The sequence below is a fragment of the Mastigocoleus sp. MO_188.B34 genome (assembly GCF_030065675.1).
Lineage (GTDB): Bacteria > Cyanobacteriota > Cyanobacteriia > Cyanobacteriales > Nostocaceae > Mastigocoleus.
Genome location: NZ_JASJDK010000063.1, coordinates 1 through 41,266, shown reverse-complemented (window position 1 = coordinate 41,266; position 41,266 = coordinate 1). Strand labels below are relative to the sequence as shown.

The window sequence follows — 41,266 nt, the reverse complement described above, 5'->3', positions numbered from 1 at the left end:
ACCACGATCAGCCACGCGGCTGCGCCGATCGCATTACACTATAACTAAAAAAATAGTAGTTGTATTATTTGATTATTTTTATCCAATATATTCTCCGTGATAACCGAGTGCTACAGATTAGGGTGCGGAATGTAGGTTCTAACTACAGTTCAAAACTGATTCATCAAAACTAAGTAATCAAAACTCAGCGATCGCAATTGAGTAAACTGACAACTATTACTGATATATTTCGACTAGCTTTTAACTAGCCACAGGTATTGGATTTTCAACTGAACCTTCTTCTTTTTCTTCAATCTCTGGGGAACCGAAATGTTTTTCCATAAGTGCTGCTACTTGGTGAGCCTGAATGCGATTGTAACGAGTTTTATCCGGCATTACTAAGTTTGGTCCAGCCTTACATTTTTTCATACAGCCAGTACCTTTAATATTTACTTGTCCTTCTAAACTGCGATCGCTAATTGCTGTAGCTAAAGCCTGACACAAAGCTTTACCACCACGCTTCATACAATCTGATTTTTGACAAACTAAAATAGTTGTTTTCTTATCTTTTTTGGCAGACTTACTAGCTAATCCAGGAGAAGCAACAAGAGGATTGCTTGCTTTTTTTGCACTTCCATTTATTGCATTTACCTGTAATTGGGGATTTGCAGCTCTAATTTGTTCAGCTTTTAGCTTAATTTCCCCACTTTTTAAATAATATTTTTTAGTTCCCCATATTTTTAGTTGAGTACCTATTGCTAATCTCCAATCGAAAGCGATCCGCAGATGTTTAGCTAATTTAACGTAAACTTCACCTTCATCAGTAGCCAATACCAAACCTTTGAGCTTATAGCGGTCTTTAATAACTAAATGTCGGAAAGTACCTTCCAAGCAAAACTCGGATATTTCTGTTTTATGAGATTTACCCATTGTTAAAACCTATTTTTATACAAACAAAAAATTTGTGAATGATGTTGCGATGCGCTTGTGACTAACGTCAAACTCTACTGAAAATCAAAACCTGTTTGTAATGAATCAGCTTCACTACGTAAAAAAAAGCATCATTTATAATTCCTGATAACGATATTGCCAACACTCTTCAAGAATTTCTATCAGGTCTTGGCGTTCAGCATTTAATTGACGCACAATACTCCAAACTTGAACTGCTGCTGCAATGCTAGAAATCTCCACTGTCAGTTCTTGATTTGTCTGACACTGACAAGGAATTTCTAATTCCTGCAAACGTCGATAAACTTCCCAACGATCTATCCGACTTACTTTTACAAGCTGCTTGAAACTGTAGTTAGAAATTGAACCTTCCAAATTTAATGACCCTCAAAGTGCAATAAAGCTTAGAGAACTATTAAGCCTTGTGGATACAAACAAGCTGTAAAGATGCAGCTTGCTCCCTAGAACAAGAAAAATAATTTCCACACCCACCATGCGTAAAGCATGAAACTGCTAATTAATAAGATGACAAATACAAGAAGCTTAAAACTTCTTGGAATTAATTCTTAGCTAGTTTGCCCCTCTATTACAGGATACATTAGCTGCAAACATTTCTCATTAGTTTTGCAAAAAAAATAAAAAAATAAGAAAAGTTACTCATCATGAAGCGAAGTATTTACTTGCAGACAGCCCCATATCTACAGCTTTAATCTAAGATTTAAAATAAATAAATGTTGCATAGTATACACTTTAGAGCGAAAGCAAATATTTAAAGTGCTTACTATTCCTTGTTTATAGTTGCGTGTACTCAAATACGTGTACTATATGTTTCTCGTTATGATATTGGCTCTTTGAAAGAAAAGTATTGTTGTTCAATCATATTAGTAATGCAAAAATATCTTATTTCTCTTTGAACTCTAAACTATATCAATATGATTTAAAGATTAAGAATTATTGTCTTTAATGAATAGTAAATAGACTTATTTGTTTTGATAAAAGAATAGAGTTTTTAATAAAAATTAGTCATTAATATTTGTATTCATAGAAAAATTTTTGATTGGATTATATTGCTAAGGATTTTTTATTTTTTAAATGCTAATATGTAGAAATTAAGCAGTTTGCAATTATAACTGCAGTAAAAGAGAGGAGAGGAACAATGTCTGAAACACAAACTTTAGTGCATAACTTTGGTCAGGTTTATGACAACCCAGTCTTATTAGATCGCAGCGTTACTGAGCCAGTTTGTGAAGGTTTTAATGTAGCCTTGGCAAGTTTTCAGGCACTTTATATACAGTATCAAAAGCATCATTTTGTTGTTGAAGGAGCAGAATTTTACTCATTACATGAGTTCTTCAACGAGAGTTTTGATGAAGTTCAAGGACATATTCATGACATTGGAGAACGCCTAAATGGCTTAGGTGGAGTACCTGTAGCAAGCTTTAGCAAATTAGCAGAATTATGCTGTTTTGAACCAGAGCAAGATGGCGTTTATAATTGCCGGCAAATGTTAGAAAATGACCTCAAAGCTGAACAAGCTCTGATCGGTTTAATTCGTCGTCAAGCTGCTCAAGCTGAGAGTTTGGGTGATCGTGCAACCCGTCATTTGTACGAGACCATTCTCATTAAGACTGAGGAACGTGCATATCATCTAGCTCACTTCCTAGCTAAGGATAGTTTGACTTTAGGGTATGTACAAGCTTCTACTAATTAATTCTTTTATATCCTAAATATTTCTGTTTGATGCCAAAAATTATTTGGTCATAACTTTTCAGAAATAACTATAAGAAAAAGGCAGAGGTTGCGATTATTTCGTTCTTCTGTCTTTTTTTGTTACTTGTATATTTTTTGTCTTGTTAACTATGAGAAATATGATTTCTGATGATTTATAAACAATCATTTAAACATATAATTTTATATTTGAATCATAGCCAAATGTCAATGATTTACATAAGCCAATCGAGGAAGAAAATAAATTAAAATTTAATTGTTGCTTCAAGTATCAGAATACATAAGATTTCCGATAAGATTTTCAATCAAAATTTCAATAGATATAGGTATAAAATAGTAATAACAGCAAATAAAATAAACAAATAAAACTGATGTTTGAAATCAATGTTTTTGCCTTCTGGCATTTTAAGGTTAAAGGCTATTAGTTTGCAGGAATAATTGACAGGGTAGTTTTTCAATACCCATGCGCGGATGAATAATATCTATTACTGTTTTTTAGGTTTTATTCCTTTGGTAATGGAGAATTGATTAAAGGTCGCCAATTTTACTGTAACTACCACAAAAGCTTACAATTTTGACCATTTGTCAAGCTTGATGTCATCAAATCTAGAAAACCTGGTAATTAATCAGATGAATTGGAGGCAAAGACCTTTAAAATCAATGTCACATTCCTGTCCTCCTACTCCGAATCAACAACTATGCCCCGCCGTGATGATATTAGGAAAATTCTGCTCTTAGGTTCTGGTCCAATTATCATTGGACAAGCCTGTGAATTCGATTATTCTGGAACTCAAGCTTGCAAAGCGCTGCGAGAAGAAGGCTATGAAGTAGTGTTGGTCAATTCCAACCCTGCGACTATAATGACCGATCCAGAAACAGCAGAACGAACATATATTGAACCATTAACACCATTATTAGTCGAAAAAGTTATTGCCAAAGAGCGTCCTGACGCTTTGCTACCAACAATGGGCGGACAAACAGCTCTTAACATAGCTGTGGAGCTTTCTAAAAATGGAGTCTTAGATGAATATGGTGTAGAGCTTATTGGTGCTAAGCTTCCAGCAATTGAGAAAGCTGAAGATAGAAAGCTATTTAATGAAGCGATGGCGCGTATCGGCGTAAAAATGTGTCCTAGTGGTACAGCTTCTTCTTTGGAGGAAGCAAAGCTAATTGCAACAAAAATTGGTGCATATCCTCTAATTATTCGTCCTGCTTTCACAATGGGTGGAACAGGCGGCGGTATCGCTTATAACGAAGAAGAATTTGCTGAAATGGCACAGGGGGGTCTGGATGCTTCCCCGGTGTCACAAATCCTCATCGATCAATCTCTGATTGGTTGGAAGGAGTACGAACTTGAAGTGATGCGCGACTTGGCAGATAACGTAGTAATTATCTGTTCTATTGAAAACATCGATCCCATGGGGATTCATACCGGCGATTCAATTACGGTTGCTCCAGCCCAAACATTAACTGATAAGGAATATCAGCGACTGCGGGATATGGCAGTTAAAATTATTCGCGAGATTGGTGTTGAAACTGGTGGTTCCAATATTCAGTTTGCTATTAATCCCGTAGATGGGGAAGCAATTGTGATTGAGATGAATCCTCGGGTTTCTCGTTCTTCTGCTTTAGCTTCCAAGGCTACAGGTTTTCCAATTGCGAAAATGGCAGCCAAGTTATCAGTGGGCTATACCTTAGATGAAATCAAAAATGATATTACCAAGCAAACACCAGCTTCCTTCGAGCCAACCATTGATTATGTGGTAACTAAAGTTCCTCGTTTCGCCTTTGAAAAATTTCCCGGTTCCCAAGCTGTGCTAAACACCCAAATGCGTTCAGTTGGGGAAGCTATGGCTATTGGGCGGACATTTAATGAGTCTTTTCAAAAAGCTTTACGTTCTTTAGAAACAGGACGTGCGGGCTGGGGCTGCGATATTAAGGAAAAATTACCCAGTGGTGAACAAATTCGCGCTCAATTAAGAACTCCCAATCCAGAAAGGATATTTGCTGTGCGTCACGCCATGCAACTGGGGATTACAAATGAAGAAATCTATGAACTGACAGGTATCGACCCATGGTTCCTAGATAAAATGCAACAATTGTTAGAGGTGGAAAAATTTCTCAAACGTAAATCTTTAACAGAATTGACACAAGAGCAACTTTTTGAGGTTAAACGTCAAGGGTTTAGCGACAAACAAATCGCTTTTGCGACCAAGACTACTGAAGACGAAGTAAGAAACTATCGCAAACAACTAAATGTAATACCAGTTTACAAAACTGTAGATACATGCGCTGCAGAATTTGAAGCATTTACTCCCTATCACTACTCAACATATGAGGAAGAAACAGAAGTAGTACCCACAAATAAACCTAAAGTGATGATTTTAGGTGGTGGTCCCAATCGCATCGGACAGGGAATAGAATTTGACTACTGTTGTTGTCATGCAGCTTTTGCTCTGGGAGATGCGGGTTACGAAACCATCATGGTTAACTCTAACCCAGAAACTGTGTCTACTGATTACGATACCAGCGATCGACTGTATTTTGAGCCACTCACAAAAGAAGATGTCTTGAATATTGTTGAAGCGGAAAATCCGGTGGGAATTATCGTTCAGTTTGGCGGACAAACACCTCTTAAATTAGCGGTACCCTTACAAAAATATTTACAAGATTTGGAAGCTCAAGAGTTTGCAAATCAAAAATTAGAAGCCCAAGAATTAGAAGCCCAAGAATTAGAAGCCCAAGAATTAGAAACCCAAGAATTAGAAGCTCAAGAATTAGAAGCTCAAAAATTAGAAACCCGAGAATCAAAAGCTTTTCGGGGAGAAAACTCAGGATTTACAATGCCCAAAATTTGGGGAACATCTCCTGATTCCATTGATATCGCTGAAGATCGGGAGAAATTCGAGAAAATTCTGGATCGGTTAAACATAGCCCAACCACCGAATGGTATCGCTCGCAGTTATAAAGATGCACTAGTAGTTGCCAAACGCATCGGTTATCCAGTTGTAGTACGTCCTAGCTACGTATTGGGAGGAAGAGCAATGGAAATTGTCTACTCTGACGTAGAATTGGAACGTTATATGACCTTCGCAGTTCAAGTTGAACCAGAACATCCAATCTTAATTGATAAGTTTTTAGAAAACGCCACTGAAGTTGATGTTGATGCGATCGCAGATCGTACCGGAGAAGTTACCATTGGTGGCATCATGGAACACATAGAACAGGCGGGTATCCACTCAGGGGATTCGGCTTGTGCCTTACCTTCTATGTCTTTACCACCGGAAATTCTCACTCAAATACGCAGTTGGACTGTCGAGTTAGCCAAGGCTCTGAAAGTAGTAGGTTTGATGAATATCCAGTTTGCCGTGGTGGGCTTGAATAACGACTCCCCCCAAGTTTATATCCTGGAAGCTAATCCTCGGGCATCTCGCACTGTTCCATTTGTTTCTAAAGCAACCGGCGTACCCCTGGCAAAAATTGCATCTTTAGTGATGTCCGGTCGAACACTTAAAGAACTGGAATTTACCAAAGAAGTGATTCCAAAACACATAGCTGTCAAAGAAGCCGTCTTACCTTTTGACAAATTTGCTGGTACTGATACAATTTTAGGACCAGAAATGCGATCAACAGGTGAAGTCATGGGCATTGATTGCGATTTTGGTAGAGCCTTCGCTAAAGCCGAAATTGCTGCAGGGGAGCTACTTCCTTTAACTGGTACAGTCTTTGTATCAATGAATGATCGCGACAAAGCCGCAACTGTACCCGTAGCCAAAGAATTTATTGAGTTAGGCTTTGGTTTAATGGCGACATCAGGCACACTGCAGGTGCTTAGAGAACATGGACTAGATGTTGAACTAGTACTAAAACTCCATGAAGGTCGTCCTCACGTCCTAGATGCGATCAAAAACCGCAAAATTCAGTTAATTATCAATTCGCCTTCTGGAGAAGAAGCTCAAACTGATGCAAGATTAATTCGTCGTACAGCTTTGGGTTACAAAATCCCTATTATTACAACTTTAGCAGGTGCTAGGGCAACAGTCGCTGCGATTCGTTCCCTGCAACGCACCACCTTGGATGTAAAAATCATTCAGGATTACTGCGTTACAACTTAAGTTTCATATGTTATTAGTCATTTGTTCTCGAACTGGGGATCGATAACAAGTGACTGATAACTGGTTAGTTGTTGAAAGAATTATTAAGCCAGAACTTGAAGTAAAAATTTATCGCTATGATTGAGATATTTTAAGAAAATTTCATAATATTTGTGCGAACATATTAAGTCACTGGAGTAAGTTTTCAGTCAAAATATGCTCTATTTAAGGCAATAAATGCCTTAAAAAAAATTCAAGTTCGCTTTACCGAACCTTCATCACAAAAATGAGAATGTTACAATTTATTAAGAAAATAACATAAGTCATAAATGTTTGAAGCGTAACTTTTTATCTAACTCCTGATACTTGTTTTAACAAAAGAATAATTGTAACTTTTAGCAGGTGAAAGTGTAATCAAACAGTTATTGAAAAATTAGCTCCGCCGAGCAGGTCAAAAAGCAATTTTTGATGGGTTGCCATTTTCATTGCAAGTGCGCCCAATGAAAACTATTTATTTAGTAAAAAGTAAATTCAAGTCTGAATACTACTGTCAAACCTATAATTACCAAAAAGTAGTGCCATGAAGACCGCTCAGAAACCAACAGACCTCGTGCGGACTTACTTGCGCGAGATTGGTCGCGTTCCACTTTTGACCCATGAAGAAGAGATTTTTTATGGGAAACAGGTACAACGTGCAACCAGCTTGTATGAAGTACGAGAGTTATTAGCAAATAAGTTGGGACGTCAACCAACTCTACAGGAGTGGGCAAAGGAGGCAAATCTAGAACCCTCTGAGCTCAATAGTGCCATCGATTCTGGTGAATTTGCCAAGCGCAAGATGGTAGAAGCTAATTTACGTTTGGTCGTTTCCGTCGCCAAAAAGTATATTAAGCGTAATGTCGATTTACTAGATCTAATTCAAGAAGGTAGTATCGGCATGCAAAGGGGAGTAGAAAAATTCGACCCCACTAAAGGATATAGATTTTCTACCTATGCGTATTGGTGGATTAGACAAGCAATTACCCGGGCAATTGCAGAAAAAGGTCGTACGATTAGGTTGCCAATACATATCACCGAAAAGCTAAATAAAATCAAAAAAGCCCAACGCCAGTTATCACAAAAATTAGGAAGAGCTGCAACAATATCTGAATTGGCAGAAGAATTAAAACTAACTCCCAAGCAAGTAAGGGAATATCTAGAAAAATCTCGTTTACCCCTATCTCTAGACTTAAGATTGGGAGACAATCACGATACAGAATTAGGTGAAATGCTGGAAGATACCAGCGCTTCTCCAGAAGAGTTTGTCACTCAATCATCTTTGTCTTATGACCTAGAGCGTCTGATGGGAGAGCTAACACCCCAGCAAAGAGAAGTAATTTCTCTACGCTTCGGTTTAATTGATGGACAAACAATGACCTTGGCCAAAATTGGCGAACAGCTTAATATTAGTCGTGAAAGAGTTCGACAGATTGAGCGAGAAGCGCTAACCAAGCTTCGTAAATATAAAACCAGTATTAATGAATATTTGGCGAGCTAGGTTGCTTCAAAAAGTCAATTGATAGTTAGAAGATCTTAAGAAGCTTTCAATAAGGTAGTTTTTTCAGTTAATTCTGTGTACTGACCATGTAAATAGAACATTCTTAGATGTTTTATATACCTCAAGACTGGGCGCGCAATACAAATAAATTTTGGTTGATTTCCACGGGTGTCTTTGAGAAAAATCTTTGATAGCCCTAGACTATATATACTATTTGCAGTTACTTTAGTCTGTTCGGTCAACGGGAACTACTACTTTTTTATATTGCCTCAATAGTAAGATATACAATCTTTTTCAGTAATAAAATGGAGACGCTGCACTTGCACGTCTCCATTATCTTTTGATATTCAGATGAAAATAACCACTATATTCAAGATTGGTAGATGATACAGACAGATACATACTATTTTTAATAAAACAGTAATATCCAAGGTTGTTAAACTGAAACTAAGTCTCGTTGGGTTAATAAGTTATTACAGGAGCTTACATAATGAGTGATTCATTCGATAGAGTTTCAGAGTTTTTTGAGAAAAATCCACACAATGATAATTTTCTGTGGCAATATGTTAAATCATTGAGCCCGGAAACAATTAGCCAACTGTCCAAGCCAGATTCTAGCGAAGTTTTTCAAGTAATGGAACGGAAAATAACTGGGTTGCTTGGCAATATCCCTTCCGAACATTTTGGTGTAACTATTACTACTAATCGAGAAAACCTGGGACGTCTTTTGGCTTCCGCGATGATGAGTGGTTACTTTTTACGTAATGCAGAACAAAGAATGAACTTTGAAATTGCTTTACAAGATATGGACAATGATGGCGATCAGAGCAGCTAGCGCAGCGCAGAGCCTGTGGTGTCGGCGTTAGCCTGCAATTATCAGTGAATGCCCTTGGTATGGTCAAAGCTTCTGGAGCAAGCATTACAGCAATAAATAAACCTGTAAATCAATAAATAAAGTTGATTGATGATTAAAATTATAATGGTCGTGCTTAGGAAACAAATTTTATATAAGTCTATGGTAGAAATAACTTGCAAAATAGCTCATCTTTGAAGTGGAAAACTTACAAACCTTGAAAAATTAATTTCCCATGCTCATTATGCCTTCCCTTAATCAATCTCAGTACGACTATAATTTCAAACAAATAACCGTTTCAAATAAATAAAAAAAGACTTAAGGTTAGTCCTTAAAATTAGGAAAAACTTAAATTTGAAGCTTAATTTAAATTTTAATCATATATTTGGAATAAGTATTTCAAATTTCAAACTATTTAAAAATATGTTTAAAATCAAAGCAAATAATTTTGACCTTAAGTAAGCTTCTGGGAATCAGGATATTATCCGCGCTAGCTCAACCGAAAAAGCAATACAATATCTACAAATTTATTCTTTGAGCATTTTCTTTGTCTTTGATTAAGCTATGAATCAAACCTCCAAAATCCCTCCCCATAAAATCATTGGTGCTGCAGTAATCTGGAACCAACAAGGTCAAATCTTAATAGATCGTCGTCCTTTGGGAGGACAGATGGGGGGGTTATGGGAATTTCCTGGTGGTAAAATTGAGCCAGGAGAAAGTATTGAAGAATGTATAAAACGTGAAATAACAGAAGAATTGGGTATTGAAATTGCTGTTTGCGAACATTTAATTACCATTGACCATACCTATAGCGATCTACGTATTACCCTAACAGCTCACCATTGTCAGCACCTTTCCGGGGAGCCTCAAACTATAGAATGTGATGAAATTCGTTGGGTATGGGTTGATGAACTAGAAAATTTTACTTTTCCTCCAGCTAACACCCAGATTATTAAAGCAATTAAAAAAAATTCAAAACAGCCTTTACTCGAGCGTTCAAAGCAGCAATAGTTTTACTGTGTTTAACTGCTAGTATGTGCAGAATTATTTGGATTCCAATCTAATTTTCCAAGATAATTTTTCCAAAATAATTTTTCTAAGCTAGGTTTTTACTAGGTAGGATATACGGGTAAAGTAAAGTGGAACCAAGCACCACCTGTGGGAGCTTTTTCTACCCAGATTTGACCGTAATGGGCTGTAATAATTCGCTGACACAAACACAAACCAATTCCATAGCCATCTTTTTCTTCATCCCGCTCCAAGCGATAGTGGTTTTCGAATATTTGCTCTCGCTTCTCCTCAGGAATACCTGGACCACTGTCACCAATACTAAATTGAACCTTTTGGGTCGTACGATGCAATCCAGAAATACTGATAACGCCACCTTCTGGTGTATATTTAATTGCGTTATCCATAAGGTTGATTAAAACCTGACGAATACGTTCAGGATCTGCATAAACTAGTGGTAAATCTTCAGGGATATCTTTTTCCAGTTTCAAAGATTTTGCTTTGTAGCGCTGGCGTAATTCACTCATCACCTCACAACATAATTTACCAACTTCTGCTTTCTGGGGGACTATTGGTATTTTTGTTTCTTTTCCTCGCCCAACCTGAAGAAGTTCTGCTATCATCTTGTCAATTATTCGTGTTTGAGTACGTGCTTGTCTGAGTAACTTAGCCGCCAGAGAAGGTGTCAGACGTTTAAATGTTCCTGTTTCTTGAATGTAGTTGGACTGCAGAGTCTCAACAGCAATTGCTGCTGCAGTCAGAGGATTACGGAGATCGTGTGCCAACATGGCAATTACCCGATCTTTGAACTGTAATTGTTCTTCAAGCTTGTCTTTCTCTTGCTTCAAGTGGAAAATTTCGTCTGATAATTTCATCAGTTCCGCCGAAACCGCAAGTGATTTAATTCCCGATGTCGAAGAATTTAATTTGTTTGTATCTCCTGCATTGTCACTATCTTCTATTAGACTTACCTGTGACTTAAAATACATTTCTACTGAAACTTGCCAACGAGGCCACCATACTTGTAATTGACTAATAATATTACTACCAGCCAAAATATGTCTCGGTTCAGGATGTATTTTTACTAAAGCTGGGGTAGCAACCAATTTGAATTGTTCAGCTAAATAAGGTTGCTGTCCGACATCAACAATTTCCAGTTCAAACTGATACTCTGCTTTTAACTCTTTTAAGTAAGATCGGATACGCTGCACCTGTTGTCCGGACTTGGGTCGCCCATCAATAAACAGTATCAGCTGTAGAGGAGCATCAGTATATGCGAACCGATCCTGGGAAAGTTGCATGAAATCTTGTCTGAGTACTTGTCACAACCCGACGACCCTTAAAAGTAGTTGATATAAAAAATGGCGGTCGCTGGAAACTTTTTTGAAACTTAAGATCTATTTTAGATTTTTCAGGGTCCTATTCTCTTAAATTGGTATTTAATATTATGTAGTAGATGTTGTTATTTTTGTGCATGGGAAATTACCCTACGGTCTTTAGCTGATTAATTTCGAGTCGGGAATAAATCTCAGTCGTCATCATCTCCGAATCAAAAAATTTCGTCAAGACTGATAGCTAGGTTTTATACTATGCCTAGTGAATAAGTACAATGGTACACATCTAAAAGCTGTAAGTATAAAAAATAGCTAAGATACAAACACTCAATATTTAAGCAATAGTTTATACCCTCCTAGAACTACAATGATTTCATAATTTTTTGTGCGTAAATAAAAGTAGACTGTATTAGCTCATTTCGTCAGAATTTAAATACATTAATCTTGACTAGGCATAAGTCCCATAATTGTTCGGAAACAATCTTTAGATATGCCCAGCAAAAGATATGCCCAGCAAATTTGGAAGTTTATTTCCTCGATGGATTATTATAATGTGTATATTGCCGCATTAAGTTTACCAACAGCAACGCTTTGAAGCTTCAATATTGATTGGAATACAGGATCGTATGACACTGTGGATTCTCGCATTGAGTGAAGCTAATAATATTTGTAATTATATGTTATCACTTCTTGAAGACTCCCGCGATTAATTGTGTTGCCCTAGTTTATATAAGCTGCTTAGGGTCAACAATAAGTAGTTTTAAATGGTGTCATAAATAGGGGGATTTTTTTTAAGCAGGCGTTATTTATTTATCATTGAAAATAATGCAGTTATTAATCGATACATTTTCTAATTTGGAAAAAGTTTAAAGTCGGAATTCTGGCGATAGAGTCACAAATTTTGTAGATAATACTTGTAATATAGAGAGCAAACGACAGAAGTTACAAATGGTCACTCAAAAATTAATCAATCTGCGCTAGCTTAGGTATTGGCACGAGTTATGTGATTTTCAGTGTTACTTCTGTATATTCGTTCTGTTATTTTTCTTAGTTTGGCAATTTTAGTAACCTCCCTTTTGGGTTGTGCGAATAGTTTTGTCGAAAAATCTTTGGCTCCTGACCCTAAACTTAAAGAGAAGCCTGATGTTTTTGCTGCGAAAACGGTCAGCGAAGAAAGCAAAGAGACCAAAAGTAAGCAGTCTAATAAAATATCTTCCAATCTACCAGTTGGTTTTCCCCAACAACTGAAGTATCCTAATGCCATTCTTGACGAAGCTAGCTCAACTGAAGGTCCTGCATCAAAGTTATTAACCCGCTGGCACAGTTCTGATCCTCGTAATGTCATTAGTAATTTTTATCTAAGTAAATTACGACAAAATGGTTGGAAAATTTTACAACAATCAAACGATGAAACACCAGTAGTTATTGCTGCGCGACTTAATGACACTCAAGTCAAAATTTCTATCGAACCCAAACCAGTAAATAATACTCAAGCTCAACAAGCACAAACTAATCAAACACAAACTAATCCAATACAAACAAATATTGAGTTATTAGTTGAAAACATAAATGGCGGCAAATTAACAACACAAAATAATTCCGATCGCGATCAAGAAAATCTACCTCGTCCAGGTTCTCCAGACTTTATTGGACCAGTTGCAAATAATACTAAAACACCTGAGTCTCAGGAAAGTTTGGAAAATAGCAATTTGGAAAATAGTAGTGATTCTGCAACCAAATCAAGGCAAAATTTTAACGACATCGATAAAATTCCACCACAACAGCAAGAAAAAATTCAAGACCTAGCAAAATTGGGGGTTTTAAAAATAAACTTCGATATTGGTTCAGAACAAAATACAAGTACTCCTAATTCAGCCGCAGATAATTCTACTCCAAGTAATCCCAACATCAATAAATTTGAACCAGCCAAAAATATTACTCGTCGTGAATACGCAAGATGGTTAATAACCGCCTACAATAAAATGTATGGCAACGACCCAACAAAACAAATTCGTCTAGCTTCAGCAAGTACTAAACCAGTTTTTAGAGACGTTTCAAAAACCGACCCAGATTTTGGCGCAATCCAAGGATTAGCAGAAGCAGGTATTATTCCCAGTTCGTTATCAGGTGATTCGACGCAAGTGCTTTTCCAGCCCAATTCACCCCTCAACCGGGAGCAACTAATTTTATGGAAAGTACCTTTGGATGTGCGTCAGGCTTTACCAAGTGCAAATTTGGCAAGCGTAAAACAAACATGGGGCTTCCAAGATTCAGCAAAAATAAGTTCAAAGGCTTTGCGAGCAATGTTAGCAGACTTTCAAAATGGCGATAAAGCTAATATCCGTCGGGTTTTTGGCTACACTACTTTGTTCCAACCAAAAAAAACAGTTACCCGCGCAGAAGCTGCTTCAGCTTTATGGTATTTCGGAACCGAAGGTGAAGGGGTCTCAGCACAAGATGCTTTGGCTTTGAATTCCACGCCATAGGAAAGCAACAGGACATATGTACACTTACTTTACTCTGTCCTAGATACTACTAAAATTTGCTTCAAAGTATAAATTTTAAACCAATAAAATATTACAAATTTGTATTTTTGAAAGTTAGCTCGAGCTTGTATATGATCGCGAAGTTTTTCTTTTTCTACACTCTCGGTTTATCTTCATTTCTATTTGCTAGTAGCTGTGGTTAAAAAAATTTTTTCGGCGTTGCATATTTTCGGGATGATAAGCAGATTTGCATAAGCTGAAACAGTTGATAAATAAGGAGAAATTTTTTTTGCGTATATTTGAATCATCCCGTATTTATGCAACGCCATTTTTTCTACTTGCTAGCAAATAAGATTCCATTTCCTAATTCCAGAGAACACGTAAGTACGGTATTGAAAAAAGAAGTTTTAAATTTTATTTGTCTCAGCCGTTTGTTATTTAACCCTCATATAAGCTCTGTAAAATCTAAAGCGTTCATAGTCTTGCATTCAATCGATGCACAATTACCAAGATTTATTCAACATTATTGAAGAATTAGTGATGCATCATTCTCCTAGTGGTGCAGAAAAAGAAGTAAACCAATTCTTGATGGAGCAATTTGATTCATTGGGAGTTAAAGCGTGGTGCGATCGCGCCGATAACATCATCGCCAAAATTCCTGGGAAAAATTCAGACCGAGCAGTTGCAATTACGGCTCACAAAGATGAGATTGGTGCCATAGTTAAAAATATTACTAATAAAGGGCAAGTTGAAGTTCGTAGGTTAGGGGGTTCATTCCCATGGGTTTATGGTGAAGGTGTTGTCGATTTGCTTGGAGATAAGGAAACCATTAGTGGTATTCTCAGTTTTGGTTCTCGTCATGTTTCCCATGAATCTCCACAAAAAGTACAACAGGAAAATAGTGCGCTGAAGTGGGAAAATGCTTGGATTGAAACTAAATGTACGGTTGCAGAATTAGAAGCTGCGGGAATTCATCCAGGAACTAAAGTTGTCGTTGGCAAACATCGTAAATCTCCAGTGAGATTAAAAGATTACATCGCCAGTTATACCTTGGACAATAAAGCATCAATTGCAATTTTACTAGCCTTGGCAGAAAAGCTGAAAAAACCAGCAGTAGATATTTATTTAGTTGCATCAGCTAAAGAAGAAGTTGGAGCAATTGGGGCAATGTATTTCAGTCAAAATCAGCGTTTGGATGCTCTAATTGCTTTAGAAATTTGTCCTCTTGCTCCAGAGTATCCCATTGAAGATGGCGAAAAACCTGTAATCTTGTTTCAAGATGGCTATGGTGTTTACGATGACACTCTCAATGCACAGTTGCGGTCTTCAGCAAAACAATCCAATATGCCGATCCAATTAGCAACATTAAGTGGTTTTGGCTCCGATGCATCGATCGCCATGAAATTTGGTCATATTCCTCGTGGAGCTTGTTTGGCTTTTCCGACCCAAAATACCCACGGCTATGAAATTGCTCATTTAGGTGCGATCGCGAACTGCATTAAGCTACTAAAAGTCTTTTGCGAAACAGAATTTGACAGTTGACAGTTATCAGCTAACTTTTTATTGCGCCTTGTGTCCTAACTAAATTGGTGGGTGATTGTTTGTTACATCTTTAGTGCCTATGCACTACTTACATAAAACCTAAGTAACACCTACGTGCATTAACTGTAGCTCGTAAGGGCGTCACGTTAGCCATACATAAACTGTTTACTGTTCACTGAAATAAGTAACAATCTATTAAAGGTATCGGCTATTGAGTCGCAATTTTCTACAATGATTCCAGCAAACTTGAACTAAGAACTAATTTAAACAAATGCCTAAAACCGTTGCCGATGTAATGACCCCCGATCCAATTGTTGTTCAACGTGAAACTCCATTGACCGAAGCGATTAAAACCTTAGCAGAAAAACATATTAGTGGGCTGCCTGTAGTAGATGATGCCGGACATTTAGTCGGTATTATTTCGGAGACGGACTTGATGTGGCAAGAAACAGGGGTTACACCTCCGGCATATATTATGTTTCTTGATAGTGTAATTTATTTAAAAAATCCAGCTACCTACGAGCGCGATTTACATAAGTCACTCGGACAAACAGTTGGTGAAGTGATGAGTGATAAAGTTATTAGCACTGCTCCAGATAAACCTCTTAGGGATGCAGCAAAAATTATGCGCGATCGCAAAGTTCAACGTTTACCAGTAATTGATGCTGAAGGTCAAGTAATTGGGATACTCACCAGAGGTGATATAGTGCGAGCAATGGCTTCTGAGCAAGATTAATTATTGAGCGTTTGTCACTGTTAATTTGTAATTGGTAATTAATTGATCGCCATTCAAAAAAACAGGTGACAAATGACAAATAACAAATAACAAGTGACAAATAATAAAGGAAAAATAACAAATGACTATAAATCCTGAATCTGTTAAACAATTATTGAGTTCCGAAGATTTGGGCGATCGTCTTCGTGGAGTTAATCAGATTCGTCATCTCGAACCAGCTATTGCTTTTGAATTACTTCAAGGTGCTATTGGCGATAGTAATTCTCGGGTACGTTATTCAGCAATTAGTCAACTTGATACATTTGGCGGACAAGATTTAGATTTGTCGTTGCAGATTTTACGCGATCGCTTGCTTAATGATTCGGAAATAGACGTTCAAGCTGCTGCTGCTGATTGTTTGGGTGCTTTAAAGTTGCACGAAGCCTTTGATGATTTGCAACAGATGTACCAAAAAACCAATGAGTGGATTATTCAATTTAGTATTATTGCAGCATTGGGAGAAATGGGAGATCCCAAAGCTTTTGATTTACTAACCCAAGCTCTCGCTTCTGATAATGAATTGGTGCAGACAGCAGCTATTAGTTCTTTTGGAGAATTAGGAAATGCAGAAGCTGTACCTTTATTAGCACCCTATGCTAGTAATTCTGATTGGCAAATTCGTTATCGAGTTGCACAAGCTTTGAGCAGACTGGGAGGAGAAGAAGCAAAGTCAATTATTGAAACTTTGGCTAATGATACAGAAGAAGCTGTGGCGAAAGAAGCAAAAAGATGTCTAACTGATTCTTGAATAAAAACCAGTTTTTAACAAAAATATTTTCTGCAGAGACGTACTACTATTGATTTCATCAATAGTAGTACGTCTCTAGTAATTTTATTGAATCACTAGGGTCAAATCTAGGCAGGCAGGTAAATATTTCTCCTTACTTTTCCAATCAAATAAAATCTTGTATTTTACCTACTGAAATGTATTTTACCTACCGAAATAATAAACGAAAATTACCCAAAATATACTACATATTTCCCGCTAACATATTCCCTTGCAAAATGGGAAAATTTTACTTATGTTTTATAGATAAAGCTATATTTTGTTATTCGATAACCTGTAACTCTAAAAACTAAGATAAAAACTTTTCATTCATTTATATATTTTTTATTGAATAAATTCTCATACTTAAAAAAGATATTTGTATTCCGGATAAATATCTCTTTATTTATGGAAATAACACATGGTTTTAACACAGATTTGTATCATTTATAGATTTTATCCTCAGTAATTTTCCCAAAATTGTTTTTCAAATCAAGATGCAATAAATACTAGATTTTTTTGATGACATAATTACGGAGATAGAAATAAGATACAAACATGCTTAAAAGAAAATAAGCAAATTTTTAAATCACATCAATTGCTTTAATAAAAGGTTTGGATTATGCAAAAGTTAAGCTTATTGGTCAAGACATTAGTTGCATCTACTGCTGGATTCAGTGTTTTGGGCTCTATGTCTGCAGCTAAAGCTATGAGCTTAGTTCCACAAAGGGAAGGTGAGATTGAGCTTACCAATATGTCTTGTATTGTGGATAATGCGGATTGTATCAATACTACATCCTTAGGTTATACAGTTACTAGTAAAGATCCAGTAAGTAATGATAACTATGGATTTAGTAGACTTTTCTCAGATAAAAAAAGTACGACTAATACTTGGGGTTTAGAAATTAATTTTAATCAGACGGATGAAGGTACAAACCCCCAAACTGATGCTTTTTGGTTCCGTCCTGTTGCTTATGATAATAACAATAACGTCATTGAAAATGGTCGCTTAGAATATGGGGTTTTTGAATTTAATTTTGCCCAAACAGCGAATGAAGTTAAATTATCGTTTTTAGATGTAGAAGAATCTCCATTTACTAGCATTCTTCAGGTGAATGGTGATAGTAATTCTCAACCTATATTTCTTCCTGCTGCTGGTGATGATGAAACTCAATATCTTGTTTTAAATAATGTAGATTCTTTCGTCGTCCAATTGGGTAACCCGGGTGACAATAGCACTAAGTTTTCCAGTACTGGTGATGGTGTTAATTTGCAAGTTAGCGTACCCGAACCAGGAACAGTTTTAAGTATTGGAACTTTAGCTGTAGCAGGTATGTTTGGTTTAAGAAGAAAACGCAACAACTCTTCTAAAACTACTTAGATATTGCAACTTCTCTTTTCTTGGGACAATAGAAAATACCCTATCAGGTAAGTGCATTTTTAACAGGTTTAAAATTTAGCTTTATATAAATCATCAGGGTGTTGTATCTATTTAATTTCATATTTTAAATTTCTTTTTCTCTTCCTTCTCTTCAGTTTTGTGTCAAGTAGATAATGTAACTAAGACAGCAATAGTTACTTTATCTACTTTTTTTTATTTTTATTTAAACCAATCTACTCAAACTAAGCTAATCATAAGTAAAAGCCTCATGTACCAAAAACTTGAGACCAAGTCGTCCAAACAAAAATCACAACTGCTGTAATTCCTAATATTCCCTGAATCAGATTTCCTACTAGAGTTCCAACAAAAATACCAATTCCAGCTTTTAAGGCTACTAGTAACTTACGTTGATAAATAAATTCACCAACAATTGCACCTAACAAAGGACCAATTAACATCCCGAGCAATGGTCCACCCACTGGTAAAGTTGGAAGTAAGCCAAAAAATCCCAGCAGCAAACCAACGAATGAACCAATTTGTCCCCACTTACTAGCACCAGCTTTTTTTGCACCCAGGTAACCAGCTAAAAAATCTACTGCTGTACCTATGAGTAACACTACACCTGTAACTATTACAGGTATTTCGATCGCAGCAAAGGAACCTTTAACAATTCCCCAAATAATCACTGCAACTAAAATTAAACTAATTCCAGGTACACCGGGAACAACCGCACCGATAATACCTACCATCATCAAGGCTATTAACAACCAATATATAATTTGGATTTGCATATTTTTTAAGTGGTAACCGGTAATAGGTAATAGGTAATAGCTAATGAGTAATTGGTAATTGGTAATTGGTAACAGTCAACTATTAACTATTAATCTCACTTAGGGTAACAGCTAATTTATTCGCAATTCCGGTAATCCAGTTTTCATCTTGCTTGGTATAACTGCGAGGAGCATTTGCACCTAAGATTAATACACCGTCAGAACCGATTGGCTGACAAATTACACCTTGAGTATTGGGTGGTAAATAGTCAAATTCAACCCTACCTGGATACACTTTTAAATCGACTAAATAAATAGGTTTTTCCTTTTCTATGGTTCTTTTTAAAATCGCTCCTGGATTAACTTCTGGAGAGGGACCCAAAATACCGCGACGTAAGAGAACGCGATTTCGATAAAAAACTACAATCGAACAGGTAACTGTGTTTGTTAGCAATAAATGAGAAGCCCAAGCAAGCTCTGTTTTAACTATTTCAGGTAAATCTTCTTGTAATTCAAACCCTTCATCACCAGTCAGTTCTACTGCATCGGGGATTTTAGGTTGTACTTGCTGCCAAATTAAACCCGTTAAAATTAAAACTGCACTTAAAATTACACCAAGTACATCCCCTCGTGCTTGGGATACAGTTAGTGTTGGTGTATATAGACGATTGATTAATAAAAGTGTAGCGCCTAGCCCTCCAACAACTATGGGTAGACGCCGCAAAACTTTATTTGGATCGTTTTTACTCATAGTTAATAAAAATTACCCTCTTCGACTTTTCACTAAGGGTTATGCTCGCAGCATTCGACAGTGTAAAGTCAAGAGTTAAAAGTTATGAATTCTAGAATTATGAGTTATGAATTATGAGTTATGAATTATGGAATTAAAGAATTATGAACTGATAATTATAAATTGAGAATAATTAACTGAGAATTACGAACAGAGAATTACGAACCTAGAAATATAAATCATACAATAATGAATTTGGGATTATAAATCTGGAAGTATCGATTACGAGCTACTGAATAATATTTCACTCTTAATTATCAACTTTTAATCCTTAATCCTTTAATTCCTAACTCTTAATTCTTAACTCCCAACCCTTAACTCTTAATCCTTAATTCTTAACCCTTAATTCTTAACTCCTAACTCCAATAATTTTTACTCCTCCCCTGGTTCAATAATTCGCTGAAATAAGTATCCAGTTCCCCGCGCAGTGAGAATTAATTCTGGGTTGCTCGGATCGTCCTCTAATTTTGCGCGCAGACGTGATATATGTACGTCCACAACACGAGTATCAACATGTCTCTCGGGAGTGTATCCCCAGACTTCTTGCAAAATTTCTGAACGGGAAAAAGCTTCGCCAGAACGACTTACTAGCAACTCTAACAAGCTAAATTCCATCCCCGTCAAACGGATGCGCTCGTCACCTTTGTAAACTTGACGTTTGTTGGTGTCGATTTTGATGGTACTTACATGAATTACGCCAGAACTAGGAATTCCTGAAGCACTGGTTTTGTCCACCCGACGTAATACTGAACGAATCCGAGCTTCTAACTCTTTGGGGGAAAATGGCTTAACAACGTAATCATCCGCGCCTAATTCCAACCCAGTAATCCGGTCTGCTACATCTCCCAAAGCTGTAAGCATGATAATGGGAACGTCTGACTCCTTTCGTAGTTCCTGACATACGCCATAACCATCGAGCTTCGGCATCATTACATCCAAAACTACTAAATCTGGCTCAGAAGAGTGAAACGTATCTAGAGCTTCCTCACCATCACCGGCTGTTACAACATCATAGCCAATCATCGAAAGACGAGTTTCCAGAATGCGGCGAATACTGGCTTCGTCATCTACTACTAAAATTTTTTCCTTATGACTTTCCAATTTTCCCGACGCTCCTTCACGAAAAATTTTTCAACATTAATTTTTACTACCATACTATTAAGATATCATTCCAATTATTATGTCGTAAAAATCTGCAAGTACTGTCATTATTGTATTTAAGCTCGTAAGCAAACTTAATGAAAAATTAAGATTATTTAATTAGATAAAAATGGCTAAGCCAAAAACAATTTATGTTTGTAATGAATGTGGTGCTGAATCTGCTCAATGGTTTGGGAAATGTCCTGCTTGCGGTACGTATAATTCCTTAGAAGAAGAAGTTCTTATCCAATCATCTACAGATTTACCTTCACGAGGTGTGGGTTCGTGGCATTCTTCACAAGGAAAAACCAAAGCAGTCAAAACACCTCAACCAAGAGCATCTTTAAAATTTGACCAAATTACCGACCGTCAAGTGACCCGTTGGCCTTCTGGATATGGAGAACTGGATCGAGTCCTTGGTGGCGGGGTTGTACCTGGTTCGATGGTACTCATTGGTGGTGACCCAGGTATAGGTAAATCTACTTTACTATTGCAAGTATCAAATGAACTAGCGCAGAGATATCGAATTTTATATATTTCTGGGGAAGAGTCAGGACAACAGGTCAAACTTAGGGCTTCCAGACTTGGTGTTACTGATGTTTTAAATGTTGTTAGCGAAGAAGATAATAAAACTGAAGAAACAAACGATACAAATGGGAATAAAAAAGCATCCAAAAATTTAGCAGATTTATACATATTACCAGAAACAAATTTAGAGGAAATCCTCAAGGAATTGGAATCCCTTCGACCAAATTTGGCTGTCATTGATAGTATTCAAACAGTGTTTTTCCCCGGATTAACTTCTGCCCCTGGTTCAGTCGCTCAGGTACGGGAATGTACTGCAGCTTTAATGAAGGTGGCAAAGCATGAAGATATCACAATGTTGATCGTAGGTCATGTAACTAAAGAGGGAGCTATTGCTGGACCGAAGGTATTAGAACATTTAGTTGATACGGTACTGTATTTTGAAGGTGACAGATTTGCTTCCCATCGATTGTTAAGAACTGTTAAAAATCGTTTTGGTGCGACCCACGAAATTGGCATTTTTGAAATGGTTACTAATGGGTTGCGGGAAGTTCCCAACCCGAGCGAACTATTTGTAGGTAATCGCGACGATCCAGCGCCAGGTACTGCTATTGTAGTTGCTTGCGAAGGCACTCGCCCGATAGTTGTAGAATTGCAAGCTTTGGTAAGTCCCACTAGTTATACTTCTCCTCGGCGTTCCAGTACTGGGATAGATTACAGCCGCTTAGTGCAAATTTTGGCGGTATTGGAAAAACGGGTGGGGGTTCCCATGTCTAAGTTAGATTCTTATGTTGCATCTGCAGGTGGTTTAAATGTGGAAGAACCAGCAGTCGATTTGGGAGTTGCGATCGCATTAGTTGCGAGTTTCCGCGATCGCATTGTTGATTCCAGCACCGTACTGATTGGTGAAGTTGGTTTGGGAGGACAGGTACGTCCTGTATCTCAAATGGAATTACGCCTGAAGGAAGCCGCAAAACTAGGATTTAAACGGGCGATCGTTCCGAAGGGACAAAAATTTCCAGAGTTAGATATTGAGATTTTACCTGTAGCGAAGGTAATAGATGCGATTATTGCTGCTATTCCCCAGCAGACTGTGACTGAGGAAGATTTAAAGCCTGATGATGATGGAGTTAAGCGAATACCCCCACCACAGGTTAAACAAATATTGGAAGTCAAGCAAATATCAGAAGAAGAAGCTATTGAAACATCGGAGGAAATGAGCTTTTGAGAAATTCAAAAGTCATTTGACGACGTATGCGTTAAACCTTACGGTATGGCTGCGTTTACGTCGTTAGACGCCGCAGGTAGCACAGCTAGAGGCTAGAGGCAAAGACGCACCTTACGGTGTTCGCCTGCGGCGCGTCTCACGCCGACGCCGCAGGCTCTAGTTATTGCGTACCGTAGAGGTATCGCAATGCTGTAAGGCTTAACCGTAGGTAGTAGTTCCCTAGGTAGCGCAGCTAGCTAGCTACACCAACACCCCACACACAACACGCAGCCCGAAAGCGTAGTCATTGAAAGCCGGGTAGTAGGAGTTGCGATAGGCACAACGGCAGTCTTCAGAACTGAAGTGCCAGGAACCGCCGCGCAATACTCGAGAATGATTGTCATTATCATTATTGTCAATTACCCATGCACTCTTGTCTGTCGGCGCTTCTTCATAATTGCTATGCCATTGGTCTGCACACCATTCCCATACATTTCCATGCATGTCGTATAATCCAAAAGCATTTGCTCTACCTAGGCTTCCTACATCCGTTGTTTGATTATAGTTACCGCCATAGTTCGCAAGTTCAGATGTAATTGTTTCACCAAAGTGAAATGGGGTAGTTGTACCTGCGCGACAAGCATATTCCCATTCTGCTTCGCTGGGAAGATGGTAGTTTTTGTTAGTATGCCCAGAAAGTCTGTCACAAAATTCCACTGCATCGAGCCAAGAAACACGCTCAACTGGTCTGTTATCTCCTTTAAAATGGGATGGGTTGGGTTTAAGTTCGTGACTGACTTTGGTGAGAAATGTAACTGCTCGCCATTGTGCTTGGGTTACTGGATATTTACCTATGAAGAAACTTGGAACTGTAACTTGATGTTGTGGACGTTCATCATCGTAACTACCTTGCTCATTTTCCGGCGCACCCATTATAAAGTTACCGCCAGGAATATACAGCATTTCAATTTCAACACCATTTCCTAAGTCTTCAGTAAAATGCTGATTCTGTACTCCCTGATAGTTAACTATCAGTTTTTGATTACTTCTGTTTGTATTTCTCCCAAAGGTGATATCAATTCTTTTATTATTGTCGTGAGTAAATAATTCTTTTCTTATATTTTTTAAATCTTGATTACCAGGATTCTCTTTACACGCACCTTCAACTAACTCTTTTAATTTACCTTTCGGCTCAGCCCATTTCTTAATCAAATAAAAAACAATAGCTTTAAGGGTTTGTCCTCCAGCTATTTCATCAAGGTTTTCATCTAACTCAATAGCAACCATCATCTCTAATGAAGCTTTATCTGGAAAAGCACTGATAATGGCGTCTCTTAATCTTCCTATTTCCTGACCAGATAATTTAATTCTGCTACCTGACATTGCTACATATCAATTTTCTTACTTACGGCTAATGTGAATTAAATTCAGCATTGTAATATCAAGGGGAATTTACGTTATTTCAGCTTCTAATTCACATGGAGCATTATTTATTACTTTAAATATTATTAATTAAGGGTATTGTGAGACTAAATTCTTAGCACCGTCATACTCATAAAGCTAACGATCAAATCTAACTATCCATTCTTGCTCATGACTTTTGGGACTCACCACAAAACTGCACTCAACATGATAACAAATAGCTGTCCTGGAGGACTTTTTATGCTTTAGATACCTGTGCTAAAGAATATAATTCTTGATTTATACATTCGTAACATTATCTTCTACTTGTCAATCAGCAAAACGATAGATTTGTATATATGTCATTTATATCAAAACATCAATTCAATTAGCGATCGCATTTTTCAAGCAGCATAAAAAATCTCCAAAAACAATCGCTCATAACCTCTCGCAGGAAATGAGCGACCGAACTGTAGCAATATGTAATGAAGTTAAGAATCAATAAATGCGAAAGACTATAAACATACTTTCGCCCGTATTGGTTTATTCAAACTTAATTTCCTCAAGCTGAAAATAAACCTGAAAATCAAAAAACTTATCCCATTTGTAGAGAGTACTTTGATAAAAGTGCTTTGATTTTTATATCGGCAATACGCATCGTTGACTCTATCATATATTGCTGATCTGGTGTGATGTTCAATTTTTTGATAGCCAAATCGAGGCGATCACCAGAACGCAAATTATGTTTGAGTTCCTTAATTTGAGATGGTTGTAAAATAGCTTGAATATCCCGATTTCTCCGCTGTCTAATTCCTTGGATGCGCTGACGGAGCATGGGAGTTAAACTCATTTTTGAGCGAGAATCAGAGTGTTTTGCTGGTTTAACCTGTTCGGTAACAAATGTGGCATTAACAGAACTAAATTTAGCCGTTGCTGCACAAGCAATTCCAGGTGACAGAAAAAAAATCATCATCACAGCAACTACAGCCAATAAAGACAGGCGCTTTGTATTTTTGATAGCCATTATTAAATAATTCACAGCATAAATTCACAGCATAAATTCACAAGATAAAATTTTGGGGCTTAGGTAAATTAATCCCCTGAACTGGATCTGAGATCCAAACTCTTTATCTATTACTCCCCGCTGACTTTTAGAAATGCTGAGGATAAGTTATTTCTACCTCATAATACAAGGAATATTCAACCTTAGAAAAAATAAAAATTTTTCTTTAATCTCTGATGAGTTAAATGTTTAACATTACTTCAACAAAACAATTTTTTCTCAGCTCAATATTTTGCAATAAAAATATAAATATTCTCTTATTCACAAGCAAAAACTAGAATGATTAAAACTTTCCAAAGGGTGATTTGGAAAGTCATAAAATTTACAAAGCTACCTTAAACATACAAATTATCAAAATACAGCGCCATGATTTTTGATTCCTGACTCCTAACTTCTGACTCCTGACTTCTGACTCCTGACTTCTGACTTCTGACTTTTGACTTTTGACTTATTGATCCGAGTTATTTTTCCTCATAGATTCAATCTTTTGTTGCAATTCTTCAATTTGTCGCTGTAAATCTTCTACTTCTTGATTCTTTTTGGGAGTTTCTGCATCAACATTTACCCCAGAAGAAGATTTTTGATAATTTCCACTCTTAATTTGTTGATATTCAGATGAAGTTGACCACTCCTGTAAATAGTGCAAACGTTCTACAGGAAATGGGTGACTGAGCATCATACCCTGTGCGCCGTTATAAATTAAAAATTTGTATACTTGGTTGAGACCGTCAGCATCGAGTGCTTGATAATTTTCCGACTGTTTCTGAAATTCTCTCAAATGACACTCATGGGCATACTTGATGCTACCACCGGAAATTTTCATCATTGTCTTCATGACCGTATCCAAGTCATCCAAAACCAACAATGCTGCTCGGTCGGCAGATAACTCAGCTTTTCTCCGCCACTCAAAGAAAGCAAATATTAAAGTATTACTAATTAAATTACCCAAACCGAAGGTTACTTCGCTGATAGCAGATGCAGCATTCATCGCCCAAATCGCCATTTGAATTAAAATAGTATGACCGCACTTAATGTGTCCGAGTTCATGGGCAAGTACTGTCCTAATTTCTGCTTCATTAAGTAAATCTAAAGTTCCTGCATTAATGACTATGTAAGGGTGCTCTTGTCCTAGAGCATAACTATTTGCTGTCGGATCTTGGGAAACAAACAGTGTAGGTTCTGGATTCACATCCAAATCCCGCACGCATTCTCGAAATATCTGGTAAATAGTGGAATATTGGCGAGGTCCGACTTGAATGGAATTACCCATCAAATACACTAGTTGGGGTCTTTCGACAAAAAATTCCAAATACTTACTAGCGATGAGGTCGAATCCTGGTAAACCTCTTAGGGCTTGTTCTGCTTGTAAATCTAAGGGGTGACGAAAAGCTGTGCTAGAAATTCCTGTATAAGTTGCCATAGTTCACAAAGTTGGGAATAAATCAATGAATAGAATCTGACAGTTGTCTATAAAATTTACTGCTAGAGTCATTTTTAGTGAGTTTAACAGGACAAAATCAGGAAAAATGTTGGATCTTTGATTTGAGTGTTTGATTTGAATCTTTGAGTGAGTAGTTTAACAATTGAGTAGTTTAACAATTAAGTACTGAATGCTGCTGTGTCTTCCCACTGACAACATAATAGGAAAGGGGTTAATCGCATCTTAAGGTCACTTTGTATGGAATTAAAAGCGCGTGATTGAAGCAGAAGTTCACTTATCACTACATAACTTCCTGCGATCGCAAGCGGGTTTCCCTTCCTGGCCTCATCATTTGACGATGGCTAGATTGGTAGCACGTGCATTGCGAGTAGGCAGAAGCGCCTTAATTCAAGTCGGTGCGGCTTGTGGATTTCAAGGGCGTTATCGGACTAGTTTTGTCGCTTCGGCATTAATGTGGCAAGGTCCGGTGATTATTGTTGCTACACCCTGCGTACAACAACGTCTATTACGAGTAGAAATTCCCCGCCTGCAGGAGTGGCTAAAAATTGATAAATCAATTAGGACGGGTGATAACTTCCCCAATAGTGAATTTCAAGGATTATTTGTCACCTCCCCCCAAGCTTGGCTAGCCGCACAATTAGCTAACAAAGAAGCATTTCCCAAAAATATTCCCACAATTATTGACGGGGTCGACGATCTAGAAGATTGGGTAACCGAACAGTTGACCGTCAGCTTAACAGCGCAAGATTGGGAAGAATTAATGCTTGCTTGTCCCAAGCAAGTGGACAGAATTCGTTCGGTAAGAATAGAACTCACCCGAGAATTATTCCAACATCCGGTTAATCCCCACGAATGTTACTTGATTTCTCCCAAAGAAGAAGAAACTTTAATTCGATTATTTTCAGTTTTAAATTTAGATAATTTACCGGATACTTGGAGAAACTTTTATCAGCACTATCAACAGCAAGAAGTGCAAGCCAATAATCTACAAGTAAATAATCTACAAGCAAATAATTTACAGGCAAATAATTTACAGGCAAATAATTTACAGGCAAATAATTTACAGGCAAATAATCTACAACCCAAAAAATTTGTTTCACCTCTAGTTTGGGCAAATATCATTCGTCGTCAGGGGTCATTTTCTTTGCACAGTGCCCCCGTGGAACCTGCTAATATCCTTTCAGAAATTTGGGAACGGCAGCCAGTAGTTTTGATTGGTAGTGCCGTAGAAGCAGAAACGGAAGCTCCAATATTTCGTCAGCGTATGGGTTTGGGCGATTTAACTTGCTTGAAGTTCTCCTCAGATAGTCAAACCGAAGCAATTCAACTGTATGTACCATTACAGTTTCCTTTACCCAATACTCCGGAATTTCAAGGAGGATTTATCAATAAAGTTCGTACCCTGCTATGTTTAAGTGCAACATCACCGGGCTTAACGGTCATACTAGTGGGAGATGTACCTTTAAAATCGCAAGTGGGAACAATCCTAGCCTCTGAATTTGGTTCCCGAGTACAAGTAGAAAAAACCTGTTTAGAAGAAAATGGGGTTTTAGTCAGTGGTTGGGAGTTTTGGCGCGAGCATCAAAGTGTTTTACCTGCACCGGAATTACTAATTATTGCAACCTTACCTTTACCATCATTAGAAAATCCCTTAGTTGCTGGTAGAGTTACCTACTACAAAAAAAGACATCTAGATTGGTTTCGCCTGTACCTACTACCAACAGCTCTAAAAGAATTACAAAGAGCTATTGCCCCAGTCAGAGAAAATCAAGGCATTGTAGCTTTACTGGATAGCCGTGTAATCAACCGTAGTTACGGAGCTGATGTTTTATCCGTACTTAGTCCCTCAGCACGTGTCAATTATCTCGACCCGAACTTGTTTTCCAGAAAAGAGGAGATTGGGGATTAGAGACTAGTGACTGGCGATTGGGAATTACAGCGGAACCGCAGGTGACACAGCTAGAGGCTGAAATACACCTGCGGTGTAATTATAAATACACCTGCGGTGTAGTTAGAAAAAAATATCGATGATTTCTAGTCACTAGTCGCCAGTCCCCAGTCGCCAGTCCCCAATCCCCAACCCAAATGCTATCATCCCCATAAAGCCTTTTACTGGAAGCAATAAGTTATGGGTGAAGCAAAGCGTCGCCGAGAGGCATTAGGAGAACAATACGGACAAGAGGCGAGAATTTTACCTTGGGTTCCCATTACGAAAACTCAAGCTAATCTATTTGTCGAATGGACAACTCGTGGTGCTTGGTTGGGAATTATCTTGATGGTTGTTGGCTGGGTGACAATTCGTTTTATTGGTCCAGCTTTTGGTTGGTGGCAATTAGCTGATTAGTTTCAATGTTTCACTTTGAAATAAAATCTTGATTATTCGTAATTTGTGACTAACTAATCGATGAAAATACTCGTGAATTCGACATTCTAGAAATACTTCCAAGATTCATTCAAAAAAATGAAGGGTCAAGAGTAAACTTTTTGGTTGCTTTTGACCCTTCGAATATGAGAGAGTTATTGTTCCCAAAAAATTTGGAATAACTTTTACAAGAACCATCAATGCAAAAACATACAACAACATTTACTAAGCAAATGTTTCGGAAAATGTAAAAATCACAACTTTCTTCTTCCTACAATCTTGAAGTATATTTTTGGAAAACTTCACCAAAGTAATTCTAAGTCTATGGAGCCAAATGAAAGATTAGTTAGTACTCAATGACTAATAAAAAGGTAAATACTTAAGTGTTGTGCAAACTTTATGAACATTGAAACAAAACAGTGATTTATGTTACGTATTCTGTTAATTTTAATGAATTTTGATTGCACAGATAGGCTTTTATTGGGATTAGACTTAAATATACTTGTATTAAATTTTGGTTTATCCTGAAACTTATAAACCTTTATTTCAAACAAAGAGTTAAAAAATGTCTCAATAATTACATTTTACAAACTACAAAGAAATCCTGCCGAAATGGCAACACACTTACAATGTATTTCGCTATCGTCGTTGGTAAGTTAAACAAAAGCAAATTTTCTGTTTTGCCAACGTGTATCTATGAAAACCGTAGTCTAACCTGTCCCTAGCAAAGCTTTCATTAATTATCAAATGATAGAAAATGGGAGTAATAGAGGCACTCAATGGTATCAACTGTTGTAGAACAAGACTACAGATACGTAGCCAAGTTCAAGAGAAAATTGAGTAGTTATAACGTCCCAAACTGATAATTCAATATCTGAATTGCTCTTAAACAGAAGCAAGCATGCGTTTGGATTATGATTTGCAAGATGTTCTTGATTAAATCGGCACTTTAAGTCATATATGTACTTTTTACATGCTTGACTTGCACCGAATATAAGCTACTCTTGAAGCGGAATGTATTAAACGAAAACATGAGCGTACAGACTGATGTAAAGAAAAAATTAATTCTTTAAATTTTGGCTGATAGTTTAAACTCGCAAAGTGAATAGTTTGATACGGAAGCAAGACAAGTAATGGACTACTTTAATCTAGGTAGTAACTAAATTTCTTTGTTCTTTATATTTATCTGGAAATTGTAATGAATAGTTTACAATACCAGTTCATGAGAAAATCTAAAGAAAATATAAAACAGACTAAAAACACAGTGGTGTCTGGAGGACAAACGTGTTTCTGAGACTAGCACAACAACATCGACAATTCGTTCAAGATCTTGTAATGAACTTACAAGCCCTGGCTATCGTTCTGGAGCGACGCGGATATCCTGCGTCCTGCTACACCTGTGGCGACCAGATGAATAGTGCGTCTTTCATGGTTAGTTTAGGTGAGAATCACTTAATCAGGTTTTTGGTATCCGACTACGGAATTACTTGGACTGAAATGCGTGATGATCGCGAATTAATGAAATTAGAAGGTGCTGAAGCAGTTAATCAACTGCAAGAACTTGCTAATATCGTTAAGAACTTTGTAGGAACCCCAAAAATCCACAAAACTCTTGCTAAGCGCACTTAATCTTCCAGTGTGTTTGTGGATGCTTGGATAGTGATTAGAAGGCACATTGGGAATTTTGCCAGTTAGTTCCTAGTATGCGTTGGCTCTTTCGCTAGCTAATTTTTACCAAAAGTAACTATTGACTAACTATTACCCATAACCCTCTAATCAATAAAATTTAATTTCGAATGGGTTAGTTGTAAATTTATTTGTTCAGTTTGACTTCAAAGTATTGCCTAAATTCAGTTATTAGTTGTTTCGTCAAAGACAGCAAAAACACTTGTGAAGTCATAGTGATTTTACTTAACTTCATTGGCATAAGTAAAAAATGCTATTGTTGCCGAAATTGAGATAATTTTGTGATTTTTGATTGTTTTAGTTCGAGTTAGCTTTCCTGTGTTTATATTGCTCGTTCAAAACAAATTACTCCCAAAAGTATACCCATCAAGTTTTACAATAGCGATTCTTTGAATAATCCTTGCAGCTTTGATCGCGAGTAAAAACTTCTGGTTTGCGATTTTGGTGTTATAAGATTAATCAATCTTCAGGAAATATCAATAAGAAAATTATTCCATACCTTAATTTTGTTCGTGGTGCGTTACCGCTAATAAGCGCGTTCGCACCCAAAACAATAGAATGTTTTATTTACTGGAAGTCTCTCACAAAGGATTATTGCTAAATTTTGCCGACTTCAGGATTTCCAATCCTGGAATCAGATTTTTTGGCATTGATTTTTTGATCTCATCATTTTCTTCATCTTTCGCTTTTCACATTCATTCGCTTTTCACATTCAAATGATGTTTTCATAATCATTTGATCGCTACATAAAGTTAATAGCCACAACAAAATTTTGTCTTCAGTTACTTTAAATTAAGTGGACTTTAAATTAAGTAGAAAGTTCAGTTTTCTTAAAGTACATCATTCAAGCGCTAACAAGTTTTTTAATGGATGCTGTTGTCCCAACAATAATATTTGCAGCAGCTTCTAGACCACCAGCGTACTGAATATCTTCTTGTAATCTTTCAGCATTTTGCCTGTAGAAATCCTCTGTCATTACCCTTTGAACTGTATTCCTTAAATTAGCAACAGTTAATTTATTGAGTGGAATAAATTCACCTGCTCCAGACCAAGCAATACGTGTGGCGACACCCGGTTGACTGTTAGTAATCGGAATTACAACCAAAGGGACTCCATTACTTAGAGATTCTAAGGTTGTGTTCATCCCTCCATGAGTGATTGTTAGACTAGCTTTTTGCAATAACTCTAGTTGAGGTGCATATTTTACAACTACTGGATTTCCAGGTAATTTTGGTAATTCTTCAGGTTCAAGAGAACCACCCAAAGATATTACTAACTGCACATCTGGCGCGGCGCAAGCTTCAGCAATATAGGAAAAAATATACTGAATCTGATTTTGTACCGTTCCTAACGAGGCATAAATCAACCTTTTTCCACTTAACTTTTCAAATGGGAAGTCAACATTTTGACGCGTCCTAGGATGATGTAATGGTCCAGTAAAGTAAAAATTTGAGGGAAGTTGGCGTCTGGGAAATTCAAACTCTGGTGGTTGTTGACTCAGAGTTGCTAATCTTAATTCCGAGGAATAGTTGTGAGAATATGGTTCTAAATTCCACTCACAACGATAATCAGCTATTGTTTTTTGTATTGGTTTGAGCAAATTGTGCAAAAAAGCATAACCAACTTGATTGCGAATTAATGCCCACCATGCCAGATTATAATCCCAAGTTGTGAAATACGGAGGGACAACATCTTCTCCTTTTAGGAGCAAACTGGAACATACAGTTACAAATGGGATATTCAAATGTTCCGCAATAGTAATTCCTGCAGATAAAGCTTCATCTATCAACAGTAATTCGATCCCAGCAGTTTTAATCGCTTGGGGTGCGCGATGTAAAAATGAGACAGATAATTCTTGAAGTAACTCAATGGTACAGCGCAATCCTGCTAAACCATTAAATTTTCCTAACTTGCGAAAATATTCAGTTGTTGAACCAGGGGGAAACTCAGATTCTAAAATCGGGAAAAATTCCAATCCTGCTGCTAAAACGATCGCTTTAATATCCAGTAGACCGATCGCTGTAACGCGATGACCCCGTCTGTGTAGTTCATTTCCCAAAGCAATCATTGGATTGAGATGTCCGGTCGCTGGTGGACAAATAATGCCAAAGTGAGTCATTTTATAATATCGGTTTTCTAACGGGTTAATAGATAATTTCAAATACAAGCGCCGAAACAATAATTCGGTAATTTATTACAAATCCTGTTTTTAATACCCTTGACTTTTTATTTACTCCAGGCTAAGGCTTTGGTAAACAGAAAGGGTTTTAAAGACGGATTTGGGTAGATACATGTTTCTTCCCAGAGATCGAAATAGATTATTTTAATCTTATAGGGGTAAGATTACTAATTTATCAAGCTCCCATAAGATAGATATAGATAATGCACTTACGTCCAGTAAACAACATAAGTGCATTATCTATAGTAATTATTACTATTAGAAAAAATTGAAATTAAATCAATTTAATTTTATTTAAGTTATTTTATTTAATCTTCAAGAATTTTTCTAATCCTGCTACCATGCTTGGAGGCCAACGTCGAATATTCTTCACCCAATCAATATCTTTATATCTACGGTCTATTCCGTAGGCTGCGACCCAGTTACTTTCAGCTTCTCCTCTTTTTCCTGCAGCCCAAAGAACCACAGTTAATGCAGCCCGCATATCGGCAGACTGGGGATATTTACGAACAATATTTTTAATTTCTCGGGTTGCTTGTTCTTTTTTACCTAGTTCGTATAAAGCAAAAGCATAGTTAGCCCGTGCTAAGGAAAACTTCGGATCGATTTTCATTGATTTCTGGTAGTCAGCGATCGCCAAATCCCATTTACCTAATCCACCGTAAGCATTACCGCGATTGTTATACGCCATTGCATCATTAGGATCTAGCTTCAGGACGTAATTATAATCAGCGATCGCATCATCCCATCTCCCCAAGCCTTCAAATGCTGTTCCTCGATTTAAATAAGAGTCGGTGATGTTGGGTGCTAACTCTATAGCTCGGTCGAAATCTGTGACAGCATCTTCGAGTTTGTTTTGACTAATTTTCAAATTTCCTCGATTACTCCAAGCTGCAGGATTGGTGGGAAATTTCTCGATAATCTGCGTCCAGTAAGTTTCTGCTCCTTCTAGGTCACCCCTACTCATTGCAGTAAAAGCTTTCTTAGCTAATTCATCTCCGATTTTTAGTTCTTCATTTGTGATGAGAGATATTTGAGTTTGAGCAAAAACTGGTTCAGCCCAATTAAAAATTAACAATAAACTTAGTAAAATCCCAATTAATTTAAGCATTACTTTGACAGTTATTAGTTTGTGAGAATTGAGGGATTGGGAATTGGGGTTCGCGCAAGTGTGGTGATGCATTAGAAAAGCGGAGCGCGAGCAAAGACACACAGACACGTCAGTATCTACACGTCATATAGGGATTGGCGATTATGGGGCGACAACTTCGTATAAGGATGGTTAAGTAATTTTCTCGCCAGCCCCAGTCGCCAATCCCCAGTCGCCAGTCGCCAATCCCCAATTGCCGACACTACAACAAAGATAATTGTTCATTAGGTGGTTTGAAACCTAAGTGTTTATAAGCTGCTGCAGTTGCAACTCTTCCGCGCGGAGTTCGATGTAAATACCCAATTTGCATCAAATAAGGTTCGTAAACTTCCTCAATTGTTTGGGTATCTTCACCGGTCGCAGCTGCAATAGTTTCTAGACCTACAGGTCCACCATTAAATTGTTCGATAATAACGCTCAACATTCGCCGGTCTGTCCAATCTAAACCACAGGGGTCAACTTGAAATAATTGTAATGCTTCCCCTGCAACCTCTTCCGTAATTTCACCACTCTTTTTTACTTCAGCATAATCACGGACGCGTTTGAGTAATCTATTTGCGATACGTGGCGTTCCTCGCGCTCGTCGGGCAATTTCTGCTGCACCATCATCACTCACAGGCGTTTTAAGTAATTTAGAACTGCGAAGAACGATTTGACTAAGTTCATCTACTTCATAGAAACGTAACTTTTGAATTAAACCGAAGCGATCGCGCAATGGAGAAGTTAAAGCACCGACACGGGTTGTAGCCCCAACTAGAGTAAACTTTGACAGTGGGATACTGCGTGTTCGAGCACTAGCACCTTTACCCACAGTAATATCTAAACGAAAATCTTCCATTGCGGGATATAATATTTCCTCTGTCATCCGCGAGAGGCGATGAATTTCATCAATAAATAAAATATCTCCAGGTTTGATATTCACTAATAACCCCATAATATCCCTGGGTCTTTCCAGAGCGGGTGCACTAGTAATTTTATAATTCACCTCCATTTCTGCAGCTAAAATCATTGCCATTGTGGTTTTTCCCAATCCGGGGGGACCATACAAAAGTAGGTGATCTAATACTTCACCTCTGGACTTGGCTGCTTCAATTGCAATTGCTAATACATCTTTTAAATCTTTTTGCCCAATATAGTCAGCAAAACGTTGGGGGCGAATGCTCTCTTCTGGCTTACCCTCTTCGTCCTTGGCTGCTTGTGGTTGTAAAAGATTTTCATTGGGGGGAGAAGATTTAGCTTTTTCCCTTTTTGATTTGGGTTTTTTACCTGGTTCTGGAGGGTGTTTTTTGGAGGAGATAATTGCCATAATTCACCGGCTATCGACTTCTACTTGTAAAACTTGAAGAGTGCTGAAGACAGAAAAAATGTGACGACGATGCAAAAATTTTACCTTCATTTCCTTCCCCAATTCCGAAAACAAAGATTAATTGACAAAAATCAAAATAACTTTTCTCATTGGGAATGAGATATTTGGCTGAATTAAGTAAGGGTGAAGAATTTTATATTCTCCTCAAAGTATTTGTGACAGAGGGGCTTGGAGAATTTCAATCTGGCTCTGTGAAAAAAGCTTTGGGGTTATGGTCTTATTCTGAAGCTTTATCATGTATGCTGTCTTATTGGGTAAAAATACGGGTGCAAATCTTTTTCTTTTCACCCTCAAATCAGCTCGTCAGTTTTAATTAAAATTTATTTTCCGGGTAATTACTCAGGAGTCAAAATTCCTTATGTTAGCCAAAAGAATCTTACCGTGCTTAGATGTTCGGGCGGGACGAGTTGTCAAAGGAGTTAACTTTGTTGACCTTAAAGATGCAGGAGATCCCGTAGAATTAGCAAAAGTTTACAACGAAGCAGGCGCAGACGAGTTAGTGTTTCTAGATATTACAGCCTCTCATGAAAACCGAGATACTATTATTGACGTCGTTTACCGGACAGCAGAACAGGTCTTCATTCCCCTCACAGTAGGCGGTGGGATCCAAACCTTAGAAAATGTTAAAAATCTGTTACGAGCTGGGGCAGATAAGGTTAGTATTAATTCTGCGGCTGTACGAAACCCAGACTTAATCGACCGTGCAAGCGAACGTTTTGGCAATCAATGCATAGTTGTTGCAATAGATGCTAGACGTCGCACGAATTCGGAACATCCTGGGTGGGATGTATATGTTAAAGGTGGACGCGAAAATACTGGTCTCGATGCCTTGGAATGGGCAAAAGAAGTAGAAAAACGCGGTGCTGGAGAACTGCTGGTAACTAGTATGGATGCTGATGGAACGCAGGCAGGATATGACTTGGAATTGACAAGAGCTATTTCCGATGCTGTACAAATTCCTGTTGTTGCTTCTGGTGGTGCGGGTAATTGTCAACATATTCATGCAGCGTTGACTGATGGTAAAGCTGAAGCTGCGTTGTTAGCATCACTACTACACTATGGACAATTGAGTGTAGCAGAAATCAAAACATACCTACAGGAACATAAAGTTCCTGTCAGGATAAATGATTAATTCTCATTAATTTCCAGCACAATAAACCTAAATTGAATTGCATGGAATTGCACACACTTTCCGAAAAGAATGTTAATATAAATTTACAAGAATTAATATAATTTAAAGTAGATTATGTTGGTTCCAATTTTAGTTCTTGATGTCGCACTAGTAGCCTGGTCGTTGCATCTAATGGAAAAAGCTTTTGAAAACAAGGAGTTTTCCTTGATGCTGGCTGGTTTGCTAGTTGCTCTTGCGGCGGCAGCAATGATGGTTGTGTATTTTTTAATGGGTAATTGTATGAGCTATTTGCTCCACTCTTAATTGAAACATTTTATCCATCTTTTGTTAAGATGTCATTCTGTCTTGAAAAATAACAATTGCAAAAAACTACAAGTAAACAAGTTAAAAATATCTTTGTATTTGAGCAAAAAGTTGTTTGTATATATTTAAAGATATATTAAATTACTTATTGACAAATTTTGCGACTTTGTGAAAATCTATTTTTGTTAGTTGTTAGTATCTCTATCGTCGAATTTAACTTGTCGAGTAATACTTTGTTTACGTCTGATATGCCAACATCTGAAAATTAAATCATACAGATGAAGTTGTTAACTCTAAAGATTGTAAGCTTAGAAATTCTATTTTATAGATATATGTACTTGACAAAACATTCTTTATTAATACAAGATTAGAGATGCATTATCCGGGGTTATAGCTCAGTTGGTAGAGCACCTCAATGGCATTGAGGGGGTCAGCGGTTCGAATCCGCTTAGCTCCATATTTTTGGCATATGAATAATTATTGAATGTGAGTGAGATATCAGTCATAATTAATACAGATGATTGAATTTTTCTCAACCAAATTAGCTAAATTACTTTAGCCTGTAGGGCTTGGTAAATATTTCTGGATTGACTGGGAAATAAAAACATAAATTGACTTAAAAAAACTTGTAATTTTCTCTCAGTAACAACAGTAATTTTGCATAAATAACTCAATAAACAGAAATTGTTTAATTTTAGAGTCATAAAATTAACAGGCTTCAGAATTTGAAATAACTATTTAGACAATAAGAAAGAGAAAATAAAATGAAAAAAATAATTTGCCACGCTTTTGGAAGTAATTCGGCAACAGCTTGTGCAGCTCTTATACTGGGTTTGACAACACTGTTATATTCTTCTCCCAAAATATCAACTGCGGAAGCGCACGCGGTAGCAAAAAGTAATACAGTTACTCCTCGAAGGCGAATTGAGATTGACTTATCAGATCAGGTGCTAAGAGCATGGGATGAAAAAACAATAGTTTATATGATGCCTGTTTCTACAGGAAAACGTTCAACACCTACACCCACAGGTAAATATCGCGTTCAGACCAAATTACGCTCTACCCGGATGCGTGGTGATGGGTATGATATTGCCAATGTTCCTTACACAATGTACTACCATGAAGGTTATGCAATTCATGGCGCTCCTTGGCGTAAAAACTTCAACGTTCCTGGTAGTCACGGTTGTGTAAATTTATCTGTAAAACATGCTCGGATGCTATATCAATGGGCGAGAGTGGGAACGCCGGTTATTGTGAAACGGTAATTGGTAATGGGTCATATAAATTTTTTCCTATTCCCAATCCCAAATCTTCAATAGCAATCCCCCAATCTCAACTCAATTGTGCTACTAATTGATTTTCCAAGAGGGTTTCGTGGGTTAATAGGTCTTCGACAGTAATGCGCAAAAATCTTTTTTCGTCCACTTGAAAACAAATTTTAATTCGATCGCTACCTGGAAAACCTGGTGGTGTTAGTTTTGCAATACTTCTAGCACCATCTTTATCATTAAGGGGAGTGACACTAGTTCGCTCACTTTCTAAACGACGGGTAACTAAGCGATCGCCATCAAAATAAACTTCTGTTGCACCCGCATCTGCACCCAATTCACCCATGATTAATTCAATGCTGGGTTGATTTTCCATGGAAGCTCCCAACACTAACTCGACTGGGTTACTCATAGGGTAGGGCTGTCCGGGAGGAATGATAGGATGCCAATTATGGCGTTTATTGCGTCTATCCCAATAGCGAATTCCATAACTGTGATAGAGAAAATCTTTAATTTCTAAGCCTTGTGCGAGTTGTAATGCTCCTTGGGCGATCGCTTCAAAAGGACGTTCGCATCTAACTTTGTTTGGTTCAAAATACTGCTTTACCCATGACTGTAAAGCTGTTAATTGTGATGTTCCACCAACTAATAGCACTGCATCAATATCTGTAACTTCTATTCCCTGACGTCGTGCTTGCTGCAAAAGAGACGTCATTGATTCATCTAATAACTCAAAAAATGAGTTTTCTTTGAGAATATTTTCTAGGGTTTCGCGATTTAGTTCTAATTCGTAACTTTCAAAGGTTTCATCATTAAAATAAACTTCACTGGCTTGGGATTGGGTGGAAAGTTTAATTTTTACCTTTTCAGCTAATCTTGTGGTGAGGGGAGTTACTGCTAGTCCTTGAGTTTTGGCAAAATAATCGACTATCCAATTATCAATATCGGTTCCTCCCAAATTTTGCCCAGCCTTTGCTAATACTCGAGCAGTTTTTACCTTTTGTTTGGAGTCTTCTGCTAAAGATTTATTTCCCCACTTCAACAAAAAACCCACAGGTTTTGTGGTGTTTTTAACGCTTTTATCCAACTGTACCAAAGATAAATCTAGGGTTCCACCACCAAAATCAATTACTAACAGATTGTCTTGCTCTGTCAAACCATAGCCTAATGCTGCTGCTGTTGGTTCATCCAACATGCGTACTTGTTCTACAGGTAAAGCCTGACAAACTTCTCCCAACCAGTGACGGTAAGCTTCAAAACTATCGACAGGAACTGTCAATACTAAAGAATCTCCCACATCAGGATTTGTTGCGCTTAACTGGGAAATCACTTCAGATAAAAACCATTTTCCTACCTGTTCAAAATTGATAGTTTGTCCGTCTAACTCAGGCATAAATCCTGGTATAGATGCCCCAATACCCCGCTTAAAACTGCGAAAAAATCTTGATTCACCGCTCAGATCTAGACCGCGATCGCGCACTTGTTGTCCGACTAAAATCTTTCCTTGGACTGCATCTTCCACATAGACCAAACTGGGAATTAAAGGCGGATTTAGACTTTGTTTAATTGATAAATTAGGTATATTTAAAGTCTCTGGCTGCTGGGTAACAGGATTCCAGCGAGCAATAACTGTATTACTTGTACCAAAATCTATTGCTATTGCCATATTTTATCAATAATTGAGAGGTATTGAGAGCAAGTTTTTGAATTATATATCTTTGTTCTTAGAATTAATTTTATCGTCAAACCATACTTTTTTGGTATTGATGATTTTTCCATAAATGCAATATATTATCAATAATTTATTATTATTTGAGAAGATGGAAATATATAACCCCTACAACATCCAAATACGAAGGAGATTTATCAGTTACCAGTTACCAGTTAACAGTTACCAGTTACCAATTACCCATTACCCATTTACCGACGAGTCAAAATAGCGTACTGAAGACGTGCTTCAGCTAACCTTTCATCTAAATTAGGTCGAGCACCAACAGTAAATTCACCAACAACTAATAAACTTCAACTATTGGTGCGATCGCTATTCCGATTTCGGGCTGTTGGTTGTTGATGGTACCAGCAGTTTTGATAATTTCTACATCACGAAAAGCAAATAATCAAATAGATATAGCACTGCAGAAAACTGAATCTTAACCTATATCTTGCATCTGTTTTATCGACTACGCTTTTCACACCTGGGATTAAAATCCCAGTCTAATAGTATAAGTCCATTGAAATGGACTGGGGATATGAATCGAAAAATGAGTAATATATTAATTTGGCTAACATCTTCAGGCTATTAACTAAGTTTGCCGAATATAAAAACTATTTCTCTGTTTCTACACCTGTCCATTTGGTAGTTAAAATTTGAAGTAGATTCTGAAGTTTGAAATCATTCCAACTCAAAGTTTCAGAAGTTTCAACAATTAAATCTCCCTGCTTGAGATTAGTTAGCAGCGCAGAACCATTTTTAAGACTATGGAAAAGAGCATCTGCAACTTGTAATTGATTTCGGGGAAAAGTGTAGTAAATTTTATCTTTCTCAATCCTAACTTCTTTTGGTAAAGCTCCATTAGGAATTTTACCTCCCAAAAATACTTTCCAACCTGCAATGAGAGAACGGTAAACTATTGATTCCGTTTCAAACTGAGGAGATTTCAATAAACGGATTTCGCCTTCAAGGGAATCTTGGTTAAGGGTTATTTTTTCTGGAGTGAAATGTAATTGAACTAAAACTTTCTGATGTTCGATTGTTGCAGTTAATCCTTCTTCAGGATGTGTTTGTAAGCTTTTTAGTTGATCAACTCTAGATTCGGCTTGTTGACACAGCAGTAAAACTGTTTTCTCCTTTAAAATCAATTGCTTAGCTTGTGAGCTAAACATGATGTATTCCCCAAGAGTTTTCTGTAATAATTTTCTGGACTCCTGAAATGTTGCTTTAAGTTTGTTAAATACGCTCATATAGCAATCATATTTGACTTGTGGATAGGTAAATCCTGTAGAGACGCGCCAGAGGCTAACGCCGACGCCGCAGGCTCTGGCGCGTCTCTAC

At 37.4% G+C, this 41,266-nt stretch carries 33 protein-coding genes and 1 tRNA gene; 19 read left to right on the top strand and 15 right to left on the bottom strand.

The window, feature by feature from the left end; all coding sequences use genetic code 11:
• Positions 1-240: 240 nt before the first annotated feature.
• Positions 241-909 carry a (2Fe-2S) ferredoxin domain-containing protein gene (locus QNJ50_RS15915; protein ID WP_300636893.1) on the bottom strand — a complete coding sequence of 223 codons (669 nt, stop codon included), beginning with the start codon at positions 907-909 and terminating at the stop codon, positions 241-243.
• 135 nt (positions 910-1,044) lie between these two features.
• Positions 1,045-1,302 carry an Asr1405/Asl0597 family protein gene (locus QNJ50_RS15910; protein WP_300636891.1) on the bottom strand — a complete coding sequence of 86 codons (258 nt, stop codon included), beginning with the start codon at positions 1,300-1,302 and terminating at the stop codon, positions 1,045-1,047.
• Positions 1,303-2,083: 781 nt separating this feature from the next.
• On the opposite strand from QNJ50_RS15910, the gene QNJ50_RS15905 reads away from it, so the two are divergent.
• The 5 genes from QNJ50_RS15905 to mutT all read left to right on the top strand — a co-directional run bounded on the left by QNJ50_RS15905 (position 2,084) and on the right by mutT (position 10,150).
• The gene (locus QNJ50_RS15905; RefSeq protein WP_300636889.1) at positions 2,084-2,638 is read left to right on the top strand and encodes a Dps family protein; all 555 of its coding nucleotides are present in this window, start codon (positions 2,084-2,086) and stop codon (positions 2,636-2,638) included.
• A 715-nt stretch (positions 2,639-3,353) separates the two neighbouring features.
• The gene (gene carB / locus QNJ50_RS15900; protein WP_300636887.1) at positions 3,354-6,770 is read left to right on the top strand and encodes a carbamoyl-phosphate synthase large subunit; all 3,417 of its coding nucleotides are present in this window, start codon (positions 3,354-3,356) and stop codon (positions 6,768-6,770) included.
• A 559-nt stretch (positions 6,771-7,329) separates the two neighbouring features.
• A complete protein-coding gene (locus tag QNJ50_RS15895; protein ID WP_300636885.1) occupies positions 7,330-8,286 on the top strand; it encodes an RNA polymerase sigma factor, RpoD/SigA family in 957 nt (318 codons plus the stop codon).
• A gap of 490 nt (positions 8,287-8,776) precedes the next feature.
• Positions 8,777-9,121 (top strand): DUF760 domain-containing protein, encoded by a 345-nt coding sequence (locus QNJ50_RS15890; protein WP_300636883.1) that lies wholly within the window; start codon positions 8,777-8,779, stop codon positions 9,119-9,121.
• A 582-nt stretch (positions 9,122-9,703) separates the two neighbouring features.
• Positions 9,704-10,150, top strand: a complete 447-nt coding sequence (mutT, locus tag QNJ50_RS15885; protein WP_300636881.1) for an 8-oxo-dGTP diphosphatase MutT — start codon at positions 9,704-9,706, stop codon at positions 10,148-10,150.
• A 101-nt stretch (positions 10,151-10,251) separates the two neighbouring features.
• Here the strand turns inward: mutT and QNJ50_RS15880 are convergent, their stop codons facing one another.
• Complete coding sequence (locus QNJ50_RS15880; RefSeq protein WP_300636879.1) at positions 10,252-11,448, bottom strand: histidine kinase; 1,197 nt, start codon at positions 11,446-11,448, stop codon at positions 10,252-10,254.
• Between the two features lie 1,046 nt (positions 11,449-12,494).
• On the opposite strand from QNJ50_RS15880, the gene QNJ50_RS15875 reads away from it, so the two are divergent.
• From QNJ50_RS15875 to QNJ50_RS15855, 5 genes are all read left to right on the top strand, one after another.
• Positions 12,495-13,967 (top strand): S-layer homology domain-containing protein, encoded by a 1,473-nt coding sequence (locus QNJ50_RS15875; protein ID WP_300636877.1) that lies wholly within the window; start codon positions 12,495-12,497, stop codon positions 13,965-13,967.
• 495 nt (positions 13,968-14,462) lie between these two features.
• Positions 14,463-15,509: a M42 family peptidase gene (locus QNJ50_RS15870; RefSeq protein WP_300636875.1), complete on the top strand. Its 1,047-nt coding sequence runs from the start codon at positions 14,463-14,465 to the stop codon at positions 15,507-15,509.
• Positions 15,510-15,780: 271 nt separating this feature from the next.
• Entirely contained in the window at positions 15,781-16,245 is a 465-nt protein-coding gene (locus QNJ50_RS15865) for a CBS domain-containing protein (RefSeq protein ID WP_300636873.1), read from the top strand.
• Positions 16,246-16,366: 121 nt separating this feature from the next.
• Complete coding sequence (gene nblB, locus QNJ50_RS15860; protein WP_300636871.1) at positions 16,367-17,032, top strand: phycobilisome degradation protein NblB; 666 nt, start codon at positions 16,367-16,369, stop codon at positions 17,030-17,032.
• 640 nt (positions 17,033-17,672) lie between these two features.
• Complete coding sequence (locus QNJ50_RS15855) at positions 17,673-18,431, top strand: LEVG family PEP-CTERM protein (RefSeq protein WP_300636868.1); 759 nt, start codon at positions 17,673-17,675, stop codon at positions 18,429-18,431.
• A 266-nt stretch (positions 18,432-18,697) separates the two neighbouring features.
• Here QNJ50_RS15855 and QNJ50_RS15850 read toward each other — a convergent pair whose 3' ends face one another.
• From QNJ50_RS15850 to rpaB, 3 genes are all read right to left on the bottom strand, one after another.
• Entirely contained in the window at positions 18,698-19,216 is a 519-nt protein-coding gene (locus QNJ50_RS15850; RefSeq protein WP_300636895.1) for a DUF456 family protein, read from the bottom strand.
• Positions 19,217-19,304: 88 nt separating this feature from the next.
• Positions 19,305-19,952, bottom strand: a complete 648-nt coding sequence (locus tag QNJ50_RS15845; RefSeq protein ID WP_300636866.1) for a cofactor assembly of complex C subunit B — start codon at positions 19,950-19,952, stop codon at positions 19,305-19,307.
• 411 nt (positions 19,953-20,363) lie between these two features.
• Positions 20,364-21,092 (bottom strand): response regulator transcription factor RpaB, encoded by a 729-nt coding sequence (gene rpaB / locus QNJ50_RS15840; protein ID WP_027842178.1) that lies wholly within the window; start codon positions 21,090-21,092, stop codon positions 20,364-20,366.
• Positions 21,093-21,261: 169 nt separating this feature from the next.
• Here rpaB and radA point away from each other — a divergent pair, with 169 nt between their 5' ends.
• Positions 21,262-22,884, top strand: a complete 1,623-nt coding sequence (gene radA / locus QNJ50_RS15835) for a DNA repair protein RadA (RefSeq protein ID WP_300636863.1) — start codon at positions 21,262-21,264, stop codon at positions 22,882-22,884.
• A 240-nt stretch (positions 22,885-23,124) separates the two neighbouring features.
• On the opposite strand, the gene QNJ50_RS15830 is transcribed toward radA, so the two are convergent.
• The 3 genes from QNJ50_RS15830 to QNJ50_RS15815 form a co-directional block, all read right to left on the bottom strand.
• Complete coding sequence (locus QNJ50_RS15830; RefSeq protein WP_366914273.1) at positions 23,125-24,246, bottom strand: SUMF1/EgtB/PvdO family nonheme iron enzyme; 1,122 nt, start codon at positions 24,244-24,246, stop codon at positions 23,125-23,127.
• Between the two features lie 613 nt (positions 24,247-24,859).
• Complete coding sequence (locus QNJ50_RS15820; RefSeq protein ID WP_300636861.1) at positions 24,860-25,288, bottom strand: hypothetical protein; 429 nt, start codon at positions 25,286-25,288, stop codon at positions 24,860-24,862.
• Positions 25,289-25,775: 487 nt separating this feature from the next.
• Positions 25,776-26,747, bottom strand: coding sequence for a M48 family metallopeptidase (locus tag QNJ50_RS15815; RefSeq protein WP_300636859.1), 972 nt, complete (start codon positions 26,745-26,747; stop codon positions 25,776-25,778).
• Positions 26,748-27,021: 274 nt separating this feature from the next.
• Here QNJ50_RS15815 and QNJ50_RS15810 point away from each other — a divergent pair, with 274 nt between their 5' ends.
• The 3 genes from QNJ50_RS15810 (at position 27,022) to QNJ50_RS15800 (ending at position 30,759) form a co-directional block, all read left to right on the top strand.
• Positions 27,022-28,677 (top strand): ATP-dependent DNA helicase, encoded by a 1,656-nt coding sequence (locus QNJ50_RS15810; protein WP_300636857.1) that lies wholly within the window; start codon positions 27,022-27,024, stop codon positions 28,675-28,677.
• 219 nt (positions 28,678-28,896) lie between these two features.
• Positions 28,897-29,112, top strand: coding sequence for a DUF2839 domain-containing protein (locus tag QNJ50_RS15805; protein ID WP_300636855.1), 216 nt, complete (start codon positions 28,897-28,899; stop codon positions 29,110-29,112).
• Between the two features lie 1,302 nt (positions 29,113-30,414).
• Entirely contained in the window at positions 30,415-30,759 is a 345-nt protein-coding gene (locus QNJ50_RS15800) for a DUF1815 family protein (RefSeq protein ID WP_300636853.1), read from the top strand.
• A 901-nt stretch (positions 30,760-31,660) separates the two neighbouring features.
• On the opposite strand, the gene QNJ50_RS15795 is transcribed toward QNJ50_RS15800, so the two are convergent.
• From QNJ50_RS15795 to ruvB, 4 genes are all read right to left on the bottom strand, one after another.
• Positions 31,661-32,935, bottom strand: coding sequence for a glycosyltransferase (locus tag QNJ50_RS15795; protein ID WP_300636851.1), 1,275 nt, complete (start codon positions 32,933-32,935; stop codon positions 31,661-31,663).
• Positions 32,936-33,299: 364 nt separating this feature from the next.
• Positions 33,300-34,106 carry a tetratricopeptide repeat protein gene (locus tag QNJ50_RS15790; RefSeq protein ID WP_300636849.1) on the bottom strand — a complete coding sequence of 269 codons (807 nt, stop codon included), beginning with the start codon at positions 34,104-34,106 and terminating at the stop codon, positions 33,300-33,302.
• A gap of 116 nt (positions 34,107-34,222) precedes the next feature.
• Positions 34,223-34,348 carry a hypothetical protein gene (locus QNJ50_RS15785; RefSeq protein WP_300636847.1) on the bottom strand — a complete coding sequence of 42 codons (126 nt, stop codon included), beginning with the start codon at positions 34,346-34,348 and terminating at the stop codon, positions 34,223-34,225.
• On the bottom strand, positions 34,348-35,451 hold the full coding sequence (gene ruvB, locus QNJ50_RS15780; RefSeq protein ID WP_300636845.1) for a Holliday junction branch migration DNA helicase RuvB: 1,104 nt from the start codon (positions 35,449-35,451) through the stop codon (positions 34,348-34,350). Before ruvB ends, QNJ50_RS15785 begins: the two co-directional genes overlap by 1 nt.
• A 164-nt stretch (positions 35,452-35,615) precedes the next feature.
• Between ruvB and QNJ50_RS15775 the strand changes: the two genes are divergently transcribed.
• From QNJ50_RS15775 to QNJ50_RS15755, 5 genes are all read left to right on the top strand, one after another.
• Positions 35,616-35,828, top strand: a complete 213-nt coding sequence (locus QNJ50_RS15775) for a hypothetical protein (protein ID WP_300636843.1) — start codon at positions 35,616-35,618, stop codon at positions 35,826-35,828.
• Positions 35,829-35,869: 41 nt separating this feature from the next.
• Complete coding sequence (hisF, locus tag QNJ50_RS15770) at positions 35,870-36,643, top strand: imidazole glycerol phosphate synthase subunit HisF (RefSeq protein WP_300636841.1); 774 nt, start codon at positions 35,870-35,872, stop codon at positions 36,641-36,643.
• 114 nt (positions 36,644-36,757) lie between these two features.
• Entirely contained in the window at positions 36,758-36,946 is a 189-nt protein-coding gene (locus QNJ50_RS15765; RefSeq protein ID WP_027845068.1) for a hypothetical protein, read from the top strand.
• A 384-nt stretch (positions 36,947-37,330) separates the two neighbouring features.
• Positions 37,331-37,403 (top strand) — tRNA-Ala (locus QNJ50_RS15760).
• Positions 37,404-37,710: 307 nt separating this feature from the next.
• Complete coding sequence (locus QNJ50_RS15755) at positions 37,711-38,211, top strand: L,D-transpeptidase (protein WP_300636838.1); 501 nt, start codon at positions 37,711-37,713, stop codon at positions 38,209-38,211.
• A 67-nt stretch (positions 38,212-38,278) separates the two neighbouring features.
• Here QNJ50_RS15755 and QNJ50_RS15750 read toward each other — a convergent pair whose 3' ends face one another.
• Positions 38,279-39,880, bottom strand: coding sequence for an Hsp70 family protein (locus QNJ50_RS15750; protein WP_300636836.1), 1,602 nt, complete (start codon positions 39,878-39,880; stop codon positions 38,279-38,281).
• A gap of 659 nt (positions 39,881-40,539) precedes the next feature.
• Positions 40,540-41,097: a hypothetical protein gene (locus tag QNJ50_RS15745; protein WP_300636834.1), complete on the bottom strand. Its 558-nt coding sequence runs from the start codon at positions 41,095-41,097 to the stop codon at positions 40,540-40,542.
• Positions 41,098-41,266 lie beyond the last annotated feature (169 nt).

Bases quoted from the DNA above. Each gene is read 5' to 3' on its own strand.
- QNJ50_RS15745 (WP_300636834.1), bottom strand. From the start codon at position 41,097: ATGTTTAGCTCACAAGCTAAGCAATTGATTTTAAAGGAGAAAACAGTT.
- QNJ50_RS15795 (WP_300636851.1), bottom strand. From the start codon at position 32,935: ATGACTCACTTTGGCATTATTTGTCCACCAGCGACCGGACATCTCAAT.
- QNJ50_RS15765 (WP_027845068.1), top strand. From the start codon at position 36,758: ATGTTGGTTCCAATTTTAGTTCTTGATGTCGCACTAGTAGCCTGGTCG.
- QNJ50_RS15865 (WP_300636873.1), top strand. From the start codon at position 15,781: ATGCCTAAAACCGTTGCCGATGTAATGACCCCCGATCCAATTGTTGTT.
- QNJ50_RS15890 (WP_300636883.1), top strand. From the start codon at position 8,777: ATGAGTGATTCATTCGATAGAGTTTCAGAGTTTTTTGAGAAAAATCCA.
- QNJ50_RS15845 (WP_300636866.1), bottom strand. From the start codon at position 19,952: ATGAGTAAAAACGATCCAAATAAAGTTTTGCGGCGTCTACCCATAGTT.
- hisF (WP_300636841.1), top strand. From the start codon at position 35,870: ATGTTAGCCAAAAGAATCTTACCGTGCTTAGATGTTCGGGCGGGACGA.
- QNJ50_RS15750 (WP_300636836.1), bottom strand. From the start codon at position 39,880: ATGGCAATAGCAATAGATTTTGGTACAAGTAATACAGTTATTGCTCGC.
- QNJ50_RS15755 (WP_300636838.1), top strand. From the start codon at position 37,711: ATGAAAAAAATAATTTGCCACGCTTTTGGAAGTAATTCGGCAACAGCT.
- QNJ50_RS15855 (WP_300636868.1), top strand. From the start codon at position 17,673: ATGCAAAAGTTAAGCTTATTGGTCAAGACATTAGTTGCATCTACTGCT.
- QNJ50_RS15790 (WP_300636849.1), bottom strand. From the start codon at position 34,106: ATGCTTAAATTAATTGGGATTTTACTAAGTTTATTGTTAATTTTTAAT.
- QNJ50_RS15905 (WP_300636889.1), top strand. From the start codon at position 2,084: ATGTCTGAAACACAAACTTTAGTGCATAACTTTGGTCAGGTTTATGAC.
- QNJ50_RS15815 (WP_300636859.1), bottom strand. From the start codon at position 26,747: ATGGCAACTTATACAGGAATTTCTAGCACAGCTTTTCGTCACCCCTTA.
- radA (WP_300636863.1), top strand. From the start codon at position 21,262: ATGGCTAAGCCAAAAACAATTTATGTTTGTAATGAATGTGGTGCTGAA.
- carB (WP_300636887.1), top strand. From the start codon at position 3,354: ATGCCCCGCCGTGATGATATTAGGAAAATTCTGCTCTTAGGTTCTGGT.
- QNJ50_RS15895 (WP_300636885.1), top strand. From the start codon at position 7,330: ATGAAGACCGCTCAGAAACCAACAGACCTCGTGCGGACTTACTTGCGC.
- ruvB (WP_300636845.1), bottom strand. From the start codon at position 35,451: ATGGCAATTATCTCCTCCAAAAAACACCCTCCAGAACCAGGTAAAAAA.
- QNJ50_RS15870 (WP_300636875.1), top strand. From the start codon at position 14,463: ATGCACAATTACCAAGATTTATTCAACATTATTGAAGAATTAGTGATG.
- QNJ50_RS15830 (WP_366914273.1), bottom strand. From the start codon at position 24,246: ATGTCAGGTAGCAGAATTAAATTATCTGGTCAGGAAATAGGAAGATTA.
- QNJ50_RS15820 (WP_300636861.1), bottom strand. From the start codon at position 25,288: ATGGCTATCAAAAATACAAAGCGCCTGTCTTTATTGGCTGTAGTTGCT.
- QNJ50_RS15880 (WP_300636879.1), bottom strand. From the start codon at position 11,448: ATGCAACTTTCCCAGGATCGGTTCGCATATACTGATGCTCCTCTACAG.
- QNJ50_RS15805 (WP_300636855.1), top strand. From the start codon at position 28,897: ATGGGTGAAGCAAAGCGTCGCCGAGAGGCATTAGGAGAACAATACGGA.
- QNJ50_RS15915 (WP_300636893.1), bottom strand. From the start codon at position 909: ATGGGTAAATCTCATAAAACAGAAATATCCGAGTTTTGCTTGGAAGGT.
- nblB (WP_300636871.1), top strand. From the start codon at position 16,367: ATGACTATAAATCCTGAATCTGTTAAACAATTATTGAGTTCCGAAGAT.
- mutT (WP_300636881.1), top strand. From the start codon at position 9,704: ATGAATCAAACCTCCAAAATCCCTCCCCATAAAATCATTGGTGCTGCA.